We start from the raw sequence: 56548 nt of genomic DNA on the forward strand, positions 1-56548 counted from the left end.
CAATATTCCCCACTGCTGCCTCCCGTAGGAGTCTGGACCGTGTCTCAGTTCCAGTGTGACTGATCATCCTCTCAGACCAGTTACGGATCGTCGCCTTGGTGAGCCATTACCCCACCAACTAGCTAATCCGACCTAGGCTCATCTGATAGCGCAAGGCCCGAAGGTCCCCTGCTTTCTCCCGTAGGACGTATGCGGTATTAGCGTTCCTTTCGAAACGTTGTCCCCCACTACCAGGCAGATTCCTAGGCATTACTCACCCGTCCGCCGCTGAATCAAGGAGCAAGCTCCCGTCATCCGCTCGACTTGCATGTGTTAGGCCTGCCGCCAGCGTTCAATCTGAGCCATGATCAAACTCTTCAGTTCAATACTGCTTGGGTTTTTAAGAAACCCTAAACTTGGCTCAGCAATCTCAAATGACTATGTGATTTCTCGCATGGCCACTTGTGATGCTGATAATCTTTTTGACTATCAGTCCGTACTCACAAGCACCCACACGAATTGCTTGATTCGATTTGTTAAAGAGCGTTTGGTTAAGAGCTTTTCGTCTCAACCGAGGCGCGCATTCTACGCTTTCCTCATTTGCTGTCAAGCGTTTATTTTGAAGTTTTTTACCACCGCTTTCTTCCGAAAGCTAACAACTTCAACAACTTACCGCTTGCCTCGAAGCGTTCAACGCTGCGAGGAGGCGAATAATACGCGCTTTGAAATCAGAGTCAACACCCTGTTCTAAAAAAGTTTTCGACAGCGTTTCGCTTCCCCGTCCGCAACTAATGAAAGCGCCGCGGATCAGTAGATAAACAATCCTACGGAGCGTAGCGGCCATGAGCGATGCGCAGAGCGAGAAGACCCCCGGCTTGTCGGCGGATGAAGAGCAGGAAGTCAGCCACAATCAGCCGCCGCGGGCGGCAGTGCTGCACGAGATCATCCGCTATCAGGGCGATCAGGAGCTTGAACGTACCCTCGCCGCGCTGTGGTGGTCAGCACTGGCCGCCGGTTTGTCCATGGGGCTGTCACTCATGGCCATGGGGCTTTTCTACGCGCGCCTGCCGGAAGGCGACGGTGCCCAGGTGGTTGCCAGCATCGGCTACAGTGCGGGCTTTCTCGCGGTGATTCTGGCCCGCCAGCAACTGTTCACCGAAAACACCCTCACTGCCGTACTGCCGGTCATGACCAGCCCTACCCTGGCCAACTTCGGGCGCCTGCTGCGGTTGTGGAGCGTGGTGCTGTTCGGCAACCTGGCCGGTACCCTGCTGGTGGCCTGGGTAATGCTGGAATTGCCGATCTTCGACAGCAAGACCGATGTGGCCTTCCTGGAGGTCGGCCGTAAGGTCATGAAGAATGACATCAGCCAGATGTTCGCAAAAGGCATCGTGTCGGGCTGGATGATTGCCACCATGGTCTGGATGATCCCGTCCATGGAACACGCCAAGATCTGGATCATCCTGATGATCACCTACCTGATGGCCCTCGGCGATTTCACTCATATAGTAGTGGGCTCAGTGGAAGTGTCCTATCTGGTCTGGGCAGGCGATGAAACCTGGCGCAGCTTCTGGCTGGAATTTGCCCTGCCGACACTGGCGGGCAACATCATCGGCGGCAGCTTTATCTTCGGCTTGATCAGCCATGCACAAGTACGCAGTGACAGTGGCAAGCCGCCCTCGCGGCTATTAAAGGACGACCAGGCCCCGCCCAGACAAAGAACCAACGACAGTGAATGATGCTCAGCGCGCCGCTATCGTTCGCTCACGCCCTTGGCCGCGCTGACGCACAGGCCGCGGCTGCCACCAGTTCTGCCCGGCATGGGGCGAGTCGAGACTGACCCGCTCCCCCATCTGCGGCGTGCTCAGGCGCACCTGGGCCTGGGTGGCCAGGGCCAGAATGCGCTCGAAGGGCTCCTGCCAGCCGTGGATGGACAGGTCGAAGGTGCCATTGTGAATCGGCAGCATCCAGCGCCCACGCAAGTCCAGGTGAGCCTGCAGGCTCTGCTCCGGCTGCATGTGCACGTCAGGCCAGGCAGCGTTGTAGGCACCGGTCTCGATCAGGGTCAGGTCAAATGGGCCGAAGCGTTCGCCTATGTGCTTGAAGCCATCGAAATAGCCAGTATCGCCACTGAAGAACACCCGCAGCCCCTCGTCGAGGATCACCCATGACGCCCATAGCGTGCGGTTGCTGTCCAGCAAGCCACGCCCGGAAAAATGCTGTGCCGGGGTAGCGACGAAGCGCACGCCCTCCACGTCGCTCTCTTGCCACCAGTCCAGTTGACGTACCTTTGCCGGCTCTACACCCCAACGTGTCAGCAGGTCGCCTACCCCCAGCGGCGCCAGGAAAACGCCAGTGCGCGACGCCAACTGACGTATCGCCTGCTCGTCCAGATGGTCGAAGTGATCGTGCGACAACACCACCGCCGCCAGCGGCGGCAACTGGTCCAGCCCCAGCGGTGGCGCATGAAAGCGTTGCGGGCCAGCCCACTGCACCGGAGAGGCGCGCTCGGCGAACACCGGGTCGGTGATGAAGAAGCGCCCGCGCAACTTCAACAATACTGTGGAGTGCCCCAAACGCCACAAGCTGTGATCGGGTGCGTCGAGCAGTTGCTGACGGGTCATCGGTTGCACGCTGATCGGGGTGGCCGGGCGGGTTTCCGGCGGCTTGCGCAGAAACAGGTATTTGAGCCCGATGCGCAGCTTCTTCAACACGCCATCCTGGGGCAGCAACGTCTGGTTGTGAAAACGCCCGTCCCGCTGTGGCGCCGGCTCGCCGGCGGCATTGGTCAAAGGAACCATCAGCAACACTCCGAGCATCAGAAAAGCCTTCATGTTACCCCACAGTGACCGGATCAACCGTGAATTGGCTTGCAAGGTCATTTTTCGTCGATGAAACACTGTTCAACAATATTCATGCAAGTTATGCGATAAACGGTACCCGGCAGAAGAATACGACCATGATGGACAACCGCAGCGGCAAAGGCCTTTCATTCGTCAAGCGCATCTACTTGCCCCGCATCATCGGCCTGGGCATCGGCATGTTCAGTGTCATGGCGGCCATTGCCCCACTGGCGCCCCCCATCTGGGCGTGGCTACTGCTGCTGTTCAATGGGCTTTTGTGGCCACACATTGCCTTTCTCTGGGCTACCCGCTCGGCAACGCCGTACCAGGCAGAACAGCGCAACCTGCTGCTGGACTCGCTGATGGGCGGATTCTGGACAGCCGCCATGCACTTCAACCCGCTACCCAGCGTTACCGTGCTGTCGATGATGACCATGAACAACGTCGCCGCAGGCGGCAAGCGCATGGTCTTTCGCGGAGTGTTGGCGCAGCTGGCCGGCATGCTGGTCGCCATCGTGCTGCTAGGGCCCGGCCTGCAATTTGCTGCCACACCGCTGCAGGTGTATGCCTGCCTGCCCATGCTGACGCTGTACCCGCTGGCCCTTGGCTGGGTGTGCTACCAGCTGGCGATCAAGCTGGGCGATCACAAACGCCGGTTAAGTGCCCTGAGCCTAACCGACAGCCTGACCGGGCTGCTCAACCACGGGGCCTGGAAAGACCTGCTGCTGCTGAAGTTCCAGGCATGTAGACAGCAGCAGGGGCATGCGGTGATTGCCCTGATCGACATCGACCATTTCAAGACCATCAACGACACCTATGGCCACGTAGTCGGTGACTGTGTCCTACGCCAGCTCAGCAGCGAACTGCGGCGCAGCCTGCGCGAGGCCGACCAGGCCGGGCGTTATGGTGGCGACGAGTTCTGCGTGATTCTGCCCGATACCAGCGAAGCCCAGGCCTGCCAAGCCATGGAACGCCTGCGCGAACGGGTTTCGAGCTACCGCAACCCACAAATGCCGCATCTGCGCATCAGCCTGAGTATCGGCCTGTCACCATTCGAAGCCGGGTTGCAATCCCCCGAGCATTGGCTGGAGCAAGCGGACAAGGCGCTATACACCGCCAAGCACGCCGGCCGCGATCAGGTCAATTTCGCCCGCGGTGAAGCTGCCACGCTCAGGCTGGCCTATCCTGATTGAACCTACTGCCTGACTGCCTGGCGGGAGGTTGCCTGAAGGAGCCGCTCGCGCATGGCCAGGACCGCCAAGCTTCCAACCGCCAGCCCCACACCCAGATTTCAGGTGCGCCACCTCATTGTGGGGTTCAGTGCTGTGTTCGGCCTGGCCTGCCTGACCATACTCGGCGCCCTGTTCAACATCGCCAGCACCCTTGACCAGCAGGAGCGCCAGCGCAGTACCTTTCAGGCTACCCAAGCCCTGGAACAACGGCTGCTCGCCTCGCGGCAGTTCCTGTCCAGTTATGCGGTGTGGGACGCAGCCTTCGAACATTTGGCTGGCCAGGCCGACTGGAAATGGGCCTATGACGAGAAAAACGTCGGCGAGTCGCTCTACAGCGCCAGTGGCTATGAAGGGGTGTTCGTGGTGGAGGATTCCCGCACGACCTACGCCCTGTTCAAAGGCCAACCCAGCCAGGCGGCGGCGAACACCTACATCGATGCAGCCCTGCAGCCGATCATCGATCAGGCTCGGGCTGCCGCGATACCACGCGAGCAAATCACCCAGTTCGTCCTGTTCAATGGCTGGCCGGCCGTGCTCAGCGCTGCAGCCGTGCGCCCTGACCGGGAGGTGACCGACAGCGAAGTGCGCCAGGCGCCGGTGATGCTGTTCGTCGACCAGCTCACCGATGACAAGCTGGCACGCCTGAGCAGTGGCGCCGGCCTGACCGGTATGCACGTGGAAAAGGATGATAGGGGTGAACACGGGCATCAGCGCATCGACCTGGGCGACACCGGCTATCATTTGTCCTGGAGCAGCCCGCTGCCGGGCCGCCAGTTGCTGCATGCCGTATTGCCGCCGCTACTGAGTGCACTGCTGATCCTCGGCCTGATCATGCTGTACCTGTTCCGCCATGCCCTGCGCAGCTCGCGAGCGGTTGGCCTCACGCTTTCGCACCTGCAACAGAGCAACCAGGCCCTGGAGGCCAGCGAGCAACGCTTTCGTGCAGTGGCCGAGTCGGCTTCGGACTGGATATGGGAGACCGACCGGCAACAACGCCTGACCTACCTGTCGCAGCGCTTTGCCAACGTCACTGGCTACCCGGTCGACAACTGGCTGGGGCACCCGCTCAACCAGCTGCTGGCTTGCGATACCACACCCCTCTCACCGTGGCTGGATGCCTTGGCCAGCGCCGACCCGCAGCAGCTGGCCAACTTGCGCTGCACCTACCGCGACCAGAATGGCCAGAACCGCTACTGCCGGATCTCCGCCCGCGCCATCTGGCGCCACGACAAGCCCATAGGTTTTCGCGGTACCGCCAGTGACATCACCGACGAAGTCGATGCCCACGCACGCATCCAGCATCTGTCGCTGCACGACCCCTTGACCGGGCTGGCCAACCGCAACAAGCTCGCCAGGCACCTGGAGCAGGCGCTGCTGCGAGGCAGCGACTCGCCGCCACTGAGCTTGCTACTGCTGGACCTGGACAACTTCAAGCCGATCAACGACTCACTGGGCCATGCCGCCGGGGATGCCGTGCTGCAGGAAGTGGCAACGCGCCTGCGCGACACCACACGCGAAGGTGACTTGGTCGCGCGCCTGGGCGGCGACGAGTTCATCCTGGTGCTGGGTGGCATGGACAACCGCAGCGAAATCGACCGCTTCTGTGCGCGCCTGATCGGCCTGCTGCAGCAGCCTGTCGTCTTCGACGGCCAGCCCCTGCACGTCGGCGCCAGCATTGGCGTCGCCCAGACGCGTACCCAGGGCTTCGATGCTGGCGAACTGATCCGCTGCGCCGACATTGCGTTGTACCAGGCCAAGGCCGATGGCAAGAATACCTGGCGCTACTTCGCCGCCGAAATGAACCAGCAGATCCAGTACCGCCGCCAGCTGGAGAACGACCTGCGCCGGGCCCTGCGCAATCAGGAGTTCGAACTGCACTACCAGCCGCGCTACCGCCTGAGTGACCTGCGTATCGTCGCTGTCGAAGCCTTGCTGCGCTGGCAGCACCCGCAAGAAGGCTTGCTGGGCCCGGATACCTTCATCCCGCTGGCCGAGCAGAGCGACATCATTGTCGCGCTGGGCCGCTGGGTGCTGCGAGAGGCCTGCCGGACCGCCCATGACTGGCCCGCCGACATTCTGGTGTCGGTGAACCTGTCGCCTGCGCAGTTCCTGCGCAGCGACGTGGTAGCGGATGTGCGCGAAATACTGCTGGACACGGCGTTCCCGGCCCAGCGCCTGGAACTGGAAATTACCGAGAACGTGATGCTCAACGACATCGAAGGCGCGCTGGGTACCATGCTGTCGCTCAAGGAACTGGGCGTGCGACTGAACATGGACGACTTCGGCACCGGTTATTCATCGCTGGGCTACCTGCGCACTTACCCCTTCGACAGCATCAAGATCGACAAGCGTTTCATCAGCGGCCTCAACAACAACGGCGGCAGCGACCGCGCCGTGGTCCAGGCCATCATCAACCTGGGTGAGGCGATGGGCCTGACCGTGACGGCCGAAGGCGTAGAAAGCGAACAACAGCTCAAGGCGCTAGAGAAGGATCGCTGCCATGAGGTGCAGGGCTATTACCTGAGCCGGCCGCTGGACAGTGCGGGGGTGGTGGCGTTGTTGCAGGACCCCGCCCGAAGCAGCGCGCGCCCTCTGTAGGTACGGGCTGGCCCGCAAATGCCATCTCGCCACTTGAATCGTTCGCGGTCAGACCCGCCCCAACAGGCCCTCAGCCAGACTGCTGAAGCCTGCGCTCGGCCACGATCTCCGGCAGGTCACGGCGACGCAAGTAGGCACGCAGCGGCTCGCCGATATTCAGGCGGTCATCCACATGCTGCTCCAGCAACAACGCCAGCCGTTCCCGGCACAGCGCCATTCGCGCACCTTGCCCGGGCCGCCAGACAAATTCGCTACAAGGGGTGATGCTGGCGTCGGCCACATCCATGCCGAACGAATCCTCTGAAAAGCGCACGATATGCACGCCGCGCTTGCCGTGAAAACCGACAAAACCCTTGAGCTGGTTGGCGGCGTTGCAGATGTCCTGGGACGTGATGGCCATGACGTAACCTCGCAATGAATTCGGAAGATACGCACGCCGGGCGGTAAGGGTTGCCTCTGCCGGGCAACTCGCAACGGCCAGCCTAATGCAAGTGGTCAACCACGCGCCATGACTTTGCTCAATTGCACGCCGCTGCATCGACCTGGCTACGCAGCACTTCGGCCAACCACTGCATGAATGCCTGCACCCGGCGTGGCACATGCCGCTGCCGGGCATACAGCAGCGATACCGGCATGGCCGGCGCTTGCCAGTCTTCCAGCACAGAAACCAACTCGCCGCGCTGAAGGTGCCCGGCCACCCCCACCGCCGGGGCCTGGATCAACCCCAGCCCCGCCAGGCATGCCGCCGAGTAGGCTTCGGCGTTGTTGACCGTGACCACGCCGGCCATGGCCTGGTACCGCACCTCACCCCCCAGCAGGTACTCGAACCCGGCACTGCGCGCACCCAGCGTGCGCACGTAATGCACCAGTTGGTGCCCTGCCAGGTCCTGCAAGGCATGGGGTATCCCATAGCGGGCCAGATAGCCAGGGCTTGCACAGTTGAGCATGCTCAGTTGCCCGACCGGGCGTGCCACCACATCCAGGTCATGCAAGGCGCCGATGCGCATGACACAGTCGAAACCTTCGCGCAGCAGGTCGACCTGGCGGTCGGTGCAACTGAGTTCCACTTCCAGCCGTGGAAAGCGCTGCAGAAACTGCGGGAGCATCGGAATGATCACCCGTCGCGCCATCATGGTCGGCAGGTCGATACGCAGGCGCCCGGCCAGTTCAGCATCGTCGGCACTGAACAGGCTCTCGATCTCGTCCATGCCAGACAACAGGTCCTTGCTCCGCTCGTACAACAAGGCGCCATCCTGGGTCGCTTGCACACGGCGGGTGGTGCGGTTGAACAACCGCGTACCCAACAGGCGTTCCAGCGCCCTCACCTGCTCCGACACCGTTGAACGTGGCAGCCCCAGGCTCTCGGCGGCCAGGGTAAAACTGCTGACCTCACTGACTCGCACAAAGGTGCGCAACAACTCCAGCTTGTTCACTGACGGCCTCGACTATCCGGTTTTAACGAACAGTATTTCCATATTTACCGGATTTAACAGCACCGGCACGACCAATAACCTGTGCTGACTCCCCAACACGAGGCTTTCACCATGACTCGCAAAATTGCCCTGATCACTGGCGCCAGCCGCGGCCTTGGCCGCAACGCAGCCGAACACCTGGCTGCACGCGGTATCGATGTCGTGGGTACCTACCATAGCAAGGCGGACGAAGCGCAGCGCGTGGCGACCCGGCTGGAGCAGGCCGGGGTCAAGGCAGCCATGTTGCAACTGGACGTCAGCGACAGCAGCAGTTTTGCCAGCTTCGCCGAGCGCCTGGGCAGCACCCTGCAGCAGCACTTTGGGCGCGAGCGCTTTGACTTTCTGGTGAACAATGCCGGGATCGGGCTGAACGTGCCATATGTTGAAACCAGCGAAGCGCAGTTCGACCAGTTGCTGAACATTCAGCTGAAAGGGCCGTTCTTCCTCACACAGCGCCTGCTGCCGCTGTTGGTGGACAATGGCCGCATCGTCAACATCTCCACGGGTCTGGCGCGCTTTGCCCTGCCGGGCTACGCCGCCTATGCGGCGATGAAGGGTGCGATGGAGGTGCTGACCCGTTACCAGGCCAAGGAGCTGGGGCCACGCGGCATTCGGGTGAACATTCTGGCACCCGGAGCGATCGAGACCGATTTTGGTGGTGGCGTGGTGCGGGATAACCAGCAGGTGAATGATTACATCGCCGGCAATACCGCGCTGGGCCGGGTAGGTTTGCCAGATGATATAGGGGCAGCAATTGCGTTGTTGCTGGAAGACGGTAACGGCTGGATTACCGGGCAGCGGCTGGAGGTTTCAGGCGGCATGTTCCTCTAACTTTGAAAGGGTGGGGCCGCGTTGCGGCCCCAGGGCCCTCACTGCCGATCCGCATCCTCATGCACCTGCACGCTCGCGGTCATGCCGGCACTCAGGACCACGCCTTCCGGCACCTGGTCCAGGCGAATCCTCACCGGTATGCGCTGTGCCAGTCGCACCCAGTTGAAGGTCGGCTCCACTTCCGGCAGCAACTGGCTGTCGGGGTTGCTGTTGCGGTCGGTGATGCCGCGACTGATGCTTTCCACATGCCCCTGCATCGGTTCGCCCGCCCCCATCAGCCAGACTTTCACCGTGTCGCCTACGCGGATGCGCGGCAACTTGGTTTCTTCGAAGTAGGCCTGGATATAGAAGGTTGAATCATCCACCAAGGCCATCACCGACTCCCCAGTGTTGACGTAGTTGCCTTCGGCCAAGCGCAGGTTGGTGATGTGCCCACTGCGTGGAGCACGCACCTCGCTGCGCGCCAGGTTGATCTTCGCTACCTGCAGCTGGGCCTCGGCCTCATGCAGCTCACCCCGGGCAATCGCAGCATTGATCTGGGCATTTTCACGCAGTTCGGCACTGATCGCCTCCGGCCCAAGGGCGGTACGCCTGGCCGCTTCACGCTCACGCAAGCGCAGTTGCTGCGCCCGTGTTTCGGTCACCGCGCTGGCCTGGTCGAATGCTGCCTGGAAGCGCTCGCGGTCGATGCTCATCAATAGGTCGCCCGCCTTGACCTGCTGGTTGTCGTGCACTTTTAGCTCGCGCACCCACCCCGAAACGTCAGGGGCAATTACCACCACATCGGCGCGCACGCGGGCATCGCGTGTCCAGGGTGTAAGCATGTAGTACTGCCACAGCTGATAGCCGGCCAACACGGCCAGGGCCACCACGCACAGGGTTACCAGAGTACGTACGGCCGCACGCATCGAAACACTCCTTTATAAAGCTCCCAGCAGGCGTACCACCAGGAACAACACACAAACGAACAGCGCCGCATCGAACAGCGCTTCATGCCAGATCCACCGCCCCAGCGGCGTGGCCTGGACCAGCAAGCGCAGCAGGCCGGTCAGCGCTAGCGCCAGTAACACATAAAGTAGAAACGGGCTGAGCAGCACGCCGCCCACTGCCCACTCACGCAACCCCATGGGCTTCCTCCTGCCAGCGGCACCATTTGCCCCAGCTTTTCTGCAATTGCAGCACCGCACCCTCTGCCAAACGCAGCGGGTCGCTGGCAGGCAAGCGGCGCAAGGCGGCAATGAACTGTTCACTGGCACTGTCAAGGCGCTGCCCACGGCCGGCCGCCGGCCCTTTGGCCAGTACCGCTTCCACCTGTTGCAAGTACTCACGTTCGGCTTGCCCCAAGGGGGCCTGGGCGACCGCCAGACACATGCGCAGGTGGACCAGTTCGTCGCCGATATCCAGCCCATGCAGGCCATCATCCCAGCGCTTGCGTTCGCCTTGCGGTAATTCACTGGCATGTCGCGCCAGTTGCATCAGGCGGTCGGCCATACGCCCGCCAAACCAGGTATCGGCCCCGCGCAGGTCACGCCGGGTCAGGCGCACCAGATCGCTCTGGGTGGCGGCACGCAGGCGTCGGCCCAGCCAGGCCGGGTGGCGGAACACCAACAAACGGAAGGCCATGACCGCCGCCGACACGCCTACCAACATGGCCAGTGCGCTGTTCAGCATGGTCGCCACGCCGAACTGCATGGCGTTCAGTGGCGACACCAGCACGATGAAATGCAGGCAATAGGAGGTGGCAGTGGCACCGGTACGCGGGTGGGCCATGCCCAAGGCGCCGAAAAACAGCGGCACCCCCATGCCTAGGCAGAGCATGGCGAAGCTGCTCCATTGCGGCAGCAGAATCTGCCCGACCAGAAACGCCGCGGGAATCGCCAGAAAGATCCCGCGCAAGAAACTAAGGCCAATCTGCGCGCCGTTCTCCCGGCTGGCGAACAAGCTGCAGACCACGCAGGTCAGCACCAGGCCACCCGGTGCAGAAGGCCAGGCGGTGGCCAGCCAGAAACCACTCATCACCAGAAAAGCCAGCGCACTCCGCGAACCGAACAGCAACGCCAATGACCAGTCACGGTGCACCGCCAGACCCTGGGCTACATCCTTCGGCGCCCTGCCCGCTTCGACATCCTCCAGCGCCTGGCCGGCGGCCATGGCGTAGTCCAGCAGCAAGGCCATGCGCGCCAGGCAGAAGTGTTCGGCCGAACTGATCCGCTCATCGTGAGCGGCATCCCAGATGCGCTGGCGCAGCAACAACAGGCTGGGCTGATCGGGGTTGCCCAGCGACGTACGCACTTGCTGCAACCAAGGCGCAAGGTGCTCGGCCTCGCGCTCATCCAGCTGCCGCCATTGGCGGCGCACCGACCTGGAAATACGCAACAGCACCATCAGTTTCTGGCTCAGGCCGCGAATGCCGCGCGCACGCTGGCGACCGCGACTGCCTTCGAACCAGGCATGTTCGCGCTGGCTGTCGATAGCAACGATACGTCCCAGGCTCTCCAGCAAGCCCTTGCGCGCCTCGTCTTCGCCGCCCAGCATGGCACTGGCGGCCTGCAGGCCGTTCTGCCAGGCCTGCCGCGCCTGCCCACCCAGTTGCTGTTCGACCCGCATCGGCCAGAGCAAGGCACTGCTGGCCGTGGCGCAGAAAATTCCCAGGCAGATCTCGGTGCAACGGGCTACGGCCTGGTCGAATACCTGGAGCGGGTGGTCGATTGCCGGCAACGCGATGATCGCCGCGGTATAGCCGGCCAGTACGAAGGCGTATGCCCAGGCGCTGCGCAACTGGGTGGACGCGGCGGTGCACAGCGCCAGCCACAAGGCCAGAGTGAGCAGGAACAGCCAAGGGGTCTGGGCGAACAGGCCGATGAACAGCACCGACATGGCGGTGCCGACCAAGGTGCCGGCCAACCGCGCCAGGCCCTTTTGAACCACCATGCCAGATAGAGGCTGGGCGACGATGAAGGCGGTCATCAAAGCCCACGACGGTTGTTCCAGGCCCCAGCGCATCGCCAGCCAGAGCGCCAGGCCGCCACCAAGCAGGGTCTTGATGGCGAACTTGAGGGCGAGGCTGCTGGGGGCGAACAGGGCCTGGAAGGTGATGGGCACTCGGCGGACCTTGCGGGGAATGATCTTACTGAAAAGATAGACAATGGTGAGCAGGATAAAGCGTAAATGAATAATTAGCTAGCTAATCATCTTTATCTAAGCGTAAGCATCACAGGAATCTGAGGCAAAAAAAATGGGCGACCGAAGTCGCCCTAAATGCCTTGCGTGCTCGTATACCCAGAAGGTCAGCGCGGCTTGCGCTTGTTCGAGTCCTTCCAGATGAAAATGCCCAGACCGGCAAAGAAAGCGACCATCAGGCCGACCGTTACCACACCGGCGATAACCACATTGTCGAAGAACATGTTGGCCTCCCCATTCGTTTGCCGTTGTCCGATGGGAGCAAGTTAACCAATGCGGCGAGTGGGGAAATTGATCGAGGTCAATGGTGCCCGGGACCGGGCACGCGAGGCGGGTGCAGGGTTGACTTGCGTCAAGTTTCAGCGCTTTTTCGGCTTGCCCTTGGGTTTCTTTTTCTTGCTGGCGCCCAACGGCAGGGCCTGTTCGAATGCATTGCGCATTTCGTTCAGGCGCTTTTCCTTCAGGTCATGGACGCGCTTGGCGCGTTCGGCATCGAAATCGATGAGGTTGTCTTGGCTCATGGGTGGGCTCGACGATCAACTGAGGCTTGCATGATGAAGCCAGGCGCCGGCGCTGACCAGCCCCTCGTCAGACTTCGATGTCCACCAGCAGCCCCTGGCGTACATTCTCGCCCATCAAAGGGGCCACCGGCACGGTGTTGTCGGCGTTGACCTCGTCACCGGGCACGGGTTGGTAGCGCCCTTGGTCACCCTGTTGTCGGCGTTGCTGCTGGCGCCGCTGCTCATCGCGCAGCAGCAATGCCTGCTCCTGCGGGTCGCGCTGCTGCTTGAGGTCAATGGCACTTTCGCCGGACGCAGGCTGCGTCGGCACCACCGGTTTGATGTCGGGGGTTGGCTTGACCGGGTCCTGTTGCGAGGTCACCGGAGCGGCACTGAGCGGAATGAGCGGCGGCAGCATGGACGTTCTCCTATACCCTCTGTATCGGCAGGCGCGGGTTTACCTTGAAGTCTTGGACAACATTTACTCGGCTTCGTCGTCAAGGTCGTCATCGCTGGGCGGGCTGGCTTCACTCCACGGCCGCTTGTAGACCTGCTGCCAGACTGCATCCATATGATCGCGCAATACCTGCGGCGCGGCTTTCAGCGAGGCGCTGTCGTCGCGCTCGCCGCCAACCGGTTCCTCGCCCGCCGGGGTGATCAGCGACTGGCCGGTAATGGTGTAGCTCGCCTGCCCTTCGCGCATCTCGATGGCAATGTCGTGGGGGTCGATACCGCCACCACAGAAGGCATGGCTCGCCACTGTCACCTCGGCTACACCGTCCTTGTTCAGGTCGCTGACATCACTTACGTCATTATAGAAGTCCACATCCAGGTCCAGCCCCGGGCAAGTGGTTTCCTGTTCGATCTGCCAGCGCGCCTTGAAGGCATCGCTTTCGGCTGCACGCCCGTACAAGGTGGCGTTGAGTACCACCTTGTCCACTTCCTGCTCGCTTTCGGGGTCGCTGGCCTGGCCGTCGCTGCGGCTCAACACCAGCAAGCCTTCGCCATCGCGGTCACGAAAATGCACGCTCTTGATTGGCGTCTGCACGCCCAGTACCTCAAGCTGTTCCATTGGAATGGGGGGCAAAGGCTCGAAGTTGTTCTGCTCGCAGGCGCTCAGCAGCAACAGGCTGCCCAAGGCCATCGAGGTGCTGATCCAGCAATGCTTGGCAGACATGTTGATCCGTGGCCCTCGTCGGCGGCGCAGTACAGGGCGATGAAACGGCTAGACTGTGCTTTCGAATGCTTTCGGTGCGCTCGGCACTTTGGTCTGACCGGCCGATCCGTTAACATAATCGGCTTTTTCATCGCGGGAGTTCAGGCAGTATGGCGCAGCAGTATCAACCGGGGCAACGCTGGATCAGCGACAGCGAAGCAGAGCTCGGCCTGGGTACCATCCTGGCGCAGGATGGCCGCCTGTTGACCGTGCTCTATCCGGCCACTGGCGACACCCGCCAGTATTCCCTGCGCAATGCGCCGCTGACCCGCGTGCGCTTCTCGCCAGGTGACCAGATCACCCACTTCGAAGGATGGAAGCTCACCGTACGTGAGGTCGAGGACATCGACGGGCTGATGGTCTACCACGGCCTGGACGGGCAAAACCAGCCGCGTACCTTGCCGGAGACCCAGCTGTCCAACTTCATCCAGTTCCGCCTGGCCAGCGATCGCCTGTTCGCCGGGCAGATCGACCCGCTGTCGTGGTTCAGCTTGCGCTACAACACTCTGCAGCACACCAGCAAGCAGATGCAGTCGCCACTATGGGGCCTGGGCGGTTGCCGCGCGCAACCCATCGCCCACCAGTTGCACATCGCCCGCGAAGTCGCCGACCGCAGCGCGCCACGGGTATTGTTGGCCGACGAAGTGGGCTTGGGTAAAACCATCGAGGCCGGCCTGGTCATTCATCGCCAGCTGCTGTCGGGCCGCGCCAGCCGTGTACTGATCCTGGTGCCGGAAAACCTCCAGCACCAGTGGCTGGTGGAAATGCGCCGTCGCTTCAACCTGCAGGTGGCACTGTTCGACGCCGAGCGCTTCATCGAAAGCGATGCCAGCAACCCGTTCGAAGACGCCCAACTGGCGCTGGTTGCCCTGGAATGGCTGGTCGACGACGAAAAGGCCCAGGACGCGCTGTTTGCCGCCGGCTGGGACCTGATGGTGGTCGACGAAGCCCACCACCTGGTCTGGCACGAAGACCAGGTCAGCGCCGAATACGGCCTGGTCGAGCAACTGTCCCAGGTAATTCCGGGCGTGCTGCTGCTCACCGCCACCCCCGAGCAGCTCGGCCAGGACAGCCACTTCGCCCGCCTGCGCCTGCTCGACCCCAACCGCTTCCACGACCTCGCCGCCTTCCGCGCCGAGAGCGAGCACTACCGCCCGGTGGCCGAAGCCGTGCAGGAACTGCTTGACGAAGGCCGCCTGTCGCCCAAGGCCCACGCCACCATCCAGGGCTTCCTGGGCGCCGAGGGCGAAGCCCTTCTGGCCGCGGTCAGCGATGGCGACACCCAGGCCAGCGCGCGCCTCATCCGCGAACTGCTCGACCGCCACGGCACTGGCCGCGTGCTGTTCCGTAACACCCGCGCGGCGGTCCAAGGCTTCCCTGAGCGTCAGTTGCACCCTTACCCGGTGGCCATGCCCGAGCAATACCGCGACCTGCCAGCAGGCGAGAGAGCAGAGCTGTACCCGGAAGTTGCCTTCCAGGCCCAGGGTGACGTGGCCGACGACCAGCGCTGGTGGCGTTTCGACCCCCGGGTCGACTGGCTGATCGACACCTTGAAGATGCTCAAACGCACCAAGGTACTGGTGATCTGTGCCCACGCTGAAACCGCCATGGACCTGGAAGACGCCTTGCGCGTGCGCTCCGGCATTCCGGCCTCGGTGTTCCATGAAGGCATGAGCATCCTCGAGCGTGACCGGGCCGCCGCCTACTTCGCCGATGAAGAATTCGGCGCCCAAGTGCTGATCTGTTCCGAGATCGGCAGTGAAGGCCGCAACTTCCAGTTTTCGCACCATCTGGTGATGTTCGACCTGCCGGCACACCCGGACCTGCTGGAGCAGCGCATCGGCCGCCTCGACCGGATCGGCCAGAAGCACACCATCCAGCTGCATGTGCCGTACCTGCAGGACAGCCCGCAAGAACGCCTGTTCCAGTGGTACCACGAGGGCCTCAACGCCTTCCTGAATACCTGCCCGACCGGCAATGCCCTGCAACACCAGTTCGGCCCACGCCTGCTGCCGCTGCTCGAAGGTGGTGAAAGCAAGGCCTGGGAGGCCCTGGTGGCAGACGCACGCGGCGAGCGCGAGCGCCTGGAAGCCGAACTGCACACCGGCCGGGATCGCCTGCTGGAGCTGAATTCTGGCGGCGCCGGTGAGGGCGAAGCGCTGGTGGAGGCCATTCTTGAACAGGACGACCAATTCGCCCTGCCGATTTACATGGAAACCCTGTTCGACGCCTTCGGTATCGACAGCGAGGACCATTCCGAAAACGCCCTGATTCTCAAACCGAGCGAGAAGATGCTCGACGCCAGCTTCCCGCTGGGCGACGACGAAGGCGTAACCATCACCTACGACCGTGTGCAGGCGCTGTCTCGCGAGGACATGCAGTTCCTCACCTGGGAACACCCGATGGTGCAGGGCGGCATGGACCTGGTGCTGTCCGGTTCGATGGGCAACACCGCCGTGGCCCTCATCAAGAACAAAGCACTGAAGCCGGGTACCGTGCTGCTGGAGCTGCTGTTCGTGAGCGAGGTGGTGGCACCCCGCAGCCTGCAACTGGGCCGCTATCTGCCACCGGCTGCGTTGCGCTGCCTGCTCGATGCAAACGGCAACGACCTGGCATCGCGCGTGGCGTTCGAAACCCTCAACGATCAGCTCGAAAGCGTGCCGCGAGCCAGCGCCAACAAGTTCGTCCAGGCCCAGCGCGATGTACTGGCCAAGCATATCAGCGGCGGCGAGCAGAAAATTCTGCCAAACCACGTCGAGCGCGTGGCCGAAGCCCAGCGCCGCCTCGCAGCCGAGGCCGACGAAGAGCTGGCGCGCCTGGTAGCGCTGCAAGCGGTCAACCCGAGTGTGCGTGACAGCGAAATCGACGCCTTGCGCAAGCAGCGCGAAGATGGCCTGGCGATGCTGGAGAAGGCCGCCCTGCGCCTGGAAGCCATTCGCGTGCTGGTGGCTGGCTAAGAAAGATCAGGCCCCGCCGCCCGTGAGGGCGCGGGGCCCGCTCCCACAGGGAAAGCAATATTCCTGACAGCGATTGAAACGATAACCAAATGGTAGAAATCAATATGCCATTATTCAGGAAGGCTTAAACACCTCTTCCTATACTGCCTCTGGACAGTCTGCACAGGGTTGTAGCGCAGACGAGTGAAAACTCGATCAAGAGGCATTCCATGGAGTGGCTGGGGCTGCAACTGTTCGCCGATCTTCCGGCATCCGGGCGTATCGTCATCGATTGTCGGCATGAGCCGCTGCTGGTTCTGCTCGCCTATTTCGTCGCCTGCGCAGCCTGCTTCGCCACCCTCGACATGGCTGAGCGCCAGTCTCACAGCGACGACCCCACCGCACACCGACAATGGAACATGCTTGGCGCCTGCTGCCTGGCCGGTGGCATCTGGGCCATGCATTTCATCAGCATGCTGGCCTTTCAGGCCCCGGTGGAAGTGCACTACGACGTTTCCTTGACCATCCTTTCGCTGCTTATCGCCCTGGGCGTGGCCTGGCTGGCCATGCACAGCCTCGAACGCAAGCAGATGCGTGGGTGGCATTTCGTGCAAAGCGCAGTACTGATTGGCCTGGGTATCATCCTGATGCACTTTGTCGGCATGGCCGCGATGGAAACCGGCGCCCGCCAGTACTACCAGACCGGGCTGCTACTGACCTCCGCCGCCATTGCCCTGCTCACCAGCCTGGCTGCACTGTGCATGGCCCGCTATTTCCGCAATGGCAGCGGTACCCTGTACCAAGCCATGAAATATGGCGCCAGCCTGCTGATGGCGGGCGGCATCGTTGCCACCCACTTTACCGCGATGTCGGCCATGACCCTGGTCATTCCGGCCGATACCGCGCTACGTCTGCCGTCTGGCGACAACAGCCTCCAACTGGCGCTGGGCATTGGCTTCATCACCTTGCTGATCAGTGGCGCGAGCATCAGTGCCGCACTGGCGGACAAAAAGCTGCAAAGCAAGGACCACGACCTGCGCCGGGTCAGCGAGCTGCTCAGCCAGCTGGACCAAGCCCGCGCTTCGCTGCAGCAGGCGGCCCACTATGACGCCCTGACCAACCTGGTCAACCGCCGTGGCTTCAACCAGGTGCTCGCCGAACGCCTGGCTGAGCACCAGGCCAGCGAAAGCCGCCTGGCGGTAATGTTCCTCGACATCGACCATTTCAAGCGCATCAATGACAGCCTCGGCCACGACGCCGGAGACCAGCTGCTCAAGGTGATTGCCAACCACATCAAGGCCGCCACCCGTAGCCACGACCTGGTGGCGCGCTTTGGCGGCGACGAATTCTGCGTGGTCACCAGCCTCAACAACCGTGATGAAGCCCGCCACCTCGGCCAGCGCATCATGCAACGCATGAAAGACCCCATCGACCTTGGCGGCCGGCGCATGGTCATGACCACCAGCATCGGCATCAGTATTTTCCCGGACGATGGCAAAACCGCCGAAGAGCTGCTCAAGCATGCCGACCTGGCCCTGTATCAATCCAAGGACAACGGGCGCAACAGCCTGAACTTCTTCAACGACAGCCTGAAGGCGCGGGCCTCGATTGCCTTGCAACTGGAAGAAGAGCTGCGCCTGGCCCTGCTGGAAGAGCGCGGTCTGTGCGTGTATTACCAGCCAATTTTTGACCTGAGCCATGGGCATGTGGCCAAACTGGAGGCCTTGGTGCGCTGGCAGCATCCGCAGCATGGCCTACTCGGCCCCGATCGCTTTATCGGTATTGCCGAAGCCAACGGCCTGATCATCGACCTTGACCTGTGGGTGCTGCGCCACGCCTGTGCCGACCTCGCCTACCTGCAACGCCACGGTTATGGCGAGCTCAAGGTCACGGTCAATTGCTCGGCTGTGACCTTGAGCCACGACGAACTCCCCCACGAAGTGGAAATGGCGCTGTTCCATGCCGGGCTTTCGGCGCGCCAGCTGGAGCTGGAGATAACCGAAAACGCCCTGATGGGTGATATCCAGCGCACTGTCAATCTGCTCAAGCGCGTTCGTGCCCTGGGCGTGGCTCTGTCGATCGACGATTTCGGCACCGGTTACTCATCCCTCGCCTATCTCAAACGCCTGCCGCTGGACGTGCTGAAGATCGACCGCACTTTCCTGCAGGATGTGCCTGGCAGCCAGAAAGACCGTGAAATCGTCCAGGCGATCATCATCATGGCGCACACCCTGCACCTGCAGGTGGTCAGCGAGGGTGTGGAAACCCCCGAGCAACGTGCGTTTCTTGAAAGCCATGGCTGCGACTACCTGCAGGGCTACCTGCTGGCGCGCCCACTGCCGATGGGCGAACTGCAGCCACTGCTTGAGCGGCTGCGCCAGGATGCTGTGCTCAGCCCTTGTTGCGATACAGCTCTACCAGGGTCGCCGGATCTTTATGCAGATACCCCTGGCTACCGTGCAGGCGCATCAATTGCGCGGCGAGGCCACTGAGCGGTGTTGCCGAACCCTGCTCGCGTGAGAACTTGACCGCGCCATCGAGGTCCTTGAGCAACGTGCGCACATGCCACTTGATCGGTTCGAACCGGCTTTCGGCCATTTGTGGCGCAAGGATCTGCAGCGGTTTTGAATCGGCAAAACCGCCGGCAAGCGCTTCGGCAATCAGTGTCGCGTCCACCCCGGACTGTTCGGCCAGTGCCACCACTTCAGCAATCACCAAAGCATTGCAGGCCACGATCATCTGGTTGCAGGCCTTGGTCACCTGGCCGGCACCTACCGCGCCCATGTGCGTCACCCGCTGGCCCAGCACCTGCAAAACCGGGTACGCACGCTGCAGGTCTGCCGTTTCGCCGCCGACCATGATCGCCAGGGTGCCAGATTCGGCGCCGGGCGTGCCGCCAGAAACCGGCGCATCCAGCCAAGCCATCCCGCACAGCACCGCCAGTTCAGCGGCCATTTCACGGGTGGCGGTGGGTTCGAGGCTGGAGAAATCGATCAGCAACTGGCCGCTGCGCCCACCCTGGGCAATGCCTTGCTCACCAAACACTACTTCGCGCACCACTGCGGTGTCGGCCAGGCACAGCAGCACCATGTCGCTGTCACGACACAGCTCGGCCGGGCTGTTGGCCAGGCGCGCGCCGGCGGCGACCAGCGCAGCGCACTTGTCCGGGCTGCGGTTCCACACGGTCAGCGGATAACCCGCAGCCAGCAGGCGTCGGCACATGGGCAGGCCCATCAGGCCGATACCGGCGAATCCAAGCGAAGGTAGTGCAGTACTCATCGATGACTCCTGACTCATTCGAACATTTCCAGGCTGGCCACGAGCGGGCCTGGTAGGACCAAGGACACATTACGCATCCCGTAAACTGTTACCGCCACGCCGAATTGTTACTTACCTCCACCCGCCTTGAACGCCTTCACGCACCAAAACGGGGCTGCTGCGCATTTTTGCGCACAAAAAAAGATCACGCTTCAGCCGGTCGCTTCACCTGGATCACGATGAACGGCGAAACCACCACGGCCCAGATCTCTGGATCGCGGGTTTGCAGGTCCAGCGCCTGCTCGGCCGATACCGGTCCGACAGTGCCATCACTACGCCACTTGGCGAAGATCTCGCTGCGATTCTCGGCCATCGCCTCGGCAACGGTGATCAGGTCGAGGCTGGGGTCGACCCAAATCAGGTCACCCTTTGCCCAGAAACGCTCCAGCGCTTTCCACTCGATGATTGCTGTCTCGCCAACCAATTTGGCATAGAGGGTGCTTGTTTGATCAGTCATGGGTGGTATCCGCAAAAATCGGCCAATAAAAATGGCCGGCATTTTTGCAGAAAAACCCGGTTTCAAATATGTAATTTGGTCGATTAGCCCCGAAGTTGTGGGGTGGGGCTCAAGATGCAGGCAAATTGATGGCGCCTTTTTGTATCTTTGTGTCGATCATGCGACAACCCGCGGAACAGGTACTTTTTGCCCGCTTTTCAAGCGCGCGAACAGCGCTCTACACTGTACCGGTACAGTTCCGGGACATGTTCCGGGGGAAGGTGGGCTTGCGCGTTGGCATGGCCACGCCGCAAATCCCGCCCGGTCTGTAGCCCTGGCCGCCAGGACTATAAGAATTACAACAGAATGAGTGGAGCACTATGATCAAGATTTCCAAGCTGTTCGCCGCGATGGTACTGGCCGGGGTAGCCAGCCATTCGTTTGCCGCCGATACCATCAAGATCGGCATCGCCGGTCCTAAGACGGGTCCCGTGACCCAGTACGGCGACATGCAGTTCATCGGCGCCAAGCAAGCCATCAAGGATATCAACGCCAAGGGCGGCGTCGATGGCAAGATGCTCGAAGCCAAGGAATACGACGACGCCTGCGACCCTAAACAGGCCGTGGCAGTCGCCAACAAAGTGGTCAACGACGGCGTCAAGTTTGTCATCGGCCACCTGTGCTCCAGCTCCACCCAGCCTGCGTCCGACATCTACGAAGACGAAGGCGTGATCATGATCACCCCGGCCGCCACTTCGCCGGAAATCACCGCCCGTGGCTACAAGCTGATCTTCCGCACCATCGGCCTGGACAGCGCTCAGGGCCCGGCTGCCGGCAACTACATCGCCGACCACGTCAAGCCGAAGGTCGTTGCCGTTCTGCACGACAAGCAGCAGTACGGTGAAGGCATCGCCACCGCGGTCAAGCAGACCCTCGAGAAGAAAGGCACCAAGGTTGCTGTCTTCGAAGGCCTGAACGCCGGTGACAAGGACTTCTCCTCGATCATCCAGAAGCTCAAGCAAAACAATGTCGACTTCGTCTACTACGGCGGCTACCACCCAGAGCTGGGCCTGATCCTGCGCCAAGCCCAGGAAAAAGGCCTGAAAGCCAAGTTCATGGGCCCGGAAGGCGTGGGTAACGACTCCATCTCGCAGATCGCCCAAGGTGCTTCCGAAGGCCTGCTGGTCACCCTGCCGAAGTCGTTCGACGCCGACCCTGAGAACAAGGCCATCGTCGACGCCATCAAGGCTGACGGCAAGGACCCGAGCGGCCCGTTCGTGTTCCCGGCCTACTCGGCTGTGGAGCTGATCGCCAAAGGTATCGAAGCGGCCAAGTCCGAAGACACCGACAAGGTGGCAGCCGCCATCCACGCCGGTTCCTTCAAGACCCCGACCGGCACCCTGTCGTACGACGAGAAAGGCGACCTGAAAGACTTCAAGTTCGTGGTCTACGAATGGCACTTCGGCAAGCCGAAGACTGAAGTCTCCCCTCAGTAACTGCGTGACTAAATAGCTGACCGTAAAAGCCCACTGTGCGAGCAGTGGGCTTTGTTTTACGAGGTTCATGGGCCTGATCCCCGCGATCCGGGGGCGGGCCCACCTGAAAATCTTAAAACCGTCACCCGCGGTTTCCTGGCCTTACCCCCGCCAGCGAAATGCAAATCAGGTTTTTAGGAGCGCTGTAATGCCTGAGATCTACCATTTCTTCCAACAACTGGTTAATGGATTGACCATCGGCAGCACCTATGCCTTGATCGCCATCGGCTACACGATGGTGTACGGCATCATTGGCATGATCAACTTCGCCCACGGCGAGGTGTACATGATCGGTTCCTACGTGGCCTTCATCGCCCTGGCGGGCCTGGCCATGATGGGTATCCATTCGTTGCCGATCCTGATGACCGTCGCCTTCGTCGCGACGATCTTCGTCACCAGCGCCTATGGCTACAGCATCGAACGGGTTGCCTACCGCCCCCTGCGCAACAGCAACCGTCTGATCCCGCTGATTTCCGCCATCGGCATGTCGATTTTCCTGCAGAACACGGTCTTGCTCTCGCAGGACTCCAAGGACAAGTCCATCCCCAACCTGATACCCGGCAGCTTCTCGTTCGGGCCAGGCGGTGCTGAAGAAGTACTGATCAGCTACATGCAGATCCTGGTGTTCGTGGTCACCCTGGTCGCCATGACCCTGCTCACCCTGTTCATCTCCCGCTCCCGCCTGGGCCGCGCCTGCCGCGCCTGCGCCGAGGACATCAAGATGGCCAACCTGCTGGGCATCAACACCAACAACATCATCGCCCTCACCTTCGTCATCGGTGCCGCCCTGGCCGCCGTAGCGGCCGTGCTGCTGAGCATGCAGTACGGGGTGATCAACCCCAACGCCGGTTTCCTGGTGGGCCTGAAGGCCTTCACCGCGGCGGTACTGGGCGGCATCGGCAGCATCCCGGGCGCCATGCTCGGCGGGCTGGTGCTGGGCGTGGCCGAAGCGTTCGGCGCCGATATCTTCGGCGACCAGTACAAGGACGTGGTGGCATTCGGCTTGTTGGTTCTTGTCCTGCTGTTCCGGCCGACCGGCATCCTCGGCCGCCCGGAGGTTGAAAAAGTATGAACAGAAATCTCAAACAGGCGTTCTTCAGCGCCTTGCTGGTATGGGCCGTGGCCTTCCCGGTGCTGGGCCTGAAACTGAGCATCGACGGCATCAGCCTGGTCGTGCACAGCCAGGGCTCCTTCACCATCAGCATCATCGCCGTGTGTTCGGTGCTGATGTTCCTGCGCGTACTGTTCGACAAGCAGTGGAGCGCGGTGATGGGCCGCCGTTCGGATCGCAAACTGATCCCGCCGGCTGTCAGCAACTACCTGACCCTGCCGAAAACCCAGCGCTATGTGATCATGGGGCTGATCGTCGCGGCCCTGGTATGGCCGTTCTTCGGTTCGCGCGGCGCGGTCGACATTGCCACGCTGATCCTGATCTACGTGTTGCTGGGCCTGGGCCTGAACATCGTGGTCGGCCTGGCAGGCCTGCTCGATCTCGGTTACGTCGGTTTCTACGCCGTCGGCGCCTACAGCTACGCCATGCTCTCGCACTACCTGGGCTGGAGCTTCTGGGTGTGCCTGCCGATCGCCGGCCTGATGGCTGCCACCTTCGGTTTCCTCCTCGGCTTCCCGGTGCTGCGCCTGCGTGGTGATTACCTGGCGATCGTGACCCTCGGCTTCGGCGAGATCATCCGCCTGTTCCTGCGTAACCTCACCGACTGGACCGGTGGCCCGAACGGCATCAGCAACATCCCCAAGCCGGAGTTCTTTGGCCTCACCTTCGAACGTCGTGCCGCAGAGGGCATGCAGACCTTCCACGAGTTCTTCGGGCTGGAGTACAACTCGATCAACAAGGTCATCTTCCTTTACCTGGTGGCCCTGCTGCTGGCGCTGCTGGCGCTGTTCGTGATCAACCGCCTGCTGCGCATGCCGATCGGCCGTGCCTGGGAAGCACTGCGTGAAGACGAGATCGCCTGCCGTGCACTGGGCCTGAACCCGACCGTGATCAAGCTCTCGGCGTTCACCCTGGGTGCCTGCTTCGCCGGTTTCGCCGGCAGCTTCTTCGCCGCGCGCCAGGGCCTGGTCACACCGGAGTCGTTTACCTTCATCGAGTCGGCGATCATCCTCGCCATCGTCGTGCTCGGCGGCATGGGCTCACAACTGGGCGTGATCCTCGCGGCCATCGTGATGATCCTGCTGCCCGAGCTGATGCGTGAGTTCAGCGAATACCGGATGCTGATGTTCGGTGCGCTGATGGTGTTGATGATGATCTGGCGTCCGCAAGGCTTGCTGCCTATGCAACGTCCACACATGGAGCTGCATCGATGAGCCGTGAAATTCTGCAAGTCAGCGGCCTGAGCATGCGCTTCGGCGGCTTGTTGGCGGTCAACGGCGTGGCCCTGACCGTCAAGGAAAAACAGGTGGTGGCATTGATCGGCCCGAACGGCGCCGGCAAGACCACCGTGTTCAACTGCCTGACCGGCTTCTACAAGCCCAGCGGCGGCACCATCCTGCTCGATGGCCAGCCGATTCAGGGCCTGGCCGGCCACCAGATCGCCCGCAAGGGCGTGGTGCGGACCTTCCAGAACGTGCGCCTGTTCAAGGAAATGACCGCACTGGAAAACCTGCTGATCGCCCAGCACCGCCACCTCAACACCAACTTCTTCGCCGGCCTGTTCAAGACCCCGGGCTTCCGCCGCAGTGAGAAGGAGGCCATGGAACGCGCGCAGTACTGGCTGGAGAAGGTCAACCTGACCGAATTCGCCAACCGTACCGCCGGCACCCTCGCCTACGGGCAGCAACGCCGCCTGGAAATCGCCCGCTGCATGATGACCCAGCCACGCATCATCATGCTCGATGAACCGGCGGCTGGCCTGAACCCGAAGGAAACCGAAGACCTCAAGGCTCTGATCGCCTACCTGCGTGAGTCGCACAACGTCACCGTGCTGCTGATCGAGCACGACATGAAGCTGGTGATGAGCATCTCCGACCATATCGTGGTGATCAACCAGGGTACCCCCCTGGCCCACGGCACGCCGGAAGAGATCCGCGACAACCCTGACGTGATCAAAGCCTACCTGGGGGAAGCGTAAATGCTGAAGTTTGAAAACGTTTCCACTTTCTACGGCAAGATCCAGGCGCTGCACAGCGTCAACGTAGAGATCAACCAGGGCGAGATCGTCACCCTGATCGGCGCCAACGGTGCCGGCAAGTCGACCTTGCTGATGACCCTGTGCGGTTCGCCGCAGGCGCATAGCGGCAGCATCAAGTACCTGGGTGAAGAACTGGTTGGCCAGCCGTCATCGCACATCATGCGCAAGAGCATCGCGGTAGTGCCGGAAGGCCGTCGCGTGTTCGCTCGCCTGACCGTCGAGGAAAACCTGGCCATGGGCGGTTTCTTCACCGACAAGGGCGACTATCAGGAGCAACTGGACAAGGTCCTGCAACTGTTCCCGCGCCTGAAAGAGCGTTACATCCAGCGCGGCGGGACCATGTCCGGTGGTGAGCAGCAGATGCTGGCCATCGGCCGAGCGCTGATGAGCAAGCCCAAGCTGCTGCTGCTCGATGAGCCTTCGCTGGGCCTGGCACCGATCATCATCCAGCAGATCTTCGATATCATCGAACAGCTACGCCGCGATGGTGTGACAGTGTTCCTGGTGGAGCAGAACGCCAACCAGGCGCTGAAAATCGCCGACCGGGCGTATGTGCTGGAGAACGGCCGGGTAGTGATGCAGGGTACCGGTGAGGCACTGCTGACCGACCCGAAGGTGCGCGATGCCTACCTGGGGGGTTGAATGAAAAAGGGCCTTCGGGCCCTTTTTTCTGCCCGCAGGACGTGTATCGTGGCCAGCTCTTTGGCAAAGATTTCCCGGAGCCCGCCCCATGCGCCTCACCCCTACCCTGCTGCTCAGTGCCATGCTGCCCCTGTTCGCTGGCTGCCAGTTACTGGCCGAGCAGCCCCGTGACCCGAACATCGGCACCACGCGCATGCAGGGCGAACTGAGCGCCAACGGCGGCCGCCTGTTGTTCAAGCCCTGCGGCGAAGCACGCCGCTTCGTGATCAACGACGTCGCCGGCACCGGCATCCTGCAGGAGTCCGCCAACCTGGCCAAGGACGCCAACGCCAAGTTGTTCGCCGACGTGCGCGGTCGCCTCACTGGCGCCAAGCAGGCCGACAACGACGGCCTGCTGGAGGTCAGCCGCCTGTACCGCCTGGAGCCCTCCACCCGTGCTTGCGACGATCCCAACTTCAAGCAGCTGACCCTGCGCGCCAATGGCCATGAACCGGACTGGGACATCAAGGCCAGCGGCAAGGGCATGGTGCTCAACCGCATCGGCAAAGACCCGCTGCCCTTGCCATTCCTCGAAGAAGAAGTGCCCGGCGGCGGCCTGACCCTGACCAGCGAAGCCAACGGCCAGCACGTGGAACTGTGGGTGGCCCCGCAACGCTGCGTCGACAGCGCCACCGGCGCCGTCCACCACCTGCGCGCCGAACTGCGCATCGACGGTCAGACCCTGCGAGGCTGCGGTTACTACGGTGGCGCGCGCGACAACTGATCGCCGGGCGCTTTTATCCTGCCAGTCGGGGCGGCTAACAGCTTATACTTGGCGGTTTGAGTAAAGCCGCCGGCCGCCCATGGCCGGGATACTGGACCCTGCCATGCTACGAATCACCGAACTGAAGCTGCCCCTGGACCATCCCGACGAAGCGTTGCGCGAAGCCATTGTCCAGCGCCTGGGCATCCGCGACGAGCAACTGCTCAGCTTCAACCTGTTCAAGCGCAGCTACGATGCGCGCAAGAAGAACAGCGAACTGCTGTTCATCTACACCATCGACCTGGAAGCCAGCAACGAAGCCGAACTGCTCGACAAGTTCGCCGACGATCGCAACATCGGTCCCGCCCCGGACGTTACCTACAAGTTCGTTGGCCAGGCCCCGGCCGACCTGCAGGAGCGCCCGATCGTGGTCGGTTTCGGCCCGTGCGGCATCTTTGCCGGCCTGCTGCTGGCACAAATGGGCTTCAAGCCGATCATCCTCGAACGCGGCAAGGAAGTGCGCCAGCGCACCAAGGACACCTGGGGCCTGTGGCGCAAAAGCGTGCTCAACCCTGAGTCCAACGTGCAGTTCGGTGAAGGCGGCGCCGGCACCTTCTCCGACGGCAAGCTCTACAGCCAGATCAAAGACCCGCAACACCACGGCCGCAAGGTGCTGGAAGAATTCGTCAAGGCCGGTGCGCCGGACGAAATCCTCTACATCAACAAGCCGCACATCGGTACCTTCCGCCTTACCGGCATGGTCGAGCAAATGCGCCAGGACATGATCGCCCTGGGTGCAGAAGTGCGCTTTCAGGAGAAGGTCACCGACCTGCTGATCGACAATGGCCAACTGACGGGTGTGGTCCTGGAAAGTGGCGAGCAACTGCATTCACGTCATGTCGTCCTGGCCCTGGGCCATAGTGCCCGCGACACCTTCCGCATGCTGCACGCCAAGGGCGTGTACATGGAAGCCAAGCCGTTTTCGGTAGGCTTCCGTATCGAACACCCGCAAACGCTGATCGACAAGGCACGCCTGGGCAAGTACGCCGGCCACCCGAAACTCGGTGCTGCCGATTACAAGCTGGTGTATCACGCCAAGAACGGCCGCTCGGTGTACAGCTTCTGCATGTGCCCAGGTGGCACCGTGGTCGCGGCCACCAGCGAGCCGGGCCGGGTGGTTACCAACGGCATGAGCCAGTACTCGCGTAACGAGCGCAATGCCAACTCCGGCATCGTCGTCGGCATCGACCCCGAACGCGACTACCCGGGCGGCCCACTGGCCGGTATCGAGCTGCAGGAGCGTCTGGAAGCCCATGCCTACGTGATGGGTGGCAGCAACTACCAGGCCCCGGCGCAACTGGTAGGCGACTTTGTCGCCGGCCGGCCATCGACCGCATTGGGCAGTGTCGAGCCGTCCTACAAGCCGGGCGTGACTTTGGGTGACCTGGCGCCGAGCTTGCCGGACTTTGCCATCGAGGCGATCCGCGAGGCGTTGCCGGCGTTCGATCGGCAGATCAAGGGTTACAACCTGCATGACGCGGTGTTGACCGGGATCGAGACGCGTACCTCGTCGCCATTGCGGATTACCCGCGCAGAGGATTACCAGAGCCTGAACGTCAAGGGGCTGTTCCCGGCGGGTGAAGGGGCCGGTTATGCCGGCGGGATCCTGTCGGCAGGTGTCGATGGCATTCGTATTGCCGAGGCGGTGGCACGGGATATGCTCGGGCTCTGACAGTTTCATAGACAGACAGGCATTCTTCGCGGGTACACCCGCTCATGCACGTGACAGTGATCTCACTGCAGGAGCGGTTTGCCCGCGAAAGGGCCCTGGCAGGCATCAGAAAAACCCACCCCAGACTCCAGACTTCCCCTCCCCCTTCCTTCCCTGAATCCATCTAGGCTTGCTCCAGGCCTGTCTGCAACAACATATAACGAAAACGAATATAGTTTTTGTTTTAAAGCATATCCCTACAGGCTAGGGTGTACGCCCGTACCATTCTTAAACTGCTCATGGAGAGCCAACAGCCCGTGCGTAGCCTGTTCACCCGTTTCTTCCAGCTTGAAGCCGCCAGCGGGCTGCTACTGATAGCCGCCGCCGTGCTGGCACTGGTCATCAACAATTCGCCACTGTCCTACCTGTACAGTGGCTTGCTCGACGTGCCCGTCGCGGTCCAGGTCGGCGCGCTGAACATCGCCAAGCCATTGCTGCTGTGGATCAACGACGGCCTGATGGCCCTGTTCTTCCTGCTGATCGGCCTGGAGGTCAAGCGCGAGGTAGTCGATGGCCACCTGTCCAAACCGTCGCAGATCGTGCTACCTGCCACGGCCGCCGTCGGCGGCATGGTAGTACCCGCGCTGATCTACTGGTTCATCAACCGTCACGACCCTGCCGCCGTTGCCGGATGGGCAATCCCTACCGCTACCGACATCGCCTTCGCCCTAGGTGTATTGGCCTTGCTGGGCAAGCGCGTGCCGGTATCGCTGAAGCTGTTCCTGATGACCTTGGCGATCATCGACGATCTGGGGGCGATCATAGTCATCGCGCTGTTCTACTCCGGCACCTTGTCCAGCCTCTCGCTGCTGTTGGCCGCAGCCTGCCTGGTGGTGCTGGTGGCGATGAACCGCCTTGGCGTGGTCAAGCTTGGGCCCTACATGGTGGTTGGTCTGATCCTGTGGGTCTGCGTGCTCAAGAGCGGCGTGCATGCCACCCTGGCCGGTGTCGCCCTGGCCCTGTGCATCCCGCTGCGAACGCGCAACGCCGAAACTTCACCACTACTGGCCCTTGAACATGCCCTGCAACCCTGGGTGGCCTACGCCATCCTGCCGCTGTTCGCCTTCGCCAATGCCGGCGTTTCGCTGGCGGGCATGAGCGTGCAGAGCTTTACCCACCCCGTGCCGCTGGGTATCACAGCTGGCCTGTTGCTGGGCAAGACGGTGGGTGTATTCGGCCTTACCTGGCTGGCAGTCAAACTGCGCCTGGCCGCACTGCCTGCAGGGGCCAGCTGGGGGCAGTTGCTCGGGGTGGCGATACTCTGTGGCATCGGCTTTACCATGAGCCTGTTCGTGGGTTCGCTCGCCTTCGTACCGGGTAGCAGCGACTACGCGGGCATGGACCGCATGGGCATCCTGACCGGCTCGTTCTTCGCCGCTGTTATCGGCTATGCCGTCACCGCCATGGCCAGCCGCAGGTCTACCGCAGGTTAAGCGCGAGGCATTAAAAAACCCCGACTGGCAGCCGCCATGTCGGGGTTTTGTTTTACGGCATGACGGTCAGTGCGAGACGCGGCTGGTACCGTCGACAGTCATGATGCGCACACGGTCACCAACTCGGAAGATTTCGTTTTCCTGCACCGCCTGCACATAGGCACGCATGCTGCCGTCGTCTTCACGTACGGTGATCTCCACACCCTGGGTGCGGGTCAAGCCTTCCTCGGCAGCGGAACCGGCCAGGCCACCGGCCACCGCACCGATCACTGCAGCGACGATGCTGCCGCGGCCACCCCCCACCGCGCTGCCGGCCACACCACCGACGATCGCGCCAGCACCACCGCCGATCGGGGTCTTGGTACCCTCGATCTTGACCGGACGCAGCGATTCGATGGTGCCCATGCGTACGGTTTGCACGCGGCGGGCTTCATCACGGGAGTAGCTGTCACCGGTCAGGCTCGAGGCACAGCCTCCCAGCAGCAGCGACATGGTGGTAAAGGTCGCCACCAGCAAAGCGGATTTACGCATGGGTAAAGTCTCCATAAGTCAGGTGCTCATTAGACGCTGCACGTTGACGGCTGTCACGGTACAAACGTAATAAAATTGTTTTCATTCAGCCGGGGTACAGCCTGCATGGCTGTGTCCAAGGGCCTTTAATGTGAGACCAAGGATAGCCATGGATTACTTCATCGTCGTGGTCGCCACCGTTGCAGGGTTGTATTTCCACGGGTGGCTGTATGTGCGCATGCGCCGATGGATGGACCGTGACCAGGCGTTGTCGCTGGCGGGGGCGGATCCGCAGAAGCGGGTCTACATGCTGCAGAAGCTGGAGCAGGCGCGGGTCGAGAGGGTAAAGCGCAAGGAACTGGCGGGGTGGTTGGAGCGGGAGGCGGCGGGCTATCCGGGGTAAGCGTGAACATTGCAGGGGCCGCAAAGCGGCCCCAAAACCTCAGGGCGCCAGCCGCTCGCGCAGCCATTGCCCATCCACCAACCGGTAGTTCAGACGGTCATGCAGGCGGCTAGCCCGCCCCTGCCAGAACTCGATACGCTCAGGCAGCAAACGGTAACCACCCCAATGCTCCGGGCAATGCGGCTGAGTATCCGAGAAACGCGCTTCGGTTGCCTTGACCAAGCCCTCCAACTCTTCACGCCCGGCAATGACCCGGCTCTGCGGCGAAGCCCAAGCCCCCAGGCGGCTGCCCAAGGGGCGCACCTGGTAGTAATCATCTGACTCCTTGGCCGAAACCTTTGCCACCCGCCCTTCGATCCGAACCTGGCGCTCCAGCGCCGGCCAGAAGAAGGTCATGGCGGCAAACGGGTTGGCCTGCATTTGCTGGCCTTTGGCGCTTTCGTAGTTGGTGAAGAAGGTGAAACCCTGCTCATCGAGCCCCTTCAGCAGCAATACACGGCAATGTGGGCGGCCTTCGCCGTCCACAGTAGCCAGGGTCATGGCATTGGCTTCCACAGGTGCCTGCTCGGTTTTCACCGCATCGGCAAACCACTGGTGAAACAGTGCGAAGGGCTCCCCCGGGGCCTGGGCTTCAGCCAGGCCATCACGGGTGTAGTCGCGGCGCATATCGGCCAGGGATTGGGTCATTGCTGCGTTCCTTGACGATCAGTTGGTCTTCGCAGGGCTGTTGGCAGCTACTTTTTTATCAGTGGTAGCTTTTTTCGCGGCTGGCTTGGCGGCTGGCTTGGCCGGCGCGGCTTTTTTCTTGGCTACAGTCTTGGCAGGGGCCTTGGCCTTGGCGACCGGCTTTTTAGCTGCCGGCTTGGCCGCCGCCTTGCTGTCGGTGGCCTTGGTGGCTGGTGCCTTGGCATCCTGGACTGCCACCATCGAGGCCGGGACAGGTGCCGGGGCGGCCTGCTGGTACTTGGCCAACAGTGCGACCATGGTGTTTTGCGGGGTCAGCAGCATTTCCACACGGCGGTTCAGTGCGCGGCCCTCGGCGCTGTCGTTGGCGGCGCGCGGCATCACCGAGCCCATGCCCTTGAGAGTGAGGCGGTCACGCTGCAGGCCGCTGAGACGGAAGATGGCCGATACCGAAGCGGCGCGCTCCAGGCTGAGCTTCTGGTTGGCAGCGGCGGCACCACTGGTGTCGGCATGGCCGAGTACCAGCACGGCTGTCTTGGGGTCACCTTCAACCGTCTTGGCCACCCGAGTGATCGGGCCAAGGGTCATTGGCAGCAGCATGTTCGGGCGGTCCGGGTTGTATGAGCTGTCCACCGGGAGGGTAACGGCCAGCACGTTGTCGCGGCGCTCCAGTTCCAGCTTGCTGTCCTTGATCGCTTCACGCAGCTTGGGCTCGTACTCGTCCAGCCAGGCCTGAGTGGCCTTCTGGTCGATTTTCGGTACCACAGGGCCCTTGGCCTGCGCTTCGTCACCACCGAACGGCCACCACCAGCGGCTGGCGCTTTCGGATTTGGCATCGGCCTTGGTCACTTTTTCAGTGACGGCTGCCTTCACTTCCTGCTCGGCTACCTTGTCCGAACCGAAAGGCCACCAGCTGGAGCCACCTTCCTTGGAGCCGTCCGGGGCGTGGCTGGCGCAGCCGGTAACGGCGGTCAGGCACAGGGCGAGTGCTAAGGTTTTATGTGAAGACATCAGCGATACACCATGAAATAGAAAGATATTTTGCCTAGGCACTTCAGGCGTTGGCATTGAGGATAGTCAAAGGGGTGGGCCAATACCCGCATTACCCGATCAAAGGCAACTGCCGAGCACGCGTACCAGCTTCTGCGCGCGAGGGTCCATGAGTACATATGGGCCGAGGGTATTGACCACGAAACCGAATGCCACATCGTGCTCCGGGTCGGCAAAACCGACAGAACCTCCGGCACCTGGGTGGCCGAAAGCACGGGCGCCGAGACCAAAGGTAGCGTTGGCCACGTCAGGCTGGTCGAGCATGCAGCCCAGGCCGAAACGGGTCTGGGTGAGCAAGGTGCGATCCTGGCCGAGGCTATGCTCGCGGGTCAACTCGTCGAGCAGTTCGGATTCAAGCAAGCTGCCGTCCAGCAACCCGGCATAGAAACCCGCCAGGCTGCGCGCGTTGCCATGGCCGTTGGCCGCTGGCTGCTGCATGCGCCGCCATTCCGGCTTGTTGGTGCTGGTCAGGATCGCCGGCGGGTTGGTAAAGGCACGTGTCGAGAGGGCTTCGGGCTCGCGCATGGTCACTTGCAGCAAGCGCTGCGCCGCCGCGTCCCCGGGGTTGCCCTTGCCACGGGCGATATGGGCCACGCGGTCGAATTCCTCATCGGCCAAGCCAACATGAAAATCCAGCCCCAGCGGCCGAGCGGTACGGGCCACGATCGAGTCACCTGGGCCACGGCCATCGGCACGCCGGATCAGCTCGCCGATCAGCCAGCCGTAAGTGATGGCGGCATAGCCGTGCTCCGTGCCTGGCGTCCACCATGGGGTCTCGGCCGCCAGGGTATCGACCATGGTCTGCCAGTCATACAGGGCTTCGGCCGGCAGCAACTCACGGATGGCCGGCAAACCGGCACGGTGGCTGAGCAACTGGCGCAGGGTAACCGACTGTTTACCGGCCTGGGCAAACTCGGGCCAATAGTTGGCCACCGGAGCATCGAGGGCCAGCTTGCCTTCGCCGACCAACTGCAGGGCAGTAACGGCAGTGAAGGTCTTGGTGCAGGAGAACAGGTTGGCGATGGTGTCGCTGTGCCAGGCCTGCTGGCCGTCCTTGTCGGCGCTGCCGGCCCAGAGGTCGACGACGGTTTCGCCACCCACCTGGATGCACAGCGCGGCACCACGCTCCTGGGGATCATCGAACAACGCGGCAAAGGCCTCGCGCACGGCTTCGAACTTCAGCTCATAGTGACCCTGGATCTGCACCCGCTGCTCTCCGTACGACCATATTCAAAAAGGTGTGCATTGTTTCAGTAGTTTGGCGTTTTGCAAACTGCCTTGGGCTGGGTGGTCGCGATGAAAGGTCCCCAAGCTGGACGTGCTGTTTGCCAGAACCCCACAACCCTGAGCAATTTCTGTGGGGAGCAAAAGCGCCCGCTCCCCACAGCACTTGTGCATCAGTCAGGGAGCCGGTTTTTCCAGTTCGGTACGCAACTGAGCCATGGCCTGCAGGTTGCTCTTGCGCACAGCATCGACAAAACCCGGATACGGCATATCGGTGATCGCTACCAGCCCCAGATGGCCGTTCTCACCGTCGAGCAACCGGCCGCTGGCCGGCTGGTCGAGGTACTGGAACCAATGCGCGCCGACGATCATCGGCTGCGCCAGGGCCGCTTTGAGGAAGTTACCGTACGCCGGGCCACGGTCTTCCTCCCGAACCAGCTCCAGCGGGCCCGGCCAGAACGGTCCGCGGTCGCGCGAGCCGAACTGGAACTCCGACACCAGCACGGGTTTGTCCAGCTCGGCCAGGCGGGCAAAGTCGTAGCCGTCCTGTGGCTTGAGGGTATAAAAGTTGAAACTGAGCACATCACAGAACTCGGCACAGGCCTTGACCGCTTCGGGCGTGCTGACGGCATAGCGGCCACCCAGCAGCAGGTGGTTGGGTGCATGCCAATTCAACGCATCGGCAATGGTCTTGAAGTAGGTTTCGGCAAAGACCTGCTGGAAGTGCTGATAATCGCGCTCGATTTCGGGGTGCTCAGGGTTGGGCAATGGCGCCTCGAAGCCCGGGTCTTCCATCAGTTCCCAAGCCGTCAGTTCAATGCCCCAGGCCTTGGACAAGCCTTCCTGGTTACGGTACTTGTCACGCAACTGCTTGAGGAAGGCGCGCTTGGCCGGCACGTCGGTGGTCAGCCGCAAGGTGCCATAGGCCAAGCCATAGCGTGCCTTGGGGTCGCTGCCAGGCGCAGCCCAGGCCAGCTCGTTGTCGGCGAAGTAGCCGATCAGCCAGGGGTCGTCACGGTGATCACGGGCAGCAATCGCCACGGCGCGCTCGGTGGCCATGGCAAAACGTGGGTCGAACGGGTCGGGCATGCTGCCCCACCAGTCCATGCCGGTGCTGATGCTGGCGTAGTCACCGACGATCGACAGCGGCAGGGTATATGGCATGCGCCGGGCCTGACCCAAGGCAGGCTCGCTCCAGTTGCCGATGGTGTTGAAGCCCCAGGCCTGCAGCCGGTCGAGTGCATGGGCCTGCCAGCGGGCCGCGTCCAGCACCAGCGGTGGGCAACTGGCCGGCTGCCCTTCGGTGGCGGGAGGGCAGGGTTTGCCGTGGGTGCGCTGCAGGTTGGCGGCATAGAAGTCGAACCAGCGACCCTTCTTGAAATTGCGCCCTTTCGACGAGGCATTGCCATCGTCGTTGTTGCCTTCGCCGTAGAACGCCGACAGGGCATCTGCCTCGCCCGGCAGGGCCTTGAACATACCTTCACGCCCGGCGACGTAGGTCCGCCCGCCGTCTGCCGCTACGGCGTTCACCCCCAGGGAATAAAATGGGTGCCCTTCCGGAGTCACCAGGTACCAGCGGCCGTCACGCTTTTCCGTACGGAAGAAGCCCTTGGCCGCGAAAGCCGGCCCGGCCACCAGGCCGCCGTAAGCGTCCAGTTGCTGCTTGCCGCGCTCTGCCAGCCAGCCCTTGAGCTGTTGCTGTTCACGTGCACCCGCGGCCTTGAGCTGCTCGTCAGCCGCCACCTTTTCCGGCCAGTTGCCGCGGGTGGACTGGCCATAGGCATCGATCAACCCTTGATAGGCCGCCTGGTACGCCTGGTCGTCATCCTGGATGCCGACGCGCTCGATCAGCAGGCTCTGCGCCACCTTGGGGTTGGGAATACTGAGACTCACTGAAGCCACCTGCTTGAGGTCGACCGCGCCGGCGCTGCTGCTCAGCAGCAGGCGCTGACCACCGTGGTTCCACGGCATCGGTGGGCCGGCGCGCATGCCCTGGCTCAGCGGCGAGTTGGCGGTCAGCGGCACCATCACGGTTTGCGCGGGCCCAGCAGGCAGGTCGATACGGCTGGTCAGGGTGCGGCCGTCACTACCTTGCACCGTCACATCCACAGTCAACGCCCAGTCCATGGCACTTTGCAGGCGCAAGGTCAGGAACTGCCCGGTGGACCAGTCCCATACCCCGCCTTGGGGGCTCAGGCGCAGGGTGGGCCGCTGGGCCGGATTGAACACCACGCGGCGCAACACCTCGCCCTCGGCCGTTTGCTCCGCGTTGTACTGCGGCATGCCGGCATCCTCGGTCGCCACATTGACCACCGAGGCCGGGCGCACGAAGCTGAACAGCGTCTGCTGCCCGGCCAGCAAGGGCGAGCTGAACAACAGGGCGAAAACGGCAGGCAGGGTACGGCGGACCATAAGGCTGAGGCTCTCCTTCAGGGCCGTCATGGCCCCAAGACTGAGTAATGGACAACACGCCGGAGCAAGTGCTCCGGCGGTCAGGAAATCTCCCGCCGGAACGGCGGCAGCGCATTGAGGATAGCCTTGCCGTAGCGCTGGGTGACCAGACGCCGGTCCAGCAAGGTGATAATGCCGCGATCCTGTTCGGTACGCAGCAGGCGGCCACAGGCCTGAATCAGCTTGAGCGAGGCGTCGGGTACGGCAATTTCCATGAACGGGTTACCGCCGCGGGCCTCGATCCACTCCGACAATGCCGCCTCGACCGGGTCGTCGGGCACGGAGAAAGGAATCTTGGCGATGACCACGTGCTCGCAGTACGCTCCCGGCAAATCGACCCCTTCGGCAAAGCTGGCCAGGCCGAACAACACGCTGTGCTGGCCGTCGTCGACCCGCGCCTTGTGCTTGTTCAGGGTTTCCTGCTTGGACAGGTTGCCCTGGATCAGTACCAGTTTGCGCCAGTCACGGTCCAGGCCATCGAACACATCCTGCATCTGCTTGCGCGAGGAGAACAACACCAGCGCGCCACGGGCGCCTTCGACGATGTTCGGCAGCTCGCGGATGATCGCCGCGGTGTGCGCCGCGGCGTCGCGCGGGTCGGCCTGCAGGTCGGGGACCCGCAACAGGCCGGCATCGCCATGCACGAACGGGCTGGGCACCACACAAGTGACAGCATCGCGTGGCAACCCCGAACGCATGCGAAAACGGTCGAACTTGCCCAGCGCGGTCAGTGTCGCCGAGGTCACCAGCGCGCCATGGGCCACACTCCACAGGCTGCGGCGAAGCATTTCGGCGGCGAGAATAGGGCTGGCGTTGACTTCGATGTCAAACAGCGCACCACTCTCGGCCAAGGTCAGCCAGCGCGCCATCGGTGGGCTGTCTTCCGGGTCTTCGGCGGTAAAGGCCGTCCACAGTTCCCAGTTGCCCTGGGCGCGCGTGACCAGGCTGCCGAACAGCGGGTACCACTCCTCGGCCTGGTGGCTGGCGATACCGATGTTGACCTCACCGTCCATACCTTCTTTCAGCAGGTCGGCGAGGCGGGTAAACAGGTCGTTGAGGCGGGCAAAGCCCTTTTTCAGCTCGATGCCCACTTCGCGGATCTGTTCCGGCACCACGCCACCCTCAAAGCGGTAACGCGGGCGCTCGCGGCCTTCGGTGTCCTCGCTGGGGCGGAAGTCGGCCACCTGTTCGCACAGGGTGAACATGAACTGCTGCTGGGTGCGCACTTCGCGCGCCAGCTCGGGTACCTGCTCGATGTACTTGCCCAGATCGCCAGGCAGTGGATGCTGGGCCAGCAGCTTGGTCAGGTTCTTGGCAGTCTGTTCCAGCCAGTCGGCGGTGGAGCGCAGGCGCGAGTAATGAGCGAAATGGCCAATGGCCTTGTCTGGCAGGTGGTGCCCTTCGTCGAACACATACATGGTGTCGCGCGGGTCGGGCAATACCGCCCCGCCGCCCAGGGCCAGGTCGGCCAGAACCATGTCGTGGTTGGTCACGATCACATCGACCTTGCCCATGCCTTCGCGAGCCTTGTAGAACACGCACTGCTGGAAGTTCGGGCAATGGCGGCCCGTGCACTGGCTGTGGTCGGTGGTCAGGCGCGCCCAGTCCTGGTCTTCCAGGGCTTCGGGCCAGCTGTCGCGATCACCGTCCCAGCGGTTGCCGGCAAGCTTCTCGATCATGCTGTTGAACAGCTTCTGGCTGCGCTCGTCGACTTCGATATGGAAGCCTTCTTCCTCGAACAGCTGGGCGGTGGCCGACTGGGCGTGGCCCTCCTGCAAGAGGATGTCGAGCTTGGACAGGCACAGATAGCGACCGCGGCCTTTGGCCAGGGCGAAGCTGAAGTTGAGGCCGCTGCTGCGCATCAAGTCGGGCAAGTCCTTGATGACGATCTGCTCCTGCAAGGCCACGGTTGCAGTGGCGATCACCAGGCGCTTGCCTGCCGCCTTGGCGGCAGGGATTGCAGCCAAGGCATACGCGACCGTCTTGCCGGTACCTGTGCCCGCCTCCACCGCGACCACGGCAGGTTCGCCGGCACGGCGGCCTTCATCGTCGCAGGCGATGTCGCCAAGTACCTTGGCCACTTCGGCGATCATCAGGCGCTGGCCATAGCGCGGCTTGAGGCTCTTGGCTTCGAGAAAACGCGTATAGGCGCCCTGGATGGTGGCTTTGAGTTCGTTGCTGATCATGGTCTGCAGGCGCCCGGAGGGCTGGATATATTTTCAGTGTTTCGCATGGGGCGGCTATCATACCCCGCTATTGCCCATTGTGCCGCATGGAGATCCTGATGCTCGCCTTCGCCCTCCCCTACACACTGCATGTCCTGGCCGCCCTGGTGTGGGTCGGCGGCATGTTCTTCGCCTGGCTGGTGCTACGCCCGGCAACGGTTGCAGCCCTCGAAGGGCCTGCCCGCCTGCGCTTGTGGGTGGAAGTTTTCCGACGCTTCTTCGTCTGGGTCTGGCTGGCAGTGGCGATTTTGGCGATAAGTGGTATCGGCATGTTGCACATGCGCTTCAGCGGTTTCGAGACGGCGCCGAAGTATGTGCACGTGATGATCGGTGGCGGGATCGCCATGTTTGCCTTGTTCATGCGTATTCAGGCGCTGCTGCTGCCGGAGTTGAAAGCCGCGGTGCTGGCCGAGGACTGGCCGACGGGCGCGGCGGTGCTGGGGCGGATTCGGCGGATGGTGGGCATCAACCTGCTGCTGGGCCTGGCCGTGGTTGTGGTGGCCAGTTCGCGACTGGTGCCTTGACAACGGTGGGAGCTGCCTCCCACAGGGTTCAGAGCCGCTGCAGGATCAACTCCCCTGCAGCCCCGGCCAGGCCAGGCTGCCCCGGCTGGCCTGGTCGGCCATTGGCGCCGGCATCAGTGCTGTACACCAGGCAACCCTTGCTCGCGCCACCTTTGCCGGCTTTGCCTGCTGCACCGGGCTTACCCGGAGCGCCGCCATCCAGGCGCACGACGATGCGCGCTTGCGGGAAGCCCTGCGGCAAGCTCAGGCGAATGCGCCCGCCCGGGGCACCATCGTGCCCGTTGCCGCCATCATCGCCATTGGCACCGCGGCTGGCCTGGCCCCACGTGCACCCACCGGCCTGGCCGTTGCCACCATCGAGCCCCACGTAACCCGGTGCCCCTGCGCCGCCGCGGGCATCGATCGCTAGCCGCTCGGCATCCACTTCCGCCAGCTTCAGGTCCAGGCTTCGACCCGAGCGGGCTGCCCGCTGATAGCTACCCGCCGCCCCGGTGGCGCTGAACTCGCTGCCCTCGCCCAGCCGCGCGCTGCGCGCCTCGATCAGCAGCGGGCTATCGGCGGGGGCCACGACAATTCGCGCATCGCGGCCCAGCTCCAGCTGGTCAATCTTCAACTCTGCAAGCGTCGCCGGCAGCATCAGGGTCGCCGCATCAGCGACATGCAACTGGGTCAAGTGCACACTGGCCGACTTGTCGGGCAGGCGCAGCATGGAGTTAGCGGCAACCTCCAGGTTTTCGGCCTGGGCCAGGGGGGTGGCCAACATGGCCAGCAATATCAGATTACGCATTGCGCGGCGCCTCCTGCGCACGGGGAATGGACATGACATGGAAGATACCCGTCAGCAGGATCTGCAAACGGTCGAACCAGCGGTGACTACGCCCGCGCAGGCTGCGATTGAAGAACAGTACCTCAAGCAGGTGCAGGCCCAGCAGGAAGATGCCGGCGGCATTGATCAGCAGATTGAAGGGCAACGGCTGTGGCATCAGCTGATTGAACAACACCACGCCCCAGAAAGCGACCGTCAGGACCTTGCCCAGGCCCAGGATGAACTTCATACCCCGCCCCTATGAATTGTCGTTATGTCGGGACGGCCCGCGCGCGAGCCGTGCGACCCACATTAACTGCAAGGCCAAGACCGGCGCCAGCACCGCTTAGTTGAGGTGCAGCTCCACCCGTCGGTTGCGTGTGCGGCCCTCTTCGGTTTCATTGTCCGTGACCGGTTCGCTTTCGCCGCGGCCCTGGCTGGTGACCTTGCCGGCCTCGAGACCCTGGCCGATCAGGTACTCGGCCACGCTGCTGGCGCGGCGTTCGGAAAGCGCCTGGTTGTAGCTGTCGGAACCGACGCTGTCGGTGTGGCCGATCACCCTGACCTTGGCCACTGTCGGTGAATTGAGTTTCGCCACCAGGTCCTGCAAACGCGCCTTGGCCGCTGGCGTCAGTTCGGCGGAGTCGAAGGCGAACATCACCGCGCCGTTGTCATCGAGGATGATCACTTCAGGCGAGGGTTCGGGAGCAGTGGCCGGCGGCGCTGCCGGGTATTCCTTCAACGGGCAACCCATGTGGTCGACCGGGGTGTTGCCAGGGGTGTCGGGGCAATGGTCGCGGCGATCGAAAATACCGTCGTCATCTTCATCACCGTCCTGGGCATAACAGATCAATCCGCCGGCGATCGCGCCCAAGGCACCGCCGCCAGCCGCCCACGTAGAGCTTTCGATAGCGCCCAGGCCGCCACCGACAAGGCCGCCCAACAGGCTGCAGATGGGCCAGGTCCTTTGGTTGAGCGGCGCGCTGCCATCACTGTGCGTGGCGCAGCCTGCAAGCAGGCTAACGGCCACCAGCAGCGGCAATGCCGCCTTCGACGTCACACTCATGCTGAATGCTCCTGTGTCATTGGCCACCAACGTCTGACCGGCATGCAGACGCGCCCGTGCCACTGCTCAAGGCACGGGCGCATACCGATTTACCGCTGGATCTTGATTTCGGTACGACGGTTCATGGCCCGCCCATCGGCCGTGGCATTGTCTGCCACTGGCTGGGTTTCACCGGCACCCACCACCGAAATGAAGCTGCTGCGCGGCACACCGCTCTCGACCAGGTAATCGGTCACCGAATGGGCACGGCGCTCGGACAGTTTCTGGTTGTAGCTGTCGGAGCCGACGCTGTCGGTATGGCCGCTGACGCTCAGCCGGGCGGATGGCGCTTCCTGTTTCAGGCGCGTGGCAATGGTATTGAGGCGTTCCTTGTCGCGGGCGGTCAGGCGCGCAGAGTCAAACTCGAAGTGCACATCGCGGATGACGATGACCTCTTCCTTCTGCACCACCACTTCTTCGACCACTGGCGCTGGCGGCTCGGGCGGGCAGCCATTGGCATCGACCTGCACCCCGCGCGGGGTGCCAGGGCACTTGTCACGGCTGTCCGGCACGCCGTCGCCATCCTCGTCGCCATCGCCATGGGCCCAGCAGTAGCCCGCTGCCAGGCCACCGCCCAGCAACGCACCCCAGCCCGCCCAGCTGGAACTTTCGATAGCGCCCAGGGCGGCGCCGCCGACACCCCCGACGGCAGCACATTTCGGCCAGTCGGTTTTTTGCAAACCTGCACAACCAGTCAACACACTGGTGAGCAGTACCAGGGGTAACGCTGTGCGTACTATGCTCATTTGATTGCTTCTCCTAGGGGAATCGGCATATGGCCGATCTCTGGGAGTAAAGACCGCGCATTCCAATGCTGCCAGCAATAAGCCACGACGCGGTCACATGCCTCTTTGCCCACACGCTGCGGCCAGCTAGTCTTGGACGACTTGAACGAGGACAGGCAATGACCGACGGTTTTTCCCAACGCACCCCGCAGCAAGCCCTGGCGGCGCTGCTCGAGCGCTTCACCCCGCAACGCCTGCTGCTGGTGGGCACGCGCTTCCCGGCACTGGATGCCTTCGCCCAGGCGCACCCTCAGGTGACCATCGCCACTACCGCCCCGGGCCCGCTGCCAGCCGACCTTGCTGCCCAGCGGTTCGACCTGGCGGTGCTGGTGGACTGCCTGGAGCACCTGCCCAAGCGTGCCGGCCTGGAACTGCTCGGTGGCATTCGCAACCTCAATGCCAGCCGGGTTGCCGTGTTGGCCGACCTGGCCGCCTGTGGCTGGCAGGACACCGACTTCTTCGCCCTGGCCCTGTCGGCCAGCGAGAAATTCAGGCGTGACCAGCAGGTCTTGAGCCTGTTCACCTATGATCTACATGACTACAAGCAGGTCCCGGACTGGCTCAATGCCCGGTTCTGGGCCAACCCTGAAAACTTCGGCAAGTACTGGTGGTGATGATGAGTGTCTCGGTCTGCCCGTGTGGCAGTGGCAACCTGCTCGACGCCTGCTGTGGGCATTACCATGCCGGCACCCCGGCGCCGGATGCCCAGGCGCTGATGCGTTCACGCTACAGTGCCTACGTACTGGGCCTGGTCGACTACTTGGTGGCCACCACGCTGCCCGCCCAGCAAGCCGACCTGGACCGCGTCGCCATGGCTGCCTGGAGTGCGCAGAGCACCTGGCTGGGCCTGGAGGTGGAAAGCGCGGAAGTACTCGGTGGCCAGCCGGAGCACGGTTTTGTCACCTTCACCGCACGCTGGCACGACCTGGACGGCGACCACCAGCACCGCGAGCGCTCGGCGTTCGTCCAGCACGCCGGGCGCTGGTACTTCATCGACCCCACGGTCGGGCTGAAGGCCGGGCGCAATGACCCCTGCCCCTGCGCCAGCGGGCAGAAGTTCAAGAAGTGCTGTGCCAGTTACGTGGCGAACTGATCATGACGGCCCGCGCCCGCCTGCTGCTACTCACTACGCTGATGGCATGCCTGGCCGGCTGTGCGAGCTGGGGCGGTGACGACTGGCGCGAACCTGAGGTACGCCTGGTCGAGGTCGAAACGGTCAAGGCCAGTTTGCTGCAGCAGGAGTTCGTGCTGCACCTGCAGGTCGACAACCCCAACGACAGCCGCCTGTTCATCCGCAGCCTGTCATATGCCGTACGGCTCAACGACCTGTTGCTGGTGCAGGACGAGACCAGCCTCTGGCGCAGCGTCGGCGGGCATGCCGGGCGCACCTTCAAGATCACCGCGCGAACCAACCTGTGGCAACACCTCAAGCCGCTGGCCAAGCTGCTCAGAAGCAAGCAACCGCTGCACTACACACTGCAGGGCGAACTGGCCACCGGGCTGCTCATCCACCGGGACCTGCACTTATCGCGCAGTGGTGAGATAATCCCCGGCGATCATATCCCGGAGTAACCCTGCAATGTCCCAACAACCCCACGTTCATGGCCCTGACTGCAACCACGACCATGACCATCATCACGACCACGGCCATGTCCACGGCCCGCACTGCAACCACGGTCACCAGGAACCGGTCCGCAACGCCCTGAAGGACGTCGGCCGTAACGACCCGTGCCCGTGCGGCAGCGAGAAAAAGTTCAAGAAGTGCCACGGGGCCTGATTAGCCGCCCATCGCAGTAGGCAACCAATCTGGCGCTGTACCTGTGGGGGCGGCTGTAGCCGCGATCACCGGCACAGCCGGTGCCATCTACCGTGCTGGATCCGTCGCGGGCAAGCCCGCTGCCACATGAACCGTGCAGGCTCCAGGCCGACCTGTACCTGCATGGAGCTACGCTGCGTTACGCCGGCTCGTCCCCAGCAGGTCCTGATACCACAGGCCAGCGTCATAGGCGATGGTCACCAGGGTAGTCTCGACATAGCGCGGATGCTGCGCCATGCGCTGGGCAACCGCCAGGCAGGCGGCGGCGGTATTGCCCACGAAAATGCCACTTTGCATGTAGAACCAGCGTTGCGCGGCCAGCATTTCGGCGTGCTGCACCTGGGCCCGCTCGTCCACCAGCGACCAGTCCATGAAAGGCGGGCAAACCCCCACCGCCATGCCCTCGAAGCGATGATCGGCGAACACACCCGCCCGCGAATCACAGCCGCTGGGGTCAACCAGCACCGTCGACACGTCAAAGCCATGATCCTTCAACCCCAGGGTAATACCGGTGAAACTGGCACCCGTACCTGCACAGCCGACAAACAAGATGTCCCGCCCCGCACCGGCATTGGTCAATTGCACGGCCAGTTCGCTGGCGGTCTGATACCGATGGGCTTCGACCCCCACAGGGTTGTTGAACTGGTCGGTGTAGAAGTATGACTTGCCCAGCGCGGCCTGGTTTTCCAGGTGGTGCATCACCACGTCCTTGGGTGTTGCACCGGCCAGGAGCATTTCCTTGCCAATCAACCGGGCACCGAAGCACTCCAGCAAGTCACGCTTGGTCTGGCTGAAACTCAGCCCAACGGCTAGTTCGACCGCAACCTGATACTTGTGGCAAGCCGCCAGCAGGCCAAAGCCGAAACTGCCACCGGTCTTCTCGATGACGGTCGTCACCCCAGGGATGATGTCGCCATTGCAAACGGCATGCTCGATGATGCGCCGGGCCGCACGGTATTTGTGGCTGCCACCCGGGTTGTTCATTTCCAGCTTGGTATAGATGCGTTCACTGACGCTGATCAGCTCGCTCATTTGCGGCCACCTTCCATTGAAGCACGCAGGCAGGCCTTGTTCTGCAGCAGGCCGGCAGTGGCGATGAGCAGGCCGATGCACAAGACCATGCAAATGGCATTGGTACCGTCCCAGCCGACCGTACTCAGCAACAGCGAAGGGCTGAAGGCGCCGATGGTGGCGAAAATGGCGATGGCCAGGTCGTTCTTGCCCTGCATCTGCATCGCTGCCGGGCTATTCTGCAGCGACTGCGCCAGCAAGGCACCGCCCCCCACATACGTCAGGTTCCAGCCGAGCCCGAGAGCAACCAGCGCCAGGGTCATCATGGCGTAGCTGTGCGACCAGATGTTCAACGCCGAGCAACCGATCAACAGGGCCAGGCCTGCGCAGATTGTGGTCCTGATGCCTAGCCGCTGGATGATTGCACCGGTAAAGAACGACGGCGCAAACATGGCAATCACATGCCATTGGATCGCCAAACGCACGTCGGTAAAGTCCTGGTGCATGTGCTTCATGTGCATCGAGGCCTGGATCATCAGCAGGTTCATGATCCCGTAGCCCAGCGCAGCGACGGCCATTGCCACTAGAACGCTCGGGCTTGCCGGCTCGGCGCGGGCACTGGCCGATCTGACGGCGCTGTTGGCCGCATTGGCCGTGTGGGTATCGTTGGGCAGGCACAGGGCGATCAGCAGTGACAGCAGCGCCAAGCCGACAAACGCGGCGTAACACAACGAAAACAACGGATAGCCGCCCATGTCGCGCAGCCATTCGGTGAGCGTCGGCCCGACCACGGCAGCGATGACGCCGCCGGCCACGACCAGCGAAAGGGCCTTGGGTTTCAGGGCCTGGGCAAGGTTGTCTGTGGCTGCAAAGCGGTTGAAGTTGGCAAAAGCGATGTACACACCCAGCGCAGAATGGCTGAGTATCAAGGTTGCGAAGTGCTGGTGCTGCACCGCCAGAAAGCCGCTGACGCCTGACAGCGCCAGGGGAATCGCGCCGAGCATGAACGCTTTCTTGCGACCAATGCGGCTCATCAACCTGGAAACCGGATAGGTTGCCAGCATCAGGCACAGAAACTGGAAGCCGTAAGGCACCGTAGACCACGCGGCATCTGGCGCCAGCGCGGCACCGACGATGGCAGCCATGGTTACCGACATGACCGCCGTGGTCAGGTTGATCGACTGTGCGCTGAAATACAGGTAAGTGCGCCGCGGCAGGGTGCTGGTCATAGTGCATGCTCGTGATAGGTGGACAGGTCGATTTCGGCATCAGGGAACACGCAGATCAGCCGTTCCTTGCCTTTGCCCAGACGCTTGCGCCGAACGCTCAGCCGCCCGATGCGTCGAGGTGAATCCAGGTGCGTGCCACCGCACGGGATCTCGATGCCGTCGTAGGTCCACAAGCGGGCGTCCTCCAGCCCCTCGACCGCGTAGTGCTCGATGGGCGCGTTGCAGCCGATCAGTTCATTCGCCCGCCGTTCTATCTCGACCACGTCCTCTGCCGTGAAGGCGTCCTCGACCAAAAAGTCGAAGCGGGCCGTGTCCTCCTTGATATGGCAGCCGATGGTCCATTGCTTCAGTTCCTCCCGCAGCCCGACGGCAGCGGCATACAGAAAGTGGCTGGCACTGTGCGAAAGCGTTAGACGTTCGCGCCGTTCAACGTCGATGGTGACGCGGGCCGGCATGCCGACCGTGACCTCATCCAACACATGCAGGTCGTCAGGGTGCAAGCTGTGAATAATGATGCCGCCCAGCTTTCCGCCCTTGAAACCTTCCAGGCGAATGGGGCTGCCGTAGAGTTTTTTAACCCAGACAAATCGCACGGTACCCATGGGGAGTTCAATCGTGCCGAAGTCCGCCTCCTGGCCGCCACCTTCGGGATAAGCGACGGTACTTTGCAACTCGATGCCGTCACTGTGCACCCGGGTAACCTGCGTGTTGGCACCCGCCAGGTATTGATCCTTGTAATACAGTTTTTCGGTATTGCGCATAACTTCATAGTTCAGAGCGTTCATGATTCAAGTACCACCTGCAATGATGTTTTAACCTGCACCCGGGCAGCAGCAGGAACGTCTTTGGTCACAATGCAACCCGGCCCGATAAAGGCGCCATCACCGACATGGATTGCACCCAGTACACTGGCGAAAGCGCCGATCTGCACGCGGTTGCCAAGCGTCGGATGCCTCGCGTTCGACGGGTTGTCGCTGATACCGCGAGCACCCAGGGTGACGCCGCCGAGCACGTAGCAATCGTCACCAATGGTCGAGGTTTCGCCGATGACGGTGCCCATGCCGTGATCGATGATGAAGCGCGCGCCGATGCGGCTACGGAAGTGGATCTCAGCCCCAGAAAGCATTTTTCCGCGCCGTGAAATCATGGCGGCCAGGCATTGGCCGCCGGCGCCATATGAAGCTGCGCTGTTGCTGTAGACCCAGTGGGCAAGCCGGTAATGCAACACAGCGGAATAAGAGGTATAGGTTCTGGCAATGAAGATGAGGTCACGGCCGGCGGCCGGGTCCTTCATGGCAAATGCCAGCAGGTCGGCATGCGCCTGCTCGGTCACTTCATCAATAATCGCTGTGAGTTTCAGCGCTTCAAATTCTTCAATTGAACAGCACTCCAATAACGCAGAGGTCACAAGGTTTTTTACAACTTTGTATGACTCCAGTTCATCAGGCACAGGAAGCCTGGCAATGACGGCTGATTGCATGTCCATAGGGGGCAGGGCTCGATATCCAGTTGTCTGGTTTGAACAGACGTTAAATGTGCTGCCAAGGCGGGCAGCCGAAAGTTCCGACAAGGGGATAGTGGCATGTACTGGCCACTTGCAAACGAACAGTCGACAAGCATTTCCGTTAACTGTTAGGCTTTTTTTTCTAACGGTTTCGGACCTGCCATGATCACCAGCAACCTTCATCTCCTGTTGAAACAACGCCTGGATGCGGGTGAATGGTTGCCTGGCCAGCGCATGCCCTCGATTCGCAAGCTGACGGCTGCCGTCGACTTCAGTTACCACGATGTGGTGTCGGCCTATGCCCAGCTGGTCAGCGAGGGGGTGTTGACGGCGTCACCCGGCCGCGGCTACTTCGTTGCCAACCGCAGCCGCCCAGCCAGCGTGATCCACGAGCCCGAGTGCATGGCCGGCGACCCGCTGTTCCGCCTGCTGCAGGGTGGCCAGCACTACACCAAACTGGGCAGCGGCTGGCTGCCGCCCGCCTGGCGCGACACCGAGCTACTGGCCAAGGCGATCCGGCGCACCGCGCGGCTGGAACAAAGTTCGCTGGCCGAATATGGCGATATCCAGGGCTACCTGCCCATGCGCAAGCAGCTGTGCGTGCACATGAAACGGCTGACCCGCGTCGAAGCCCGCCCCAACCAACTGCTGACCACGCTGGGCGCCACCCAAGGGCTGGACCTGGTTGCGCGGCTATTGATCAAGCCGGGCGACCATGTATTCGTCGATGAGCCGGGCAACGGCAACCTGATCAAGCTGATCCAGCTGGCGGGTGGGCACGTGGTCGGCATCCGGCGGACCCAGGACGGGCCGGATGTGGACGAAATGCGAAGCTACCTGGCCACGCACAAGGTCAAGGCGTTCTTCTGCAACAGCACCTTCCACAACCCGACCGGCAGTAACATCAGCCCACACATCGCCTTCAGCGTGCTGCGCCTGGCGGTGGAGCACGAGTTCTACGTGGTCGAGGACGATGTGTATGGCGACTTCAGCCCGGCCGTGCGCCAGACCTTCGCCGAACTGGACAACCTGGACCGGGTCATTTACGTGGGCAGTTTCTCCAAATGCCTGTCGGCCTCACTGCGCGTAGGCTTCATTGCCTGCTCGCAAGACCTGATCGAACCGCTGACGCGCCTGAAGCTGCTGACCTGCGTCGCCGTGCCGGCGTTCTGCGAACGCTTCGTCAACACCATATTGTCGGATGGCACTTATGCCCGGCACATGAAGGACGTGCAGCAGCGCCTGATTCGCCAGCAAGTGCAAACCCAACGCCTGTTGCTCGAGCGCGGCTGGCAGTTCGAAATTGCCCCGCAAGGGGGTATGTTCCTGTGGGTCTACCACCCAGACCTGCCCGACCTGCAACCTTTCATGCGCAAACTGGAACAGCACAAGATCCTGCTGATGCCCGGTTCTGCATTTGCTGTCACCCGGGACTACCGGCGCTACGCACGTATCAATTGCACACATTTTTCGGACGCCCTGGCCGATCACTTCGACGTTTGATCCGCCGCCGGCAAATAAACCGACCCAGGACCTTGCATGGCGCCTGCGCGCTAACTACCTTTAGCGCCTTTCCAAACCAGCCTCGCCTTGCAGGAGCCCTTGCCATGGCCGCCCCCGCCTTTCCACCCTTCCGCCCGCGGTTCGCAACCGCTGCCACGCTGCTCGGCATGCTCGGGCTGGCCGGCTGCCAGACGGGCGGCTACCAGAACAGCGTGCCACCGACCAGTGGTGTGCAGCCGCTCAAGGGCCTGGCGCAGAATGTTTCGGTGCGGCGCAATGCCATGGGCGCGCCGCTGATCGAAAGCAGCAGCTTTCATGACGCGCTGTTCAGCCTGGGCTATGTACATGCCGGCGATCGCATCGAGCAGATGGTCGCCATGCGCCTGCTGGCCCAAGGCCGCTTGGCTGAACTGGCCGGCAGCGAAGCACTGGACATCGACCGCCTGATGCGCGCCGCCAACCTCAAGCAGAGCGCCGCCCAGCAATATGCCGACGCGTCGCCACGGCTCAAGCGCTTCTTTGAAGTGTATGCGCGCGGGGTCAACGCCTACCTGTTCCGCTACCGCGACAAATTGCCTGCCGAACTGGCCAGCACTGGCTATCGCCCGGAATACTGGAAGCCCGAGGACTCCGCGCTGATCTTCTGCCTGTACGCGTTCAGCCAGTCAGTCAACCTGCAGGAAGAGCTCAGCGCCCTGACCTTGGCGCAGAAGGTCGGCAGCGACAAGCTGGCCTGGCTGCTGCCCGGTGCCCCGGACGAGCCGTTGGCGGACAGCGAAATGGACAAGCTCAAGGGGCTGAACCTTGCCAGCCAGTTGCCGGGGCTGCCAGCCCTGGCGGCCACCAGCCAGAAACTGGCCGATCTCGACCTGCTCGGCAGCCCAGGCTCCGCCAACCTGGCCCTGGGCCCGCAGCGCAGCCGCAGCGGCAAAAGCCTCCTGGCCAGCGACAGCCGCGCGGCCTGGGCCCTGAGCCCGGTGCAAATCCATACCAGCAAATATCAGGTTGCCGGGCTGTCGCTGCCTGGCCTGCCCATCGTGCTGGCCGGTTACAACGGCAAGCTGGCCTGGAGCAGCAGCGCGGTCATGGCCGACAACCAGGACTTGTTCCTGGAGCAGTTGCGTCGCCAGGGCAGCCAGCTGAACTATCTGGCCGACGGCAAATGGCTGCCCGCCCGCCCCCGTAGCGAAACCTTCTTCGTCCGCGGCCAACGGCCGCTGCGCGAGGTCATGTACGACACCCGTCACGGCACCCTGCTGGCTCAGCCAGACAACGCCAGCCTGGGCCTGGCGTTGAACCTGCCGCAGTTCAAGGCCGACCGCAGCCTGGATGCGCTGTTCAACCTGACCCGGGCCAGCAACGTCGAGCGGGCGTTCGACAGCACCCGTGAAGTGACTGCCGCGGCGCTGAACTTCGTATTCGCCGAACCCGAGCACATCGGCTGGCAAGTCAGTGGCCGCTACCCGAACCGCCGTGAAGGCCAGGGCCTGCTACCCTCGCCAGGTTGGGACGGGCGCTACGATTGGGACGGCTACGCCGACCCGATGCTGCACCCGTATGACCAGGACCCGAGCGCGGGCTGGATCGGCCACGCCAACCAGCGCAGTCAGCCGCGTGGCTATGGCATGCAGCTGTCCAATACCTGGTACTACCCTGAGCGCGCCGAACGCCTGGCCCAGCTGGCAGGCAACGGTCGCCACGACAGCCGCAGCCTGATGGCCCTGCAGAACGACCAGGTGACCTTGCTGGCTGACAAGCTCAAGCAGATGTTCGACGCCCCCGGCATGGCCCTGCCACTGAAGCAGGCGATCGACGCCCTGCCTCCCGCCCAGCGCGACAAGGCCCGTGAGGCACTGACCCGGCTCAAGGCTTTCGATGGCCGCCTGAGCCCGGTGTCGGCGGATGCCGCGTTGTACGAACTGTTCCTTCAGGAAGTGGCGCGGCAGACCTTCCTCGACGACCTCGGACCGGAGTCTGGCCCGGCCTGGCAAGCCCTTGTCAGCAATGCACGGCTGTCATTCTCGGCACAGGCCGATCACCTGTTGGGCCGTGATGACAGCCCGTTCTGGGATGACCGCAACACCGCGCAGAAAGAAGACAAGCCCACCATCCTCGCCCGCAGCCTGGCGGGCGCGGTGGATGCCGGCACCGCGCAACTGGGGGCCGACCGCCGGGCCTGGCAGTGGGGCAAGCTGCACCAGTATCGCTGGCCGGCACCGGCCTACCATGGCCTGGGCGACGCCCTGAGCCGCTCGCCGCTGGCCGCAGGCGGCGACTTCAGCACCCTGGCCCTCACCCCATACGCCTGGGGCAGCGACTTCGATACCCGTCTGCCGGCCTCGGCGCGGATGATCGTCGACTTCAGTCAGGCCGAACCGCTGCAGGTGCTGACCAGCAGCGGCCAGTCCGGCAACCCGGCCAGCGCGCACCACGGCGACGCGCTGGATGCCTGGTTCAAAGGGCGTTTCATGAGCCTGCCACTGCAGCCGCAGAATTTCGGGCGGGCGTATGGCAACCAGCGTTTGACCTTGGTGCCGGGGCGGTAAGGCATATGTAACGGGGGAGGCTGAGAAACGCCTGACCGGATATTGGCAGCGCCTGTGGGATCGTGCGCCGCCCGCGCGGCGCTTCGCGGGACAAGCCCGCTCCCACATCTGTTTCGGGCCAATCATTCCTGTGTGGGCACCGCTGTCCGCCTTGTTAGACCGCTCAATGTCGAGCCATGCGCCAAGGGGGCGTACCAATCTGCCACAGGATTAACTGACCCGAAATGTGGGAGCGGGCTTGCCCCGCGAAGCGCCGCGCGGGCGGCGCACGATCTCACAGGCGCTGCCAGTTGCCCGCCCGGCACCTGCCAACCCCAGCCCGTCCGAACTTCCTGCCTCCACCACGGCTCCTAACTGGTAACTCAACCCGTGCAAAACGCCCATGGACCTCGTGATTGCTCGCCCCGAAGGCCTGTACTGCCCGCCTGGGGATTTCTATATCGACCCCTGGCGGCCCGTGGACCGAGCCGTGATCACTCATGGCCACGGCGACCACGCACGCACCGGCAATGGCCATTATCTGACCGCCAGCCCCGGGGCCGGTATCCTGCGCAGCCGCCTGGGCCAGGACATCGATCTACAGACCCTGCCCTACGGCCAGCGCCTGCTACACCACGGCGTGACACTGAGCCTGCATCCGGCCGGGCATGTGCTGGGCTCGGCGCAAGTGCGCCTGGAGTATCAGGGCGAAGTCTGGGTCGCCTCAGGCGACTACAAAGTCGAGCCCGATGGCACCTGCACGCCCTTCGAACCTGTGCCGTGCCATACCTTCATCACCGAATCGACCTTCGGCCTGCCGATCTACCGCTGGCCGAGCCAGGCCGAGATCTTCGCCGGCATCAATACCTGGTGGCGGGCCAATAGCGAGCAAGGCAAGGCCAGCGTGTTGTTCTGCTATGCCTTCGGCAAGGCCCAGCGGATTCTGCACGGGCTGGACGCCAGCATCGGCCCGATCCTGGTGCATGGTGCCGTCGAACCGCTCAACCGGGTCTACCGCGAGGCCGGTGTCCGGCTGCCGGAAACCCGCTATGCCGGCGACATCCCACGCAACGACCCACTACTGCGCCAGGCATTGGTCCTGGCTCCGCCATCAGCCGGAGGCAGCAGCTGGATGCGCCGTTTTGGTGACTACAGCGATGCGTTCGCCAGCGGCTGGATGCTGTTGCGTGGGACACGCCGACGCCGGGGCGTAGACCGCGGTTTCGTGCTTTCCGACCATGCCGACTGGCCAGGCCTGCTCTGGGCCATCGGCCAGACCGGCGCAGAACGGGTTATGGTCACCCACGGCTCGGTCAACGTGCTGGTGCGCTACCTCAACGAGCAAGGCCTGGATGCCCGTGCCTTCGTCACCGAATATGGTAACGAGGACGACGCACCGGACACTGGGCTTTCGCCATGAAAGCCTTCGCCATGCTGTACCTGCGCCTGGACGCGACCACCTCCAGCAACGCCAAGCTCGAGGCTCTGCGCGACTACTTCGCGGCAGCGCCCGCCGAAGATGCTGCCTGGGCCGTGTACTTCCTGGCCGGCGGGCGTCCGCGGCAACTGGTGCCCACGCGTCTTCTGCGCGAACTGGCAACGGCCTTGGCCGGCTTGCCGGACTGGCTGTTCGAAGAAAGCTACCAAGCCGTCGGCGACCTGGCAGAGACCATATCGCTACTGCTACCGCTGCATGCCCAAGGCAGCGACGAAGGCTTGGCGACCTGGGTTGAACAACACTTGCTGCCCTTGCGTGGACTGCCGCCTGAACAGGTCCGGCAGCGCCTGCCACCGCTGTGGGCGCAACTCGAACGCCCCACCCTGATGCTTTGCCTGAAACTGATCACCGGCAGTTTTCGCGTGGGCGTGTCCAAGTTGCTGGTTACCCGCGCGCTGGCGCAATTGGCCGGGCTGGATGCCAAACGCGTGGCCCAGCGCCTGGTCGGCTACACCGATATCAGCCATCGCCCTACGGCCGCCAGCTATCAAAAGCTGATTGCTGCTGAATCCGCCGATGAACACAGCCAGCGTGGTGGCCAGCCCTATCCATTCTTCCTCGCCCATCCGCTGCAAGTCCCAGTCGAGCAGTTCGATGCCTTCCTCGGGCCGCCGAGTGCCTGGCAAATCGAGTGGAAGTGGGACGGTATTCGCGCCCAGGTGGTCAAGCGCGATGGCCAAATCTGGATCTGGTCACGCGGCGAGGAACTGGTGACCGACCGTTTCCCCGAACTGCACAGCCTGGCGCAGACGCTCCCGGACGGCGTGGTGCTCGACGGGGAGATTCTGGTCTGGAAGCCGGGAAATGGAGATGAACTGGCCGTACAGCCGTTTGCCTTGCTGCAGCAGCGCATCGGGCGCAAAACGCTGGGCAAGAAGCTGCTGAACGATGCGCCTGTCGTGCTGCAGGCCTACGACCTGCTGGAGTGGCAAGGCGAAGACTGGCGCAGCCGAGCGCAACACGAACGGCGCAGCCAACTGCAACGGCTGGTCGATGAACACCCGCTTGCACCGGTGCTGCTGTCGCCGCTGCTTGAAGGCCAGGACTGGGCCGACCTTGCCCGACAGCGCGAGCTTTCGCGCAGCCTGGGCGTCGAGGGCCTGATGCTCAAGCAGCGCGAAGCCCTTTACGGAGTGGGCCGGACCAAGGACATGGGCACCTGGTGGAAGTGGAAGATCGACCCGTTCAGCATCGATGCCGTGCTGATCTATGCCCAGCGCGGGCACGGCCGTCGGGCCAGCCTGTACAGCGACTACACCTTCGCTGTGTGGGACGCGCCAGCCGGCTCGCCGGGGCGGGCACTGGTGCCGTTTGCCAAGGCCTATTCAGGGCTCAGTGATGAAGAAATGCGCAAGGTCGACGCCATCATTCGCAAGACCACGGTGGAAACCTTCGGCCCTGTGCGCAGCGTGACGCCCACGCTGGTGTTCGAGCTGGGCTTCGAAGGCATCGCCCTGTCCCGCCGCCACAAGAGCGGCATCGCCGTACGCTTTCCGCGCATGCTGCGCTGGCGCCTGGACAAGCCGGTGGATGAAGCGGATGACCTGGCGACGCTGCAGGGGCTGCTGGCCTGACACCCGTTCCGGACCGTGCTGGCTGGTTCGCGGTAGCCAGGTAAACACCGATGGAGGCGCAAGGCCGGAAACTGTGCTTCTATCTGAATGCCGACCCGTGTCGCAGACCGTTTTCGCCACGCAGCCAGGACCACCATGCACCATTCAACCCACGACCTGCTCTCGCCCGTTCCGGGCATCACCCGTCAACTGCACAGTTTCCACTTCGGCCCCCGCGGTGGCGGCAAGGTGTATATCCAGGCCTCGCTGCACGCCGACGAGCTGCCGGGCATGCTGGTGGCCTGGCACCTGAAGCGCCAATTGGCAGAACTGGAGCAACAGGGCCGCCTGCAGCGCGAGATCATCCTGGTGCCGGTGGCCAACCCGGTCGGCCTGGAGCAGGTACTACTGGACGCACCACTGGGGCGGTTCGAACTGCAAAGCGGCGAAAACTTCAATCGCAACTTCGTCGACCTGTCGGACAGCATCGGCGACCAGATCGAAGGGCACCTGACCCAGGACCCGGCACACAACGTCGCGCTGATCCGCGAATTCCTGCGCAGGGGGTTGGATGCGCACCCTGCGCGCACCCCCCTGCAGGCCCAGCGCCTGATCCTGCAACGGCTGGCCTGTGACGCCGACATGGTGCTGGACCTGCACTGCGACTTCGAGGCGGTCGAGCACCTGTACACCACGCCAGACGCCTGGCCGCAGATCGAGCCACTGGCCCGCTACCTGGGCGCCCAGGCCAGCCTGCTGGCGACCGACTCGGGCGGGCAGTCGTTCGATGAATGCTTCAGCCTGGTCTGGTGGCAGTTACAGCAGCGCTTTGGCAAGCGCTTCCCGATTCCGCTGGGCTGCTGCTCGGTAACCGTCGAGTTGCGTGGTCAGGCGGACGTAAGCCATGACCTGGCCAGCAAAGACTGCCGGGCGATCCTCGACTTCCTCACCCATGCAGGCGTTATCGAGGGCACTTGCGGGGCCCTGCCCGCCTTGCACCGCCCGGCTACACCGCTGGCTGCAGTGGAACCAGTGGCGACACCCCTGGGCGGATTGCTGGTGTATCACGCCAAACCCGGCCAACACCTGGAAGCCGGCCATTTGATAGCCGAAGTCATCGACCCGCTCAATGACCGGGTCACCGCCATACGCAATAGCCAGCCCGGCCTTCTGTATGCCCGCAGCGCACGGCGCATGGCAACGGCCGGCATGGTCATCGCCCATGTGGCCGGCGAGCAGGTGTGCCGCAGCGGCTACCTGCTGGGCAATTGATCCGGTAAAACCATTGCCGCCAACGGGAGGTCTGTAGAAACACAGCCTTCGAAGGACCACTCGCCACATGCCCTCCACCCCCGACCTCGCCAATGCCTGGTTTGCCAAACGTGGCTGGAAGCCATTCGCATTCCAGCGTCGGGTATGGGCGGCGCTGGAGCGCGGCGAGTCCGGCCTGCTCCACGCCAGTACCGGTGCTGGCAAGACCTACGCGGTATGGCTCGGTGCGCTACGTGCGTTCAAGGCCCCAGCCCAGGGTCGCCAGCCGGCACCGTTGCAAGTGGTATGGGTTACCCCCATGCGCGCACTGGCCGCAGACACCGCACGCGCTTTGCAGGCGCCGCTGGAGGAGCTGGAGCTGCCCTGGAGCGTTGGCGTGCGCAGCGGCGACACCGGGAGTGCTGAGCGTGCCCGGCAAAGCCGGCGCCTGCCAAGCGTGTTGGTCACCACACCCGAGAGCCTGACGTTGCTGCTGACCCGGGCCCAGGCCCGTGAGGACTTCGCCACGCTGCGCCTGGTAGTGGTGGACGAATGGCACGAACTGCTTGGCAACAAACGGGGCGTGCAACTGCAACTGGCCCTTGCCCACCTGCGCCAATGGCTACCTGGGCTGACGACCTGGGGCCTCTCGGCCACCCTCGGTAACCTGCAGCACGCGCTGGATGTGTTGCTGCCGCAAGGCGGCCAGCTGATACAGGGGCGACAAGACAAGGCATTGCAGGTCGACACCCTGCTGCCGATGGCGATAGAACGCTTCCCCTGGGCCGGCCATATGGGGCTGAAGATGCTTGCCCAGGTCAGCCAGGAAATCGATGCCAGTACCAGTTGCCTGGTATTTACCAATACCCGAGCCCAGGCCGAGCTGTGGTACCAGGCCCTGCTTGAAGCCCGCCCGGACTGGGCCGGCCTGATTGCCCTGCACCATGCCTCGCTGGCCCGCGATACCCGCGATTGGGTCGAGCGCAGCCTCAAGCAAGGCAACCTGAAAGCGGTGGTCTGCACCTCCAGCCTGGACCTGGGCGTGGACTTCCTGCCAGTGGAGCGGGTGCTGCAGATCG

Annotated in this window: 52 protein-coding genes and 1 rRNA gene (1 of these 53 cut by a window edge); 26 read left to right on the forward strand and 27 right to left on the reverse strand. The window is 62.9% G+C overall.

Annotation, left to right across the window (positions count from 1 at the left end; translation table 11 throughout):
* A 16S ribosomal RNA gene (locus E8E68_RS13930) occupies nucleotides 1–363 on the reverse strand; the annotation flags it as partial.
* Between the two features lie 458 nt (nucleotides 364–821).
* Between E8E68_RS13930 and E8E68_RS13935 the strand changes: the two genes are divergently transcribed.
* Nucleotides 822–1718, forward strand: coding sequence for a formate/nitrite transporter family protein (locus E8E68_RS13935; protein ID WP_266028726.1), 897 nt, complete (start codon nucleotides 822–824; stop codon nucleotides 1716–1718).
* A gap of 3 nt (nucleotides 1719–1721) precedes the next feature.
* Here the strand turns inward: E8E68_RS13935 and E8E68_RS13940 are convergent, their stop codons facing one another.
* Complete coding sequence (locus E8E68_RS13940; RefSeq protein WP_266028727.1) at nucleotides 1722–2813, reverse strand: MBL fold metallo-hydrolase; 1092 nt, start codon at nucleotides 2811–2813, stop codon at nucleotides 1722–1724.
* A gap of 128 nt (nucleotides 2814–2941) precedes the next feature.
* Between E8E68_RS13940 and E8E68_RS13945 the strand changes: the two genes are divergently transcribed.
* Nucleotides 2942–4015: a diguanylate cyclase gene (locus E8E68_RS13945; protein ID WP_280342785.1), complete on the forward strand. Its 1074-nt coding sequence runs from the start codon at nucleotides 2942–2944 to the stop codon at nucleotides 4013–4015.
* 51 nt (nucleotides 4016–4066) lie between these two features.
* Nucleotides 4067–6652, forward strand: a complete 2586-nt coding sequence (locus E8E68_RS13950) for an EAL domain-containing protein (RefSeq protein ID WP_280342257.1) — start codon at nucleotides 4067–4069, stop codon at nucleotides 6650–6652.
* Nucleotides 6653–6722: 70 nt separating this feature from the next.
* Here the strand turns inward: E8E68_RS13950 and E8E68_RS13955 are convergent, their stop codons facing one another.
* Complete coding sequence (locus E8E68_RS13955; RefSeq protein ID WP_280342260.1) at nucleotides 6723–7052, reverse strand: DUF2025 family protein; 330 nt, start codon at nucleotides 7050–7052, stop codon at nucleotides 6723–6725.
* 118 nt (nucleotides 7053–7170) lie between these two features.
* Nucleotides 7171–8085, reverse strand: coding sequence for a LysR family transcriptional regulator (locus E8E68_RS13960; RefSeq protein WP_280342263.1), 915 nt, complete (start codon nucleotides 8083–8085; stop codon nucleotides 7171–7173).
* 111 nt (nucleotides 8086–8196) lie between these two features.
* Here E8E68_RS13960 and E8E68_RS13965 point away from each other — a divergent pair, with 111 nt between their 5' ends.
* Nucleotides 8197–8955: an SDR family oxidoreductase gene (locus tag E8E68_RS13965; RefSeq protein ID WP_266028732.1), complete on the forward strand. Its 759-nt coding sequence runs from the start codon at nucleotides 8197–8199 to the stop codon at nucleotides 8953–8955.
* A gap of 38 nt (nucleotides 8956–8993) precedes the next feature.
* Here E8E68_RS13965 and E8E68_RS13970 read toward each other — a convergent pair whose 3' ends face one another.
* From E8E68_RS13970 to E8E68_RS14000, 7 genes are all read right to left on the reverse strand, one after another.
* Nucleotides 8994–9863: an HlyD family secretion protein gene (locus E8E68_RS13970; protein ID WP_110742877.1), complete on the reverse strand. Its 870-nt coding sequence runs from the start codon at nucleotides 9861–9863 to the stop codon at nucleotides 8994–8996.
* A 12-nt stretch (nucleotides 9864–9875) separates the two neighbouring features.
* Nucleotides 9876–10082 carry a DUF1656 domain-containing protein gene (locus tag E8E68_RS13975; RefSeq protein WP_110742876.1) on the reverse strand — a complete coding sequence of 69 codons (207 nt, stop codon included), beginning with the start codon at nucleotides 10080–10082 and terminating at the stop codon, nucleotides 9876–9878.
* Nucleotides 10069–12057 carry an FUSC family protein gene (locus tag E8E68_RS13980; protein ID WP_266028734.1) on the reverse strand — a complete coding sequence of 663 codons (1989 nt, stop codon included), beginning with the start codon at nucleotides 12055–12057 and terminating at the stop codon, nucleotides 10069–10071. The genes E8E68_RS13975 and E8E68_RS13980 overlap by 14 nt, the downstream gene beginning before the upstream one ends.
* A 185-nt stretch (nucleotides 12058–12242) precedes the next feature.
* Nucleotides 12243–12359 carry a cytochrome c oxidase subunit CcoM gene (gene ccoM / locus E8E68_RS13985; protein WP_003254862.1) on the reverse strand — a complete coding sequence of 39 codons (117 nt, stop codon included), beginning with the start codon at nucleotides 12357–12359 and terminating at the stop codon, nucleotides 12243–12245.
* 135 nt (nucleotides 12360–12494) lie between these two features.
* On the reverse strand, nucleotides 12495–12656 hold the full coding sequence (locus E8E68_RS13990) for a hypothetical protein (RefSeq protein ID WP_177410696.1): 162 nt from the start codon (nucleotides 12654–12656) through the stop codon (nucleotides 12495–12497).
* Nucleotides 12657–12723: 67 nt separating this feature from the next.
* A complete protein-coding gene (locus E8E68_RS13995; protein WP_266028735.1) occupies nucleotides 12724–13053 on the reverse strand; it encodes an aspartate-semialdehyde dehydrogenase in 330 nt (109 codons plus the stop codon).
* A 63-nt stretch (nucleotides 13054–13116) separates the two neighbouring features.
* Nucleotides 13117–13812 (reverse strand): hypothetical protein, encoded by a 696-nt coding sequence (locus tag E8E68_RS14000; protein ID WP_266028736.1) that lies wholly within the window; start codon nucleotides 13810–13812, stop codon nucleotides 13117–13119.
* A gap of 149 nt (nucleotides 13813–13961) precedes the next feature.
* Here E8E68_RS14000 and rapA point away from each other — a divergent pair, with 149 nt between their 5' ends.
* Together rapA and E8E68_RS14010 are read left to right on the forward strand one after the other, a co-directional pair.
* Nucleotides 13962–16808: an RNA polymerase-associated protein RapA gene (gene rapA, locus E8E68_RS14005; RefSeq protein ID WP_280342279.1), complete on the forward strand. Its 2847-nt coding sequence runs from the start codon at nucleotides 13962–13964 to the stop codon at nucleotides 16806–16808.
* 209 nt (nucleotides 16809–17017) lie between these two features.
* Nucleotides 17018–19279 carry a bifunctional diguanylate cyclase/phosphodiesterase gene (locus E8E68_RS14010; RefSeq protein WP_280342281.1) on the forward strand — a complete coding sequence of 754 codons (2262 nt, stop codon included), beginning with the start codon at nucleotides 17018–17020 and terminating at the stop codon, nucleotides 19277–19279.
* Here the strand turns inward: E8E68_RS14010 and E8E68_RS14015 are convergent.
* Both E8E68_RS14015 and E8E68_RS14020 read right to left on the reverse strand, forming a co-directional pair.
* Entirely contained in the window at nucleotides 19179–20066 is an 888-nt protein-coding gene (locus E8E68_RS14015; protein WP_280342283.1) for an NAD(P)-dependent oxidoreductase, read from the reverse strand. The two genes, E8E68_RS14010 and E8E68_RS14015, sit on opposite strands and share 101 nt — an antisense overlap.
* Nucleotides 20067–20250: 184 nt before the next feature.
* A complete protein-coding gene (locus E8E68_RS14020) occupies nucleotides 20251–20562 on the reverse strand; it encodes a DUF2288 domain-containing protein (RefSeq protein ID WP_280342286.1) in 312 nt (103 codons plus the stop codon).
* A gap of 359 nt (nucleotides 20563–20921) precedes the next feature.
* Here E8E68_RS14020 and E8E68_RS14025 point away from each other — a divergent pair, with 359 nt between their 5' ends.
* From E8E68_RS14025 to nhaA, 8 genes are all read left to right on the forward strand, one after another.
* A complete protein-coding gene (locus tag E8E68_RS14025; protein WP_027918931.1) occupies nucleotides 20922–22037 on the forward strand; it encodes a branched-chain amino acid ABC transporter substrate-binding protein in 1116 nt (371 codons plus the stop codon).
* 187 nt (nucleotides 22038–22224) lie between these two features.
* On the forward strand, nucleotides 22225–23148 hold the full coding sequence (gene livH, locus E8E68_RS14030; protein ID WP_008097482.1) for a high-affinity branched-chain amino acid ABC transporter permease LivH: 924 nt from the start codon (nucleotides 22225–22227) through the stop codon (nucleotides 23146–23148).
* Nucleotides 23145–24401 (forward strand): high-affinity branched-chain amino acid ABC transporter permease LivM, encoded by a 1257-nt coding sequence (locus E8E68_RS14035; RefSeq protein WP_110742860.1) that lies wholly within the window; start codon nucleotides 23145–23147, stop codon nucleotides 24399–24401. The genes livH and E8E68_RS14035 overlap by 4 nt, the downstream gene beginning before the upstream one ends.
* Nucleotides 24398–25165: a high-affinity branched-chain amino acid ABC transporter ATP-binding protein LivG gene (gene livG, locus E8E68_RS14040; protein WP_110742859.1), complete on the forward strand. Its 768-nt coding sequence runs from the start codon at nucleotides 24398–24400 to the stop codon at nucleotides 25163–25165. The genes E8E68_RS14035 and livG overlap by 4 nt, the downstream gene beginning before the upstream one ends.
* Nucleotides 25166–25867, forward strand: a complete 702-nt coding sequence (locus tag E8E68_RS14045; RefSeq protein WP_003254879.1) for an ABC transporter ATP-binding protein — start codon at nucleotides 25166–25168, stop codon at nucleotides 25865–25867.
* An 88-nt stretch (nucleotides 25868–25955) separates the two neighbouring features.
* Nucleotides 25956–26630, forward strand: a complete 675-nt coding sequence (locus E8E68_RS14050; RefSeq protein WP_280342302.1) for a hypothetical protein — start codon at nucleotides 25956–25958, stop codon at nucleotides 26628–26630.
* A 103-nt stretch (nucleotides 26631–26733) separates the two neighbouring features.
* Entirely contained in the window at nucleotides 26734–28341 is a 1608-nt protein-coding gene (locus E8E68_RS14055) for an NAD(P)/FAD-dependent oxidoreductase (protein WP_110742855.1), read from the forward strand.
* Between the two features lie 278 nt (nucleotides 28342–28619).
* Complete coding sequence (gene nhaA / locus E8E68_RS14060; protein ID WP_280342307.1) at nucleotides 28620–29813, forward strand: Na+/H+ antiporter NhaA; 1194 nt, start codon at nucleotides 28620–28622, stop codon at nucleotides 29811–29813.
* Nucleotides 29814–29879: 66 nt separating this feature from the next.
* Here nhaA and E8E68_RS14065 read toward each other — a convergent pair whose 3' ends face one another.
* A complete protein-coding gene (locus tag E8E68_RS14065) occupies nucleotides 29880–30344 on the reverse strand; it encodes a glycine zipper 2TM domain-containing protein (RefSeq protein WP_009684613.1) in 465 nt (154 codons plus the stop codon).
* 148 nt (nucleotides 30345–30492) lie between these two features.
* On the opposite strand from E8E68_RS14065, the gene E8E68_RS14070 reads away from it, so the two are divergent.
* Nucleotides 30493–30726, forward strand: coding sequence for a hypothetical protein (locus E8E68_RS14070; RefSeq protein ID WP_110742852.1), 234 nt, complete (start codon nucleotides 30493–30495; stop codon nucleotides 30724–30726).
* A 39-nt stretch (nucleotides 30727–30765) separates the two neighbouring features.
* Here the strand turns inward: E8E68_RS14070 and pdxH are convergent, their stop codons facing one another.
* The 5 genes from pdxH to dinG all read right to left on the reverse strand — a co-directional run bounded on the left by pdxH (nucleotide 30766) and on the right by dinG (nucleotide 38321).
* The gene (pdxH, locus tag E8E68_RS14075) at nucleotides 30766–31413 is read right to left on the reverse strand and encodes a pyridoxamine 5'-phosphate oxidase (RefSeq protein WP_280342311.1); all 648 of its coding nucleotides are present in this window, start codon (nucleotides 31411–31413) and stop codon (nucleotides 30766–30768) included.
* Between the two features lie 18 nt (nucleotides 31414–31431).
* The gene (locus E8E68_RS14080) at nucleotides 31432–32421 is read right to left on the reverse strand and encodes an OmpA family protein (RefSeq protein WP_266028743.1); all 990 of its coding nucleotides are present in this window, start codon (nucleotides 32419–32421) and stop codon (nucleotides 31432–31434) included.
* A 99-nt stretch (nucleotides 32422–32520) separates the two neighbouring features.
* Nucleotides 32521–33666, reverse strand: a complete 1146-nt coding sequence (locus E8E68_RS14085) for a serine hydrolase domain-containing protein (RefSeq protein WP_266028744.1) — start codon at nucleotides 33664–33666, stop codon at nucleotides 32521–32523.
* Nucleotides 33667–33861: 195 nt separating this feature from the next.
* A complete protein-coding gene (locus tag E8E68_RS14090; protein ID WP_266028745.1) occupies nucleotides 33862–36096 on the reverse strand; it encodes a beta-galactosidase in 2235 nt (744 codons plus the stop codon).
* 80 nt (nucleotides 36097–36176) lie between these two features.
* A complete protein-coding gene (dinG, locus tag E8E68_RS14095) occupies nucleotides 36177–38321 on the reverse strand; it encodes an ATP-dependent DNA helicase DinG (protein ID WP_266028746.1) in 2145 nt (714 codons plus the stop codon).
* A gap of 98 nt (nucleotides 38322–38419) precedes the next feature.
* Here dinG and E8E68_RS14100 point away from each other — a divergent pair, with 98 nt between their 5' ends.
* Nucleotides 38420–38884, forward strand: coding sequence for a CopD family protein (locus E8E68_RS14100; protein WP_280342316.1), 465 nt, complete (start codon nucleotides 38420–38422; stop codon nucleotides 38882–38884).
* Nucleotides 38885–38912: 28 nt separating this feature from the next.
* Here E8E68_RS14100 and E8E68_RS14105 read toward each other — a convergent pair whose 3' ends face one another.
* The 4 genes from E8E68_RS14105 to E8E68_RS14120 all read right to left on the reverse strand — a co-directional run bounded on the left by E8E68_RS14105 (nucleotide 38913) and on the right by E8E68_RS14120 (nucleotide 41540).
* Nucleotides 38913–39671, reverse strand: a complete 759-nt coding sequence (locus E8E68_RS14105) for a collagen-like protein (RefSeq protein ID WP_280342319.1) — start codon at nucleotides 39669–39671, stop codon at nucleotides 38913–38915.
* On the reverse strand, nucleotides 39664–39939 hold the full coding sequence (locus E8E68_RS14110; protein ID WP_266028749.1) for a DUF1145 domain-containing protein: 276 nt from the start codon (nucleotides 39937–39939) through the stop codon (nucleotides 39664–39666). Before E8E68_RS14110 ends, E8E68_RS14105 begins: the two co-directional genes overlap by 8 nt.
* A gap of 96 nt (nucleotides 39940–40035) precedes the next feature.
* Nucleotides 40036–40755 (reverse strand): OmpA family protein, encoded by a 720-nt coding sequence (locus E8E68_RS14115; RefSeq protein ID WP_266028750.1) that lies wholly within the window; start codon nucleotides 40753–40755, stop codon nucleotides 40036–40038.
* A gap of 89 nt (nucleotides 40756–40844) precedes the next feature.
* Entirely contained in the window at nucleotides 40845–41540 is a 696-nt protein-coding gene (locus E8E68_RS14120; protein ID WP_266028751.1) for an OmpA family protein, read from the reverse strand.
* Between the two features lie 158 nt (nucleotides 41541–41698).
* Between E8E68_RS14120 and E8E68_RS14125 the strand changes: the two genes are divergently transcribed.
* The 4 genes from E8E68_RS14125 to E8E68_RS14140 are packed head-to-tail and all read left to right on the forward strand — an operon-like array spanning nucleotide 41699 to nucleotide 43356.
* Entirely contained in the window at nucleotides 41699–42193 is a 495-nt protein-coding gene (locus tag E8E68_RS14125) for a DUF6231 family protein (protein WP_280342324.1), read from the forward strand.
* A gap of 2 nt (nucleotides 42194–42195) precedes the next feature.
* Complete coding sequence (locus E8E68_RS14130; RefSeq protein WP_110742831.1) at nucleotides 42196–42672, forward strand: YchJ family protein; 477 nt, start codon at nucleotides 42196–42198, stop codon at nucleotides 42670–42672.
* A 2-nt stretch (nucleotides 42673–42674) separates the two neighbouring features.
* Nucleotides 42675–43151, forward strand: coding sequence for an LEA type 2 family protein (locus E8E68_RS14135; RefSeq protein WP_280342328.1), 477 nt, complete (start codon nucleotides 42675–42677; stop codon nucleotides 43149–43151).
* A gap of 7 nt (nucleotides 43152–43158) precedes the next feature.
* The gene (locus tag E8E68_RS14140; protein ID WP_009684590.1) at nucleotides 43159–43356 is read left to right on the forward strand and encodes an SEC-C metal-binding domain-containing protein; all 198 of its coding nucleotides are present in this window, start codon (nucleotides 43159–43161) and stop codon (nucleotides 43354–43356) included.
* A gap of 168 nt (nucleotides 43357–43524) precedes the next feature.
* Here the strand turns inward: E8E68_RS14140 and E8E68_RS14145 are convergent, their stop codons facing one another.
* From E8E68_RS14145 to E8E68_RS14160, 4 genes are read right to left on the reverse strand one after another with little or no spacing between them, the layout of a single operon-like run.
* The gene (locus E8E68_RS14145) at nucleotides 43525–44427 is read right to left on the reverse strand and encodes a pyridoxal-phosphate dependent enzyme (RefSeq protein WP_266028752.1); all 903 of its coding nucleotides are present in this window, start codon (nucleotides 44425–44427) and stop codon (nucleotides 43525–43527) included.
* A complete protein-coding gene (locus E8E68_RS14150) occupies nucleotides 44424–45635 on the reverse strand; it encodes an MFS transporter (RefSeq protein WP_266028753.1) in 1212 nt (403 codons plus the stop codon). Before E8E68_RS14150 ends, E8E68_RS14145 begins: the two co-directional genes overlap by 4 nt.
* A complete protein-coding gene (locus tag E8E68_RS14155) occupies nucleotides 45632–46420 on the reverse strand; it encodes an alanyl-tRNA editing protein (RefSeq protein WP_266028754.1) in 789 nt (262 codons plus the stop codon). Before E8E68_RS14155 ends, E8E68_RS14150 begins: the two co-directional genes overlap by 4 nt.
* On the reverse strand, nucleotides 46417–47121 hold the full coding sequence (locus E8E68_RS14160; protein ID WP_280342333.1) for a serine O-acetyltransferase: 705 nt from the start codon (nucleotides 47119–47121) through the stop codon (nucleotides 46417–46419). Before E8E68_RS14160 ends, E8E68_RS14155 begins: the two co-directional genes overlap by 4 nt.
* Before the next feature lie 180 nt (nucleotides 47122–47301).
* Here E8E68_RS14160 and E8E68_RS14165 point away from each other — a divergent pair, with 180 nt between their 5' ends.
* The 6 genes from E8E68_RS14165 to E8E68_RS14190 form a co-directional block, all read left to right on the forward strand.
* The gene (locus tag E8E68_RS14165) at nucleotides 47302–48642 is read left to right on the forward strand and encodes a PLP-dependent aminotransferase family protein (RefSeq protein ID WP_280342336.1); all 1341 of its coding nucleotides are present in this window, start codon (nucleotides 47302–47304) and stop codon (nucleotides 48640–48642) included.
* Between the two features lie 104 nt (nucleotides 48643–48746).
* Nucleotides 48747–51188 (forward strand): penicillin acylase family protein, encoded by a 2442-nt coding sequence (locus E8E68_RS14170; protein WP_280342339.1) that lies wholly within the window; start codon nucleotides 48747–48749, stop codon nucleotides 51186–51188.
* Between the two features lie 382 nt (nucleotides 51189–51570).
* Nucleotides 51571–52587: a ligase-associated DNA damage response exonuclease gene (locus E8E68_RS14175; RefSeq protein ID WP_110742821.1), complete on the forward strand. Its 1017-nt coding sequence runs from the start codon at nucleotides 51571–51573 to the stop codon at nucleotides 52585–52587.
* On the forward strand, nucleotides 52584–54239 hold the full coding sequence (locus E8E68_RS14180) for an ATP-dependent DNA ligase (RefSeq protein ID WP_280342342.1): 1656 nt from the start codon (nucleotides 52584–52586) through the stop codon (nucleotides 54237–54239). The genes E8E68_RS14175 and E8E68_RS14180 overlap by 4 nt, the downstream gene beginning before the upstream one ends.
* A gap of 135 nt (nucleotides 54240–54374) precedes the next feature.
* Nucleotides 54375–55490, forward strand: coding sequence for a M14 family metallopeptidase (locus E8E68_RS14185; RefSeq protein ID WP_280342344.1), 1116 nt, complete (start codon nucleotides 54375–54377; stop codon nucleotides 55488–55490).
* A 67-nt stretch (nucleotides 55491–55557) separates the two neighbouring features.
* On the forward strand, nucleotides 55558–56548 hold the 5' portion of the coding sequence (locus E8E68_RS14190; RefSeq protein WP_280342346.1) for a ligase-associated DNA damage response DEXH box helicase. 1463 nt of this gene lie beyond the right edge of the window; the window shows 991 of its 2454 coding nt (coding positions 1–991); its start codon is at nucleotides 55558–55560; its stop codon lies beyond the right edge, outside the window.

Source organism: Pseudomonas sp. BN607 (assembly GCF_029871175.1).
Lineage (GTDB): Bacteria > Pseudomonadota > Gammaproteobacteria > Pseudomonadales > Pseudomonadaceae > Aquipseudomonas.

Excerpts from the sequence above, each read along its gene's own strand:
- E8E68_RS13935 (WP_266028726.1), top strand. The coding sequence starts at position 822 with ATGAGCGATGCGCAGAGCGAGAAGACCCCCGGCTTGTCGGCGGATGAA.
- E8E68_RS13940 (WP_266028727.1), bottom strand. The coding sequence starts at position 2,813 with ATGAAGGCTTTTCTGATGCTCGGAGTGTTGCTGATGGTTCCTTTGACC.
- E8E68_RS13945 (WP_280342785.1), top strand. The coding sequence starts at position 2,942 with ATGGACAACCGCAGCGGCAAAGGCCTTTCATTCGTCAAGCGCATCTAC.
- E8E68_RS13950 (WP_280342257.1), top strand. The coding sequence starts at position 4,067 with ATGGCCAGGACCGCCAAGCTTCCAACCGCCAGCCCCACACCCAGATTT.
- E8E68_RS13955 (WP_280342260.1), bottom strand. The coding sequence starts at position 7,052 with ATGGCCATCACGTCCCAGGACATCTGCAACGCCGCCAACCAGCTCAAG.
- E8E68_RS13965 (WP_266028732.1), top strand. The coding sequence starts at position 8,197 with ATGACTCGCAAAATTGCCCTGATCACTGGCGCCAGCCGCGGCCTTGGC.
- E8E68_RS13970 (WP_110742877.1), bottom strand. The coding sequence starts at position 9,863 with ATGCGTGCGGCCGTACGTACTCTGGTAACCCTGTGCGTGGTGGCCCTG.
- E8E68_RS13975 (WP_110742876.1), bottom strand. The coding sequence starts at position 10,082 with ATGGGGTTGCGTGAGTGGGCAGTGGGCGGCGTGCTGCTCAGCCCGTTT.
- ccoM (WP_003254862.1), bottom strand. The coding sequence starts at position 12,359 with ATGTTCTTCGACAATGTGGTTATCGCCGGTGTGGTAACGGTCGGCCTG.
- E8E68_RS13990 (WP_177410696.1), bottom strand. The coding sequence starts at position 12,656 with ATGAGCCAAGACAACCTCATCGATTTCGATGCCGAACGCGCCAAGCGC.
- E8E68_RS13995 (WP_266028735.1), bottom strand. The coding sequence starts at position 13,053 with ATGCTGCCGCCGCTCATTCCGCTCAGTGCCGCTCCGGTGACCTCGCAA.
- E8E68_RS14000 (WP_266028736.1), bottom strand. The coding sequence starts at position 13,812 with ATGTCTGCCAAGCATTGCTGGATCAGCACCTCGATGGCCTTGGGCAGC.
- rapA (WP_280342279.1), top strand. The coding sequence starts at position 13,962 with ATGGCGCAGCAGTATCAACCGGGGCAACGCTGGATCAGCGACAGCGAA.
- E8E68_RS14010 (WP_280342281.1), top strand. The coding sequence starts at position 17,018 with ATGGAGTGGCTGGGGCTGCAACTGTTCGCCGATCTTCCGGCATCCGGG.
- E8E68_RS14015 (WP_280342283.1), bottom strand. The coding sequence starts at position 20,066 with ATGAGTACTGCACTACCTTCGCTTGGATTCGCCGGTATCGGCCTGATG.
- E8E68_RS14020 (WP_280342286.1), bottom strand. The coding sequence starts at position 20,562 with ATGACTGATCAAACAAGCACCCTCTATGCCAAATTGGTTGGCGAGACA.
- E8E68_RS14025 (WP_027918931.1), top strand. The coding sequence starts at position 20,922 with ATGATCAAGATTTCCAAGCTGTTCGCCGCGATGGTACTGGCCGGGGTA.
- livH (WP_008097482.1), top strand. The coding sequence starts at position 22,225 with ATGCCTGAGATCTACCATTTCTTCCAACAACTGGTTAATGGATTGACC.
- E8E68_RS14035 (WP_110742860.1), top strand. The coding sequence starts at position 23,145 with ATGAACAGAAATCTCAAACAGGCGTTCTTCAGCGCCTTGCTGGTATGG.
- livG (WP_110742859.1), top strand. The coding sequence starts at position 24,398 with ATGAGCCGTGAAATTCTGCAAGTCAGCGGCCTGAGCATGCGCTTCGGC.
- E8E68_RS14045 (WP_003254879.1), top strand. The coding sequence starts at position 25,166 with ATGCTGAAGTTTGAAAACGTTTCCACTTTCTACGGCAAGATCCAGGCG.
- E8E68_RS14050 (WP_280342302.1), top strand. The coding sequence starts at position 25,956 with ATGCGCCTCACCCCTACCCTGCTGCTCAGTGCCATGCTGCCCCTGTTC.
- E8E68_RS14055 (WP_110742855.1), top strand. The coding sequence starts at position 26,734 with ATGCTACGAATCACCGAACTGAAGCTGCCCCTGGACCATCCCGACGAA.
- nhaA (WP_280342307.1), top strand. The coding sequence starts at position 28,620 with ATGGAGAGCCAACAGCCCGTGCGTAGCCTGTTCACCCGTTTCTTCCAG.
- E8E68_RS14065 (WP_009684613.1), bottom strand. The coding sequence starts at position 30,344 with ATGCGTAAATCCGCTTTGCTGGTGGCGACCTTTACCACCATGTCGCTG.
- E8E68_RS14070 (WP_110742852.1), top strand. The coding sequence starts at position 30,493 with ATGGATTACTTCATCGTCGTGGTCGCCACCGTTGCAGGGTTGTATTTC.
- pdxH (WP_280342311.1), bottom strand. The coding sequence starts at position 31,413 with ATGACCCAATCCCTGGCCGATATGCGCCGCGACTACACCCGTGATGGC.
- E8E68_RS14080 (WP_266028743.1), bottom strand. The coding sequence starts at position 32,421 with ATGTCTTCACATAAAACCTTAGCACTCGCCCTGTGCCTGACCGCCGTT.
- E8E68_RS14090 (WP_266028745.1), bottom strand. The coding sequence starts at position 36,096 with ATGGTCCGCCGTACCCTGCCTGCCGTTTTCGCCCTGTTGTTCAGCTCG.
- dinG (WP_266028746.1), bottom strand. The coding sequence starts at position 38,321 with ATGATCAGCAACGAACTCAAAGCCACCATCCAGGGCGCCTATACGCGT.
- E8E68_RS14100 (WP_280342316.1), top strand. The coding sequence starts at position 38,420 with ATGCTCGCCTTCGCCCTCCCCTACACACTGCATGTCCTGGCCGCCCTG.
- E8E68_RS14105 (WP_280342319.1), bottom strand. The coding sequence starts at position 39,671 with ATGCGTAATCTGATATTGCTGGCCATGTTGGCCACCCCCCTGGCCCAG.
- E8E68_RS14110 (WP_266028749.1), bottom strand. The coding sequence starts at position 39,939 with ATGAAGTTCATCCTGGGCCTGGGCAAGGTCCTGACGGTCGCTTTCTGG.
- E8E68_RS14115 (WP_266028750.1), bottom strand. The coding sequence starts at position 40,755 with ATGAGTGTGACGTCGAAGGCGGCATTGCCGCTGCTGGTGGCCGTTAGC.
- E8E68_RS14120 (WP_266028751.1), bottom strand. The coding sequence starts at position 41,540 with ATGAGCATAGTACGCACAGCGTTACCCCTGGTACTGCTCACCAGTGTG.
- E8E68_RS14125 (WP_280342324.1), top strand. The coding sequence starts at position 41,699 with ATGACCGACGGTTTTTCCCAACGCACCCCGCAGCAAGCCCTGGCGGCG.
- E8E68_RS14130 (WP_110742831.1), top strand. The coding sequence starts at position 42,196 with ATGAGTGTCTCGGTCTGCCCGTGTGGCAGTGGCAACCTGCTCGACGCC.
- E8E68_RS14135 (WP_280342328.1), top strand. The coding sequence starts at position 42,675 with ATGACGGCCCGCGCCCGCCTGCTGCTACTCACTACGCTGATGGCATGC.
- E8E68_RS14140 (WP_009684590.1), top strand. The coding sequence starts at position 43,159 with ATGTCCCAACAACCCCACGTTCATGGCCCTGACTGCAACCACGACCAT.
- E8E68_RS14145 (WP_266028752.1), bottom strand. The coding sequence starts at position 44,427 with ATGAGCGAGCTGATCAGCGTCAGTGAACGCATCTATACCAAGCTGGAA.
- E8E68_RS14150 (WP_266028753.1), bottom strand. The coding sequence starts at position 45,635 with ATGACCAGCACCCTGCCGCGGCGCACTTACCTGTATTTCAGCGCACAG.
- E8E68_RS14155 (WP_266028754.1), bottom strand. The coding sequence starts at position 46,420 with ATGAACGCTCTGAACTATGAAGTTATGCGCAATACCGAAAAACTGTAT.
- E8E68_RS14160 (WP_280342333.1), bottom strand. The coding sequence starts at position 47,121 with ATGGACATGCAATCAGCCGTCATTGCCAGGCTTCCTGTGCCTGATGAA.
- E8E68_RS14165 (WP_280342336.1), top strand. The coding sequence starts at position 47,302 with ATGATCACCAGCAACCTTCATCTCCTGTTGAAACAACGCCTGGATGCG.
- E8E68_RS14170 (WP_280342339.1), top strand. The coding sequence starts at position 48,747 with ATGGCCGCCCCCGCCTTTCCACCCTTCCGCCCGCGGTTCGCAACCGCT.
- E8E68_RS14175 (WP_110742821.1), top strand. The coding sequence starts at position 51,571 with ATGGACCTCGTGATTGCTCGCCCCGAAGGCCTGTACTGCCCGCCTGGG.
- E8E68_RS14180 (WP_280342342.1), top strand. The coding sequence starts at position 52,584 with ATGAAAGCCTTCGCCATGCTGTACCTGCGCCTGGACGCGACCACCTCC.
- E8E68_RS14185 (WP_280342344.1), top strand. The coding sequence starts at position 54,375 with ATGCACCATTCAACCCACGACCTGCTCTCGCCCGTTCCGGGCATCACC.